Below are 55958 nucleotides of genomic sequence, written 5' to 3'. Positions count from 1 at the left end.
GACCGAGGCCGCGATCATCGCCGCCATCTTCCACATCTGCAATCACGCCGCCTTCAAGGCGTCTTTGTTCATGACCGCCGGAATCATCGACCATGAGACCGGGACGCGCGATCTGCGCAAGCTTTCGGGCCTCCGAAAAGCCCTGCCAGTGACCTGCGTGCTGGCGGTGATCGCCTCGGCCGCAATGGCCGGTGTGCCGCTTCTGAACGGGTTTCTCTCGAAAGAGATGTTCCTGACCGAGACCATGGCCTTGCATGGCGGCAATGTGCTGGACAATGCCTTGCCCTGGATCGCGGCCTTCGCCTCGATCTTCTCGGTCGCCTATTCGCTGCGCCTCGTGATGGAGGTCTTTTTTGGCCCCGAGGCAAAGAACCTGCCCAATGAGCATGTGCATGAGCCGAAACACTGGATGCGGTTCCCGGTCGAGCTGCTGGTCGCGGTCTGTGTGGTGGTCGGCCTCCTGCCCTGGCTCGCCGATCCGATCCTGAATGTCGCAGGTCGCGCGGTTCTGGGGCCGGATATGCATGACGCGCATGTTGCGATCTGGCACGGGTTCAACACGCCGCTGATGATCAGCATTTTTGCGCTGGCGGCGGGGGCGGCGCTTTGGGTCACCGCGCGGGGCCGGATCAATGCCGGACCCGAGGGTCCGCCGGTATTGTACCGCATCCGCGCGCAGAAGATTTACGAATGGCTGCTGCTCAGGCTCACCTGGGTCTGGCCGCGCGCGCTGCACCGGCTGTTTGGCACCGAGCGGCTGCAGACGCAGCTCAGGCTTCTGGTGGTGCTTGGGATCTGCGCGGCTGCGGTCGCGGTCTGGGGCAACCTCGCCCCGGCGCAAAAGCGGATCGGCAATGAGCTGAACCCGGCCTTCGCGATCATGTGGCTGGTCGGTGGCGCCTGTGCCATCGGCGCGGCCTGGCAGGCGAAATATCACCGCTTTGCGGCACTGGTCCTGCTGGGCGGCGCCGGGCTCATCACCTGCGTCACCTTCGCCTGGTTCTCGGCCCCGGATCTCGCGGTGACCCAGCTGGTGGTCGAGATCGTGACGACGGTTCTTCTGCTGCTGGGTCTGCGCTGGCTGCCGAAACGGCGCGAAGAGATCGCGGGCGATGACCTTCTGATCTCAAAAGCGCGACGCGGGCGTGACCTGATCATCGCCGCCATTGGCGGCGGCGGGCTGGCCGCGCTGGCCTGGGTTGTGATGACCCGGCCGCTGGTCCCGAATATCGGCGACTGGTTCCTCAGGAACGCCTATTACGAAGGCGGCGGCACCAATACGGTGAATGTCATCCTCGTCGATTTCCGCGCCTTTGACACTTACGGCGAAATCACGGTTCTGGCGATTGTGGGCCTGACGGTCTATGCGCTGCTGCGCCGCTTCCGTCCCGGATCCGAAAGCATCGGCGCGCCCGAGCAACAACAGGGCTATGCCGCCGACCGGCTTGAGAATTTCATGCTGATCCCTTCGGTGATCATGCGCTGGATGTTCCCGGTGACGCTGGTGATCGCAGCCTATCTGTTCTTCCGTGGCCATGACCTGCCCGGCGGCGGCTTCTCGGCCGGCGTCACGGTCGCGATCGGGCTTTTGCTGCAATATATCGCGTCGAATGTGCGCTGGATCGAGGCGCGGATCATCATCCTGCCGATCCGCTGGATGGGATTTGGCCTGCTGATCGCTACCGCCACCGGCATCGGGGCCTGGCTTTTCGGCTATCCGTTCCTCACCGCACATGCGCGCTATCTTGATGTGCCGCTGATCGGCAAAGTGCCGATGGCGACCGCGATGGCCTTTGACCTTGGCGTCTTCCTTGCGGTGGTCGGCGCGACCGTGCTGCTGCTGATCGCGATTGCCCACCAAAGCCTGCGCGCCGCGCGTCTGCGCGAGCTGGAAGAGGAAAAGGCCGAAGAGAAAGCCGCGAAACAGAAAGGAGCCGCCTGATGGAAATCGTGCTTTCCGCCGCCATCGGGGTGTTCGCCGCATCGGGGATCTGGCTTTTGCTGCGCCCGCGCACCTTTCAGGTGATCATCGGCCTGTGCCTTTTGTCTTATGCGGTCAATATCTTCATCTTCTCGATGGGACGCCTGACCATCGGCAAGCCCGCGATCATGCCGAAAGGCGGCTGGATCAATGCCGCCGAATATGCCGACCCGCTGCCCCAGGCGCTGGTGCTGACCGCTATTGTCATCAGCTTTGCCACCACGGCGCTGTTTCTGGTGGTCATGATCGCCTCGAAAGGGCTGACCGGCACCGACCATGTCGATGGCCGCGAACCCGACCGCAGCGGTGAGACCAAATGATGCTTGCGACCGAACACCTGATCATTGCCCCGATCCTGATCCCGCTGATCGCGGGCGCCCTGATGCTGCTTTATGATGAGAGCCAGCGGAAGGCGAAGCTCGGGATCTCGATCGGCTCGACCATCGCGCTTTTGTTTGTCGCGATCGAACTGCTGAACCGCTCCAAAGGCTCGCCTTTGTCGGGCGGCAATGAGATCAGCTTTTACCTATTGGGCGACTGGGCGGTGCCCTTTGGCATCATCCTGGTGCTGGACCGCCTGTCGGCTCTGATGCTGCTTCTGGTCGCCCTGCTGGCGATCCCGACGATGATCTATGCCGGCGCCAACTGGCACAAGCAGGGCCAGCATTTCAATTCGATGTTCCAGTTCCTGCTGATGGGGCTGAACGGCGCGTTTCTGACCGGCGATATCTTCAACCTCTTCGTGTTTTTCGAAGTGCTGCTGGCGGCGTCCTACGGGCTTTTGCTGCATGGATCGGGCCAGGTGAAGGTGCGCGCCGGCATCCATTACATCGCGATGAACCTCGCCGGATCTTTGTTCTTCCTGATCGGGGTTTCGCTGATCTATGGCGTCACCGGCACGCTTTCGATGGCGCATCTGTCGCAGATGGTGGTCAATATCCCCGCGAGCGAGCGGCCGCTGTTCCATGCCGGGGCGGCGATCATGGGGGTCGCGTTTCTGGTAAAGGCCGGTCTCTGGCCTTTGTCCTTCTGGCTGCCGATCACCTATATGGCCTCGGCCGCGCCGGTCGCGGCGATGTTTTCCGTGATGACCAAGGTGGGCGTCTATGTGATCCTGCGCCTTTCCATGCTGTTCTTCGGTCTCGGCGCCGGGGCCTCGGCCGGTTTTGGCGCCGAAGTGCTGATCTGGGGCGGCATGGCCACGATGGTTTTCGGGATGCTGGGCGTGTTGAGCAGCCAGAGCCTTGGGCGCATGGCCGCGCATCTGGTGCTGATTTCCTCGGGAACCGTGTTGGCGGTGATCGGCCTTGCGCTTTCGGGGGGCGGCAGTTCGATGCTGTCGGGGGCGCTTTATTATATGGTGTCTTCGACGCTCGCGACCGCGACGCTGTTCCTGCTGCTGGAGCCGATGAGCCGCGAGGAAGGCGGTATTGCCGCCATGCTGGCCCTGACCGCCGACGCTTACGGGCTGGAAAAGGACGAGGATGAGGATGAAGAGGTCGGCCTGGCTATTCCGGGCACCATGACCATTCTGGGCCTCAGCTTTGGCGTCTGTCTGCTGGTGCTCGCGGGGCTGCCGCCTTTGTCGGGCTTTATCGGCAAAGTGGCGATCCTGTCGGGGATGCTCGGGGTCGGAGGCGTGCCGGCCTATCTGACCTGGACCTTCCTCGCGGTGCTGATGATCTCGGGCTTTGCCACCATCCTTGGCCTCGTGCGGATCGGGATCCAGACCTTCTGGGCCTCGGATTCGAAACCACCCAAGGTGCTGGCGATGGAATTCGCGCCGGTGATCCTGCTGGTCGCGATGATGCTCGCCATCACGGTGAAGGGGGATTCCGTGCTGCGCTATACCGATGCCACCTCGCGCGCGCTGCATGACCCGCTGGTCTATTCCGACGGAGTTTTCTCGACCCGGCGGACCGTCGGCGCGGAGGACCAGGAATGACCAGGCTCTTCCCGCATCCCCTTCTGACCTGCGCGCTGCTGCTTTTGTGGCTTTTGCTGACCAGTTTCTCGCTGGGCAATCTGGTGCTGGGCTTTGGCGTGGCCGCACTGGCCTCGCGCGCCCTTGCCGCCATCGAGCCGGAGCGGGTGAAACTGCGCGCCCCCATGGCCCTGGTGAGGCTCTTCTTCATCGTCGGGCTCGACATCATGCGGTCGAACTATGCGGTGGCCCGGCTGATCCTGACCGGCGGCCGGCATGGCAGGCGGCATTCCGGCTTTATCGAAATCCCGCTGCGCCTGCGCGATCCGGCGCCGCTGGCACTTTTGGCGATGATCATCACGGCCACGCCGGGCACCGCCTGGGTGGAATATGACGACGAGACCAGCACGCTTTTGCTGCATGTCTTCGATATGATCGAGACCGATGACTGGGTGAAACTGATCGGCACCCGCTATGAGTCCCTGTTGCTGGAGGCCTTTCCCGCATGAGCGCCCTCGTCATGTCCCTGGCCCTGGGCTATGCCCAGATCGCCCTCGCACTCGCCGCCTGTCTTGGCGGCTACCGGCTGCTTTACGGACCGCGGGCCCAGGACCGGGTGCTGGGGCTTGATACGTTCTACGTCACCGCGATGCTTTTGTTTGTCGTGACCGGAATCCGGGTCGGCTCGCCCTTTTTCTTTGAGGCCGCGATGGTGATCGGCGTCCTGGGCTTTGTCGCCACGGTCTCGCTTGCGAAATTCCTGATCCGGGGCGAGGTGATCGAATGACCTATCTCGAGACGCTTCCTGCCTGGATCGCGCTGCCGGTGGCCTTCTTCCTGGTGCTTGGCGCCACGCTGACGCTTTTGGGAACCGTCGGCCTTGCGCGGCTGCACAGCTTTTACGACCGGCTGCACGCCCCGACGCTCGGCACCTCCTGGGGGGCGGCGGGGATCCTGCTCGCCTCGATGATCCTCGTCAGCTGGACCGAGGGCCGCGCGGTCCTGCACGAGCTGGTGATCGGAATTTTCCTGATGATCACCACGCCGGTGACGATGATGTTCCTTGGCCGTGCCGCGCTGCACCGCGACCGGATCGAGGGAACTCCCGGCATCCCCGGGGCCGTCGCGCGCTCGGATGTGCCGATCGGGCCGGTCTCGCCGCCCGAGGGAGAAGCCGCCTTTGCCGATCCTGCGGATGCGCCGGGCGAAGACTGAGGCCGAGGACTGTGGCTGCAGCTCACATCCGCCGGAAATGACAAAGGGCAGCCCCTGAACGGCTGCCCTTCTGCATTGTGATATGCGGACTCTGGATCATTGGAGATCCGGGACTGTCTGGCTCTGGCTTCGCGCTGCGGGTGGCGACTGGCTGCCTGCTGCGAAGCTTGCGGGATGGTTGGCTGCCTGGCTGGCCGGACCGCCAGAGGCGGTCTTTCGCGTGCAGGGAGGCGAGGAGTCCTGTCGGTCCGACTGGCTGGATGATCCTGGGGGCTGGCCTGGGTGGCTTTGGGCTGCCGGGCGCGCTGCCGTCATCTTGCTGGCGGGAATTCTGTCGAGAGCTGGCTGACCCTGGCGCTTTGGCTAACGGCTGGCTTGCTGTCGTTGAGAATCGTTCTAAACCGGAAAATCGCATCCGTCAAGAAAAAGCAAATGGATTCAAATAGTTGACTATTTTAGTGAGGCTTTACCCGTAAAGTGAAACACTCGGAAATCTGTAAAATCGGGCCGGCACCGCGGCCCTGCCCCGATACTGGCACCCCTCCGAAGAACCTGGGCCTGACAGCTAGGCAGACCAAGAAGCACCGGTTAAGGTGAGCCAGACAAAACCTGTTACACCTCCGTTACATCGTGGTTATGTCCCCGATACATACCGGCTCTAGGCAGGCGGCGTCAGACATTCAATCCTGCCCCGGCCAATCCCGGCCAGGACAGGTCAAGCGGAGATCATAACAGTGACCCTCATCAACCGCCGTTCATTTGTCCGGGGCGCTGCTGTCGCCTCGCTCGCCGCCCCCCTCGTGTCGCGTGGGGCGCTGGCGCAGGGCTCGTCGGGCTCGGTCAATATCTTTGCCTGGGCCGGCTATATTTCCGACGACCTGCTGGCCGCTTTTGAAAAGGCCACCGGCATCAAGCCGACCTACACGCCCTATGGCACCAATGACGAATTGCTGAACCAGATGCGCGCCTCGAATGGCACCGGCTATGACATCATCTGGCCGGCGGTCGACCGCGTGCCGAACTATGTTGAATTCGGCCTCCTGAAAGAAATCGACGATTCGAAGGTCGAATGGGACAAGTGCCTGCCCTCGGCTGCGAAATCCTCGGAAGTGCTGGGCGCCGTGGTTGACGGCAAGCGCTACCAGGTTCCGACCGACTGGGGCACCGAGGCGCTGGCCTTCGACAGGAACGATAACCCGCTGGAATATGGCACCGCCTCTTACGGCGACATCTGGAAACCGGAATCGGCTGGCAAGGCCACCGTACGCGGCCATTCCGGCCTCGTCGGCCTGGCGCTGTGGATGGAATCGGAAGGCAAACTGCCGCATCCCTTCCTCGACAGCTTCAAAGACGAAGCCATCATGAAGGCCAATTACGACGTCGTGCTGGCCGAAGCGATTGCCCGCAAGGGAAATATCATCCAGTTCTGGTCGAATGAGAATGAGGCCCAGGGCGCCTTCCGCACCAATGGCGCCAAGATCGGCCAGACCTGGGACAGCTCGGCTGCGACCCTTGCGAAAGAAGGCCTCCCGGTTGGCTTCATTGCCCCGAAAGAAGGTGCCCTTGCCTGGATGGAAGGGATCTCGATCCCGACCGGCGCGCAGAATGTCGATCAGGCCTATGCCTTCCTGAACTTCATGCTGTCGCCCGAGGCCGGCGCGCTTTACGCCAATCACACCTCGATCAACTCGACCGCCGTCGGCGCCGAGGCGCATCTGTCGGAAGCCTCGCGCACCTTCTTCACCGGCGCCTATCCGGGCGATGCGCTGGAGAAGCTGTGGTGGTGGCCGGTGCAGGAAAACTGGTTCGTTGCCCTGCGCAACGAATACCAGGACAAGTTCCTCTCGGCCTGATCTGACCTTTCACAAGACCCGCTGCGGCGCGCAACCTCGCGCCGCAGCCTTTCCATTGAGCAACTGGCGAGAGAACCCGCATGTCGCATTCGGTCGAACTGATCGACGTTGAACAGGCTTTTGGCGATGTGAAGGCGGTTCACCACTTCTCGGCCCATATTGCCGGGGGGGAATTCTTTTCGATCCTGGGCCCTTCGGGATGCGGCAAGACGACACTGTTGCGCCTGATCGCGGGCTTTACCGAGCCAACCGCGGGCCGCGTGCTGATCGGCGACAAGGATATGGCCGGCATTCCGGCAGACCGTCGCCCGACCGCGATGATCTTCCAGTCGCTCGCCTTGTTCCCGCTGATGCCGGTCTGGGAAAATATCGCTTTCGGGCTTGAGGCGCGCGGCGTGCCGAAAGCGCAGCGCCGCAAACGCGCGGAAGAATTGCTCGAGCTCATCGCACTTCCGGGCTATGGAACGCGCATGGTGCATGAGCTCTCCGGCGGTCAGCGCCAGCGGGTCGCCATCGCCCGCGCGCTGGCGGTAGAGCCGCAGGTCCTCTTGCTGGACGAGCCGCTTTCCGCGCTTGATCTGAAACTGCGCCAGCATATGCGGGCGGAACTGCGCGCCCTGCAAAAACGCACCGGCGTCACCTTCATCTATATCACCCATGACCAGTCCGAAGCGCTGGCCATGTCTGACCGCGTGGCGGTCATGAATGCAGGCGTGTTGCAACAGATTGCCACCCCGCAAGAGCTTTATGCCAATCCCGCCACGCCCTTCACGGCGCGGTTTGTCGGCGAAACCAATGGTATCATCGGCACGGTGCGCGGGCTTGAGGCTGGCCTCGCCACCCTTACCACCGCCGAGGGCCGTTTCACCGGCCGCGCCGGCGCCGGCCTTGAAGATGGCGAGCGCGCCAGCATCTTCATCCGCCCCGAAGCCATGGCGCTGAGCCGCATCGCGCTCCCCAACAGCCTGAGCGCCCGCGCCGTTTCGCTGGAATATGAGGGCGCGAGCGCCATGCTGCGCGCCGTCTCGGAACATGGCCAGGAATTGCTGGCCACCGTCCCGAACCGCCAGCTTGGCGAGGCACCGCAAGCCGGCGAACAGATCTGGCTGAGCTTCCAGCCCGAAGAGGCGCTGATCCTTTCCGAGAAGGGCGCCGCCGCATGACTGAAATGATCAAACGTTTCGGGCCGGGCCTTGGCGGGTTTTTCATCGCCCTGGTCGCGCTCTGGATCATCGGCATGGTGCTGGCGCCCAATCTGATGATGCTGAATTTCTCGCTGAAGCCGATGCTGTTTCCCAATGACATCGGCGGGCCGAAGGATGTCTATACGGTCGAGAATTACACCGCGCTGTTTGGCGACAGGGTCCATCGCGCGATCTTTCTGAAAACCGTCTGGGGCTCGGGCCTCGTCATGCTGGCGACGCTGGCGATCACCTATCCGCTGGCCTTCTGGATGGCCAAGGTCGCGACCATCCGCGGCGCACGCGCCATGCTGATTGCGCTGATCATTCCCTTCTGGATCAATGAGGTGCTGCGGACGCTGGCCTGGTTCATCATCCTTTCCTTCAACGGCCCGCTGAACGCTTTCCTTCTCTCGATCGGGTTGATCGACGCGCCGGTACGCTGGCAGGGTGACTTCGGCGTGCTGGCCGGAATGGTCTATGCCTATATCCTCTTCATGCTCTTCCCGATCTACAATTCGATCTCGACGCTGGAGACCGCACAGCTTGAAGCCGCGAAGAACCTCGGCGCCTCGACCTGGCGGATCCACCGGCGGATCGTGATCCCCCATGCCAAAGCCGGGATCGCGACAGGCTGCGTCTTCACCTTCATGCTGGCGGCCGGGTCTTATGTGGCACCTGCACTGCTCGGATCGCCCGGGAGCCGCTGGTTCACCGAGATCATCTACAACTGGTTCTTTGAGGGCGGAAACTGGAACCGGGGCGCGGCCTATGCGCTGGTGCTGCTGGTTCTGTGCATGGCGGTGGTGATGGTCACGCTGAAGATCTTCCGCGTCAATCTGGCGGATGTTGCGAAATGACGATGACCAGCCCCGTCACCGCCCGCCCCGCCGCCCGCCCTGTCAAGGCCCTCGACCGCCTGTCCCGCGCTTTGCCGAAACTGCTGTTCATCGCCTATCTGACACTGTTTCTGGCCTATCTCTTCCTGCCACTGATCATCATGTCGGCGGCAACCTTCAACACCTCGAAATTCCCGACGGTCACGCCCTGGCTTGGCACCACGATGGGCTGGTTTCAGGAGCTGTGGAACGACAAGGCAATGTGGAAGGCGCTGTGGCTTTCCCTCGGGATCGGCCTCGCGGTGGTTGCTTTCGCTTTGCCGGTCGGCACCGCCGCCGCTTTGTTCCTCACCAGCCTCGATGCACGTGCGAGGGGGATTTTCTACGCGGTCATGGTGTCGCCCCTGCTGACGCCCGGCGTGGCCATCGGGATCGCCACGCTGATCCTGTGGCGCCAGGCCGGGATCGGCGGCGGCACCTTCCTGATCGTGCTGGCCCAGGCGACCTTTATCACCGCCTATGTCATGCTGATGGTGGTCGCGCGGCTGCAAAGGTTCGACCGCGCCCAGGAAGAGGCAGCGCTTGGCCTTGGCGCGTCGAAATGGATGATCTTCCGCCGGGTTTTGCTGCCATTCCTGAAACCGGCGCTGATCGCGGCGGCGTTCATCGCCTTCCTGCAATCCTTCGAGAACTACAACACGACGCTGTTTGTCCGTGGCACCGACACGCCGCTGACCGTCTATATCGCGACCAAGGTCCGCACCGGGCTGACGCCTGCGGTTAACGCCCTTGCCCTGATCCTGATCGCACTGACCATTGTCACAGCCCTGGTGATGGAACTGAACCGCCGTCGCAAAGAAGGCGGGCGCAAAGAAGGCTAAGCCAGCGCGGCGGCAATGCGCTCTGCAAGCTGCCGCGCGACCTGCTCTTTGTGCATCCGGGGCCAGGTCTCGGCGCCCTGATCCGTGATCAGAACCACCGCGTTTTCCGTCCCGCCCATGATCCCAGTGGCGGGCGAGACATCATTCGCGACGATCCAGTCGCAGCCTTTCCTGAGCCGTTTCGCCGTCGCGTGTTCCACCACATCGGTGGTCTCGGCCGCAAAACCGACAACGAGGCGCGGACGCGGGCTGCCTTTGGACACCTCCGCCAGAATATCCTCATTCTCGGCAAAGTGCAGCGCGGGCAGGTTCCCGGTGCCATCCTTCTTGATCTTCTGCGCGCCCTGATTGGCCACGCGCCAGTCTGCGACTGCCGCCGCCATCACCGCCGCATCCGCCGGCAGCGCAGCCTTCACCGCACGCGCCATTTCGGCCGCCGTCTCGACCGCGACCACATCCACCCCCTGCGGCGGCGGCACAACTGCCGGGCCGGTGACAAAGGTCACCCTCGCCCCCAGATCCCGCAGCGCGCCCGCAATCGCCGTCCCCTGCGCGCCGGAGGACCGGTTCGCAATATAGCGCACCGGGTCAATCGGCTCATGCGTCGGGCCGGAGGTCACCAGCACATGTTTGCCGCGCAGGGGCTTTGGCCCGAAAGCGGCCTCGATCGCCGCAAGGATCACCGCAGGCTCTGCCAGCCGCCCGGCGCCGACCTCGCCGCAGGCCATCTCGCCCTGGTCCGGGCCAACCACCAGCACACCATCCTCTTGCAGGGTCGCAAGGTTGCGCTGCGTCGCCGGGTGGTGCCACATACGCACATTCATCGCCGGCGCGATCATGACCCGTTTGTCGGTCGCCAGAAGCAGGGTCGAGGCCAGGTCATCCGCCCGGCCCGTCGCCATCTTCGCCATAAGATCGGCGGTCGCGGGCACGACTACCAGCAGATCCGCCGCCCGCGACAGCTGGATATGGCCCATTTCGGCCTCATCCATCAGATCGAACAGTTCCTGGTAATGCCGCTCTCCGGCCAGCGCCGACAGCGACAGAGCTGTCACGAATTCCGCCCCGGCTTTCGTCAGGACCGGGGTCACCGAAGCGCCCGCCTTGCGCAGCAGCCGCACCAGTTCCAGCGCCTTATAGGCCGCGATGCCGCCACCCACGATCAGAAGAATGCGTTTACCGGCAAGCATGACTGGCCCTCCATTGCGAAAGGGAACTTAGGTTGCATGCGGCGGGAACTCAATCGTCACGCCGCTGGCACATCGCGGCGCCCGCGCTATAGTCGCGCCATGATCCTGCTCCCTCCCTTCACCCTGATCACCGGCGGTGCCCGTTCCGGGAAATCCGCCTGTGCCGAGCGCCTTGCCTTCGGGTCAGGGCTGAAGCGGCGCTATATTGCCACCGCCCAGGCCTTCGACACCGAGATGGCCGAGCGCATCCGCCAGCATCGCGAAGACCGTGGTCCGGACTGGGAGACTTTCGAGACCCCGTTCGACGCCGCCCCCGCCGTCGCCGCCGCGCCCGGGGGCAGTGTGACGCTGTTTGATTGCGCGACGCTCTGGCTGACCAATCATCTTCTGGCGGAAAACGACATTGAAAATGAGACCGAGGTGCTCCTGATCGCGCTGGCCGCCGCCCGCGGCCCGGTGATCATGGTCACGAATGAGGTCGGCCAGGGCATCGTTCCCGGCGATGCGCTGTCCAGGCGGTTTCGCGATGAACAGGGGCGGCTGAACCAGCGTCTGGCGCAGCAGGCCGGACTGGTCGTCGCGGTGATGTGCGGCCTGCCGCTGGCCCTGAAAGGAACACTCCCTGAGGTGGCGCGATGAGCCGCTTCTGGCTGGTGCGCCACGGCCCGACCCATGCGAAAGCGATGGTGGGCTGGACCGATATTCCCGCCGATCTGTCGGATCATGCGCAGATCGCGCGGCTGAACGCTTATCTGCCGGATGTCCCGGTGGTGTCCTCGGACCTGTCGCGTGCGATCTGCACCGCCGACTGTCTCGCGCCCCGCCTGCGCCTGGCCCATGACCCGGATCTGCGCGAGATCCATTTCGGCGCCTGGGAGATGAAGACCTATGCCGAAGCCGAAGTCTCCGACCCTGTCCTGATCCGCGCCTTCTGGGACCAGGCGGGTACCCCACGCGCGCCGGGCGGAGAGAGCTGGGACGATCTGACCGCCCGGATCGGAACCGCGCTGAACCGCCTGGCCGAACAGGCCGATGAGCTGATCATCGTCGCCCATTTCGGCGCGATCCTTGCAGCGGTGCAGCTGGCAGGCGGTCTCACCGCGGCTGAGGTGCTGTCGCATAAAATCGACAATCTCTCGGTGACTTCGATCGGGTTCCGCCCGGGCCAGCTGCATCAGATCAATCACATTCCGTGATGGATCCGGCCACAATTCAGCATTTCCCTTCCTGGCCACTGCCCGCCAGGCTGCGCGCCAAAGGAGACCCGGGATGAGTTACGATCTGGTGATCGGCGACCGCGCCTATTCCAGCTGGTCGCTGCGCGGCTGGCTGTTGTTTGATGCATTTGGAATTCCGGTGCGGCTGCACACGGCCCGGCTCTATTCCGACGAATTGCCGCGCCTGCTTGCCAGTTATGCGCCCTCGCGCACCGCACCGACCGCACGGATGCCCGAAGGCACCGTGGTCTCAGAAAGCCTCGCCATCGCCGAGGAACTGGCCAGCCGCCACCCGGAGGCCGGTCACTGGCCAAAGGATCCCGCCCATCGCGCCACGGCGCGAATGCTGGCCTCGGAAATGCATGCCGGTTTCGGCGCGCTGCGCGACTATTGCCCGATGAATCTGCGGGTGTCCTACCAGGACGCGCAACCGCCCGAGGCGGTGCTGAACGACCTCGCCCGGCTCGAGGTGATCTGGGATCACGCACGCCGGGTCTCTGGCGGGCGCGGCCCCTGGCTTTGCGGCGATTATTCGGCAGCAGATGTGTTTTTCGCGCCGGTTGCGGCCCGGATCGCGGGCTACAACCTGCCGGTCGGTGCGGCGGCCAGCGCCTATGTGAACGCGCATCTTGCGCATCCGTCATTCCGGCGCTGGCGCGCAATGGGGCTGGTGGATGGCGCGGATCAACAGGTTTACCGCCGCGACTGGCCGCGCCGCGACTGGCCCGGCCCGGTGCCGCTGCCCGCGAAAGCGGTCGCGGGAACCGAAGCCGAGAACGCGGCCTGCCCCTATTCCGGCAAGCCGGTGACACATGTTCTGGAACTGACCGGGCGCCGGCTCGGGTTTTGCAACGCGTTTTGCCGCGACAAGACCGCGGCCGATCCGGAAGCCTGGCCCGCCTTCATGGCACTGCTCCGGGGTGTTACGGTGTGACAGGCCTTACGGTGTGACAGGCCCCGCCGTGTCGGAAGGTGATTTCGTTAACCCTTCGCTAACCGGTCTTCGCGCAAGCTGAGCCCTTCGGGCAAGGGGAAGCGCGCATGATCGCCAGCGCCTATAGCGTGGCTTTTGAAGGGGTTGAGGCGCGGCTGGTCGAGGTGCAATGCGCGATCCAGGGCGGGGCCGCGGCTTTCATGCTTGTCGGCATGGCCGACAAGGCGGTAAGCGAATCGCGCGAAAGGGTGCGCAGCGCGCTGCAATCCCTGTCCATCGCGCTGCCGAACCGGCGCATCACCATCAACCTCGCGCCGGCGGATCTGCCGAAAGAGGGCAGCCATTTCGACCTGCCGATTGCGCTGGCGCTGCTGGCGGCCATCGACATCCTGCCCCGCGATGAGGTCGCGCGGGTCCTCGCCCTGGGCGAGCTGTCGCTGGATGGCCGCCTGCTGCCGGTCGTCGGCGCTCTGCCTGCGGCGCTTGCCGCTGCCGAAGAGGAATGCACCCTGCTCTGCCCCAGTGCCTCCGGTGCGGAAGCGGCCTGGGTTGGCGCGACTGAAGTCATCGCCGCTGCTTCACTGGCCGAGGTGGTACGCCATTTCACCGGTCAGGCGGTGCTGACGCCACCGCGCCCGGGAGAGATCCGGCCTGGCGCCGCCGGGCCTGACCTGCGTGAGGTCAGAGGCCAGGAACGCGCCAAACGCGCGCTTGAAATTGCGGCCGCCGGACGCCACCACCTTCTGATGACCGGCACGCCAGGATCAGGGAAAAGCATGCTCGCCGCGCGTCTCCCCGGGCTTTTGCCCGGGTTGAGCCCGGCCGAGGCACTGGAAACCTCGATGATCCATTCCCTCGCGGGGCTGCTGACCGGCGGCGGCATTTCGCGCAGCCGCCCATTTCGCACGCCGCATCACACTGCATCGATGGCGGCGATGTCAGGGGGCGGGCGTGGCGCGAAACCGGGCGAGATCAGTCTTGCGCATAATGGTGTCCTGTTTCTTGATGAATTGCCCGAGTTTTCCCGCCAGGTGCTGGAAGTGCTCCGCCAGCCGATCGAGACCGGGGAAGTGACCGTCGCCCGCGCAAATGCGCATATCCGCTATCCGAGCCGTTTCCAGCTGGTTGCCGCCGCCAATCCCTGCCGCTGTGGCTATCTGACCGACCCCTCCCGCGCCTGCGCAAGGGTGCCGGTCTGCGGGGCGGAATATCTGGGGCGGATCTCTGGCCCGCTGATGGACCGGATCGACCTGCGAATTGAAATTCCGCCGGTCGCGTTCACGGATCTTGACCTGCCGGCGAATGGCGAAAGCTCTGCCGTCGTCGCGGCCCGGGTGCAGGCCGCGCGCGATGTCCAGGCCGATCGGCTGGGGGCCGAGGGGCAGACCAATGCCGATCTCGCCGGCGAATCGCTTGAGCGCTTTGCCAGCCCCGATGCCGGGGGCCGCGCGCTGATCGGCCTGCTGGCCGACCGCATGGGATTGTCTGCGCGCGGCTATCACCGCCTGTTGCGGGTCGCCCGATCAATCGCGGATCTCGAGGGCAGCGACGCGCTGCGCCGCAACCATATTGCCGAAGCGGCCTCCTACCGGCTCTCGCCGGGCGCAATCGGATAGGGTCAGCCGGCGCGCTTCGCTTCGATCGCCTGCCAGATTTTCTCGGCGGCATTGGTGCCGTCAAACCGCTCCAGCTCCTGAATGCCGGTGGGCGAGGTCACGTTGATCTCGGTCAGCCAGTCACCGATCACGTCGATACCGACGAAGATCTGGCCATGTTCGCGCAGGGTCGGGCCGATACGGCGGCAGATCTCGAGATCGCGGTCGCTGAGCCCGATCTTTTCGGGCCGCCCGCCCACATGCATATTTGAACGCGTCTCACCCGCCTGCGGCACCCGGTTGATCGCACCAACCGGTTCACCATCGACCAGAATAACCCGCTTGTCGCCCTTGGCCACGGCGGGGAGGAATTTCTGTACGATCATCGGTTCACGCGACATCGAGGTAAAGAGCTCGTAAAGCGACGAAAGGTTGCGGTCATTCTCATCCAGCCGGAACACACCGGCGCCGCCATTGCCGTAAAGCGGCTTGAGAATGATGTCGCCATGCCGGGCCTTGAAGGCGCGAATCGTTTCAAGATCGCGGGCGATGGCTGTCGGAGGGGTGAGGTCGGGGAACCGCAGCACGAGCAGCTTTTCCGGGAAGTTCCGGACCCAGAACGGATCATTGACCACCAGCGTTTTTGTCCGGATCAGGTCGAGCAGATGGGTCGTGGTGATATACCCCATGTCGAATGGCGGATCCTGGCGCAGCCAGACGACATCGAAATCGGCGAGATCGACCTCGGTCTCCGCGCCGAAACTGACATGATTGCCCTTTTCGCGGCGCAGCTCGATCCATTGGCCACGCGCGAGGACCCGCCCTTCGACAAAGGCCAGCCGGTCGGGGGTGTAGAAAAACAGCCTGTGCCCGCGGATCTGGGCCTCCAGCGCAATGCGGAAAGTGGAATCGGCGTCGATATTGACCGATCCGATCGGGTCCATCTGAAGGGCGACCTTGAGTGCCATAACATGCTCCGGCTGTTCTGCCCCTTTGATGCCGCAAGGCGGCAGCCGATGCAAACCCGTCTGTGCCTTTTGCCAGGCTTTGGATCAGAGAAAAAAGGCAGCCTCTGCGATGTCGATGCGCCCCAGGCCATCAACCAGCGCCAGATCAAAACGCATATCCACAATTGTCATCGGATCGCGGCCGCCCAGGTGGATTTCCCGGAGATATTCCTCGGCACAGGCGCCAAGCCGGATCTGCTGCGCGTGCCCGAAATACCCGGCTGCGATATCATGACTGCGCGCGCTTTTGACTTCGACGATTGCGAGATCATCGCCTTTGCCGGCAATAATATCGATCTCGCCGGCTGCCCCACGCCAGCGCCTGGCGAGGATCTTATAGCCCTGCGCCTGATATTTGCGGGCAACCGCTTCTTCGGCCGCGAGGCCGGTCAGATGGCTGCACAATCCGCGTCTTCGCCGCGCAGAGGGAACGATATCATCCTGAACGAAATCAAGGGGCATGGCAGGTCCTGCGTCATTCCGGTTTCTGACTGCGCGCAAGGGCCATCTGATAGACCTCACGGCGCGGCACATTCAGAGTTTGCGCGACAAATGCTGCTGCTTCCTTAACGCGCATCGTTGCAAGGGCCTGATCCAGCGCCACGGCGATGGATTCCAGTCCGACCTGTTCGGGCGCGCCGCGATCGACAACCAGCACGATCTCGCCCTTTGGGTCCTGATCACCAAGACGTTCAAGCACTTCGGCCAGCGACCCACGCAGGATTTCTTCGTGTCTTTTGGTCAGCTCGCGGCACACAGCAACCGGTCGGTCCGGCCCGCAGATCGCGATCAGCTCCGCAAGCGTCTTACGGATCCGGCGGGGCGATTCGTACAGCACCAGGGTCGCGTCGCCGCGCGTGGCCCCGGTGAGAAACCGCTGCCTCTCGCCTGCGGCGACCGGCGGAAAGCCCGCGAAGAGGAAGCGGTCAGTCGGCAACCCGGCCACCGCCAAAGCGGCCAGCAGCGCCGAGGCCCCGGGGGCGGCCAGCACCTTCGCCCCCGCCTCCACCGCCGCCCGCGCCAGGCCAAAGCCCGGATCCGAGATCAGCGGTGTCCCCGCTTCCGAGGCATAGGCCACCGATTTGCCCTCGGCGAGAAGCCCGGTGATCCGTGATGCGATGCCTTTCTCGTTATGGTCATGCACCGCGATCAGCGGTCGTCCCTCCAGCGCGATGCCGTGGATCTCCATCAGGTGCCGGAGCGTCCTGGTATCCTCGGCCGCCAGCACATCGGCCCCGGCAAGGATATCCAATGCCCTGAGCGTGATGTCACGCGCCGCCCCGATCGGAGTGGCGACCATATGCAGACCAGGCTCGACCCGACCGGCGGAGGCCCGCCAGCGGGGAGAATTTTCCGAACTTCCCACCATCTCATTCCTCTGCGCGCGTTTACTTCGATCCCGGAAACAACTAACCTTCGCGCTGTCGTCGCGCCCTTGTTCAGGGCGGTTCCCGCGTGAGGAGACCTGATGTTGTCCGCATTCCCGATGGCCCGCAAGTCCCTGGGCCGGTTCCTTTTTGTCTTCTTCGCGCTCTTTGCTGCCGCCTGCGTTCCGCAAGGCGGTGGCGGCGGCACGCCCGGCAAATCCGACCGTTCAAAGCCGGTACAGGTGGCGCTGCTGGTGCCCGGCGGGTCCGGCCAGGCCAGTGACCAGATCCTCGCCAACAGCCTGACCAATGCCGCGCGCCTTGCTGCCGCCGATCTTTCGGGCGTGAAGATCGATCTTCGCATCTACCAGACCGGCGGCAACCCGTCGCAGGCTTCTGCCGCCGCGATCCAGGCCGTGGCCGAAGGCGCCGAAATCATCCTCGGCCCGGTCTTCGCGCAGGAGGCCAATGCCGCAGGCGTCGCCATGGCCGGCAAGGGGATCAATGTCCTCGCCTTCTCGAACAATGTCGATATCGCCGGCGGCAATGTCTTTGTGCTGGGCCCGACCTTCGACAATGCGGCCCGCCGCATGGCCTCTTACGCGGTCAGACAGGGCCGCAACCGCATCATGATCGTGCATGAGAAGAATAGCGCAGGCGAGGCCGGCAAGCGCGCCATCCAGCGCGGGGTCTCGGCCGCAGGCGGCACGGTCGTGGGCGTCGCCTCTTATGATTTCAGCCAGCAGGGCGTATCGGCTGCCGCACCGGGCATCGTCTCCACTGTGCGCGACACCGGGGCCTCGGCCCTGTTCCTGACCGCGGATACCGCAGGCGCGCTGCCGCTTTTGAGCCAGCTGCTGCTGGACAATGGCCTTGACCGCAATGCCGCGAAATTCCTTGGCCTGACCCGCTGGGATGTCCCGGCCCAGACCCTCGGTCTTCCGGGGATCCAGGGCGGCTGGTTCACCCTGCCCGACCCCAATCTCTATGCACAGTTCCAGAACCGCTACCAGGCCTCTTACGGCGCGGCACCGCATCCGATTGCCGGTCTCGCCTATGACGGGATCGCTGCCATCGGCGCGCTGGCGCGGCAGGGCAATGACCTGTCCGCAGGCTCGCTGACGCAGAATGCCGGTTTCGTGGGCGTTTCCGGCATCTTCCGGCTGCGCAGCAATGGCACCAATGAACGCGGCCTCGCCGTCGCCGAAATCCGCAACAATCAGGTGGTCGTGATTGACCCTGCGCCCCGCAGCTTCTCCGGCGCCGGGCTCTGATCCGGCCCCGCGCAAGCGGGCTGGACAGAGGGCCTCCAGGACCGGCCCAGAAACAACTGACAAGGCAGCCGGATTTGTTCCGGCTGCCATTGCGCTTTTGCTGCCCGAAGACGCGATCATCGACACAGAGGCCGTGACGGCGGCGATCCTCGCCGATCTTGCCCCCGGGCTTGACGGAAAGGCCTTGCGCGCCGTTGCGGTCGCGCATCTGGCTGCGGCAAAAACCCGCGCCAATGCCGCCCTGGCCGAGGCCTTCCGCGACCATCCGGCCGAGGCAAGGCCGCTGATCTCGGCCCAGGCCTGGCTGACGGATCAGCTGGTGATCATCGCCTTCACCATCGCGCAAAAGCTGCATCCGGTGGCGATCCCGACCGATGCCGAACGGCTCGCGATCCTCGCAGTCGGCGGCTATGGACGCGCCGAGATGGCGCCGCATTCCGATATCGACCTTCTGTTCCTGACCCCGATGAAAACCACGCCATGGGCGGAATGCGTGGTTGAATCGATGCTTTACATGCTCTGGGATCTGAAGCTGAAGGTCGGCCACGCGGTCCGCACCATCCGCGATTGCCTCCGCCTTGCGCGCGAAGACATCACGATCCGCACCGCCATGCTCGAGAAACGCTTCATCACCGGCGATGAAGCCCTGGCCGGGGATCTGGCCGAAAAGCTCTGGAATGAGGTCTTCCGCAAAACCGGGCCTGAATTCATCGAGGCGAAACTCGCGGAGCGGACCGAGCGCCACCGCCGCCAGGGCGGCCAGCGCTATGTGCTGGAGCCGAATGTCAAAGAGGGCAAGGGGGGGCTGCGCGACCTCCAGACCCTCTATTGGATCGGCAAATATCTGCACCGGGTGCCGAAAGCGGCGGGGCTGGTGAATGCCGGTCTCTTCACCCGCGAGGAATATGAGACCTTCCGCGCCGCCGAGGATTTCCTCTGGGTGGTGCGCAGCCATCTGCATTACATCACCGGGCGTCCGACCGATCAGCTGACCTTCGACCTCCAGCCCGAGGTGGCGTTGCGCATGGGCTATAAGGATGCCCGTGGCCGGCGCGCGGTCGAGATCTTCATGCAGGATTACTTCCGCCATGCCACCCGGGTCGGCGAGCTGACCCGCATCTTCCTGACCGGGCTCGAGGCACGGCACGCCAAACGCGAGGCCTCGCTGATGGGGCTGTTCAAGCTGACCAAACGCGTCCGTCCGGGCTATCGCCTGGTCCAGGGCCGGATCGACGTGGTGAACCCGGCAGAGTTCCTGAAAGATAAACTGAATCTGTTGCGCGTTTTTGAGGAAGGGCTGCGGACCGGCTATCTGCTGCACCCGAATGTCATGCGTCTGGTCACCGCGAATCTCGCGCTGATCGATGACGAGATGCGCGAAGACCCCGAAGCGGCGCGGATCTTCCTTGATCTGCTGCTGAAACATGGCAACCCGGAACGCTCGCTCCGGCGGATGAACGAGCTGGGCGTGCTGGCCGCGTTCATCCCCGAATTCGAGCCCATCGTCGCGATGATGCAATTCAACGTCTACCATTCCTACACGGTGGATGAACACACGATCCAATGCATCTCGACCCTGGCGCAGATCGAACGCGAAGAGCTGATCGAAGAGCTGCCGCTGTCATCGGAAATCCTCAAGACCGGCGTGAGCCGCAAGGTGCTTTATGTCGCGCTTTTGCTGCATGATATCGGCAAGGGCCGACCCGAGGACCATTCGATCCTTGGCGCCCAGATCGCCCGGCGGGTGACGCCGCGTCTTGGGCTGAATGATGAAGAATGCGAGACAGTCGAATGGCTGGTGCGCTGGCATCTTCTGATGTCCGACATGGCGCAGAAACGCGATATCGGGGATCCGCGCACGGTCAGGGATTTTGCCAAAGCGGTAAAGACCCGCAAACGCCTTGACCTGCTGACGGTGCTGACGGTCTGCGATATCCGGGGCGTCGGGCCGAACACCTGGAACAACTGGAAAGCGATGCTGCTGCGTCAGCTCCACCAGGTCACTGCCGAGGCGCTGGAGGCGGGGCTGGAAACCGTCAACCGCGAGAACCGCGCCGATGAGGCGAAGCGGGCCCTGCGCGAGGCCCTGCCCGACTGGGACGCCAAAGACCTGCGTACCGAGACGCAACGCCATTATCCGCAATACTGGCAGGGGCTTGAAACCTCGACCCAGGCCGTTTTCGCGCGGCTGCTGCTCGGGATCGGCGATGACGAGATCCGGATCGATCTGGAGCCGGATCTCTCGCGCGATGCCACCCGCGCCTGTTTCGCGCTGGCCGATCACCCCGGTATCTTCTCGCGCCTCGCAGGCGCGCTGGCGCTGGTGGGCGCCAATGTGGTCGATGCCCGCACCTATACGTCGAAAGACGGCTATGCCACGGCAGTGTTCTGGGTTCAGGATGCCGAGGGCCACCCCTATGAGATTTCCCGCCTGCCCCGGCTGCGTGGCATGATCGAAAAGACGCTGCGTGGCCAGGTCGTGGCGCGCGAGGCCCTGAAGGACCGCGACAAGGTGAAACGGCGCGAGCGTGAATTCCGCTTTCCGACCCATATCACCATCGATAACGAAGGCTCGGATATCTACACGATCATCGAGGTCGATACCCGCGACCGCCCGGGTCTGCTTTATGACCTGACCCGGACGCTGGCGAATAACAACATCTCGATCGTTTCGGCGGTGATCGCGACTTACGGCGCCCAGGTGGTCGACACATTCTATGTGAAAGACACGTTCGGGCTGAAACTGCACGAAAAACGGCGCCAGGAAGCGCTGGAAAAAAAGCTGCGCCAGGCGATAAGCGATGGTGCAGAACGGGCGCAGGCCCAGGGCTGAACAACACAGATCGCAGGCGCGAGGAGCAGATCCCGAAATGAAACCGATCCGGCTGGTGGCGGGCTTCCTCACCGTAGGCTTCTGGACGCTGATTTCACGCGTCGCGGGCCTCGTGCGAGATATGTTCATGGCGGCCTATCTGGGGGACGGGCCGGTCAGCCAGGCGCTGGTCGCGGCGCAATCCTTGCCAAACATGTTCCGCCGGTTGTTCGCCGAGGGCGCCTTCAACATGGCCTTTGTGCCGATGTATGCCAAAAAGCTGGAGGCGGGCGAGGATGCCAATGGCTTTGCCCGCGACGCGTTCTGGACAATGGCGGCCTTTCTCGCGGTCTTTTCGGCGGTCTGTATCGTGGCGATGCCGGTGCTGGTCTGGATCCTCGCGGCCGGGTTCGAGGTGGATACCCGCTTTGATCTGGCGATCACCTATGGCCGGATTGCATTTCCCTATATTCTTTTCATCTCGCTGACCGCGCTTTTGTCTGGCGTGCTGAATTCGATGGGGCGGTTCCTCGCAACCTCGGCTGTTACCGCGCTTTTGTCGCTGACGATGATCGCGGGCATGCTGCTTGCGCGCCGGTTCGGCTGGGATATGGGCGTCACGCTGGCCTGGGCGATCTCGATCTCGGGCGTGTTGCAGCTTGTGGCCGTGTGGCTGGCGCTGAAGCGGCTCGGGTTTTCGCTGCCGTTCCAGCTCCCGAAATGGACGCCCGAGCTGAAACGCCTTGCCATCATCGCCGCCCCGGCGGCACTGGCGGGGGGCGTGGTTCAGGTCAATCTGGTCGTTGGCCGCCGGGTTGCGAGCTATACCGATGGCGCCATGACCTGGCTTTACAATGCCGACCGGCTTTACCAGCTGCCGCTGGGCGTGGTGGGGATCGCGATTGGCGTCGTCTTGCTGCCGGAACTGGCGCGGCGGCTGCGGGCCTCGGATGCCGAGGGCGCGCGGTTCAGTTTCTCGCGCGGGGCGGAATTTGCGCTTTTGCTGACCCTGCCCGCCGCTGTGGCGCTGATCGTGATCGCGCGGCCCATCATCGGCGTGATTTTCGAGCGTGGCGCCTATAGCGCCCATGCCGCCGACAATACCGCGCTGGCGCTGGCGATCTACGGCGCGGGCCTGCCGGCCTTCGTGTTGCACAAGGTCCTGCAACCGCAGTTTTACGCCCGCCATGACACGAGGCGCCCGTTCAATTATGCCGTGGTCGCGATGGTGGTGAACCTGGTTGTCGCGGTCGCGCTGATGCCGCTGATCGGCTTTCTCGCGGCGGCGATTGCGACCACGGTTTCGGCCTGGATCATGGTGGTCCAGCTCTGGCTTGGCTCGCGCAGCATGGGGATTTCGGCCACGATGGATGACCGGTTCCGCAAGCGGCTGCCCCGGATCATCCTGTCTTCGCTGCTGATGGGTGCGGTTCTGCTTGGGCTGGTCTGGGTCCTGGGTGATGCCGTGACCGAAAAAGGCACCCGGACGCCGTTGCTTCTGGTCCTGGTTCTGGCGGGGATGGCGAGCTATTTCCTTGCCGCGACGCTCACCGGCGCCATGAACCTCGCCGATCTGAAATCCTCACTCAGACGCGGCAAGCGGGCGTAAATCTCAGCGCGCCGCCATGGCGCGCTGATTGATCAGAAGCGATGAGATCACCACCACAACCCCGGCGATTTGCAGCGCCGTGGGCATGATCTGCAACAGGGCCGCATCCAGCACCAGCGCCGTTACCGGCGTCAAGAGGATCAGCGGCATGATCGCGACCGCCCCCACCGCCTCGATCCCCCGGAACCACAACAGGAACGGGATCCCGGTCAGCACGATGGCAAGGATCACAAAGGCCACGATGTTCAGCCCGGTCAGCGGCCCCTGGAAATCGCCGATCAAAAGCGCGACCAGCGTCAGCTCGATACCGCCGATCAGCAATTGCCAGGCCGTGAAAGAAGTGATGCTGATCCCCGGGCTGCCCCAGCGGCTGAGCAGCACGCCCCCGAGCGAGATCGACAGCACACAGCCCAGCATCGCCGCAACCCCGATCCCGTCAATCGCCGCACCGTCCTTCAGCACAACCATCGCCACGCCCACAAGGCCCAGCAGCACCGCGAAGAATTGCAGCCCTGTCGGCCGGCGGCGCAGGATCGCCCAGGCCATCAACAGCACGAGGACCGGGCCAAGCGCCTGAAACACCGCCGCGACCCCGCCCTGGAGCCGCATCGCCCCGATGAAAAACAGCCCGAAGAAGAACCCGACATTCAGCGTCCCGAGCACGATCATCCGGCCCCACCAGCCCGCCTTAGGCAATTCGCGGCTCAGTAGAAACAGGAAACCGGCCCCCCCCACCGCCCGCACCGCGCCGGCCATTTCCGGATGCGGCGGCAGCCAGCGCCCGGCCAGCATATAGGTGAAGCCCCAGAGAATGGTGCAGATGGCGGCTCCGGTTTTTGGTCCGATCATGGGTCTTTCCTGCAGTGCCTGGGATCGGCCCCTCTGTCATCCATCTCCGGCACAGGCGCAACCAACCGGCGCGCGCAGCCGGGACAGCCCATGCGCACCAACCGAGTTCAGCGATTACGCAGCCGCGCGCGGACCCGACCCCAGCCGCCGGGGCTGACAAGGAAGGACAGCGCGAAACCGGCGGCGAAACCGGCCACTTCGGCGATCCATTCAAAGCCGCCGCCGAACAGCACGCCGAACAAAAGCTGCACAAACAGAAGCATCCCGATCAGCGTGAAGGCGCGATAGCCATTCGAGCCGGTCCCGATCAGCTGCACCCACAAAAGGAAGGTAAAGGCCCCGATCAGCCCGTAAACCCCGGAATAGGCCCCGATCAGCGGGTAATTTTCATAGGGCACCAGCGCGATAAAGGCGAAGGCCCCGACCCAGCTTGCCCCGTAAAACACGCCCAGGACAGCCCACCAGCGGAAGACCTCGCCGACCATCTTGCCAAGCGCCAGCAACAGGACCACCGCAAACAGCGCGCTGGTCGTGGTCTGATGCACGAAGGGAAAGGCCGCAAAGCGCAGAGCCAGCTCATCCCAGACCCGGTTGGCCCAGAAATACTCAACGACATTGCGCGCCACCGCGTAATCCATCAGGGCGCTCTGGCGCCAGCCGATGCCCCCCGGCCCCCCGATCACCCCGGCCTCGGCGAGACCCAGCACGATCTCGGCCGCGATCATCGGAAGCGCCAGCACCCAGACGACCCAGGGCAGCTGGTTGATCGGGCTGGCATTCGGATCGGTATCATACATGCGGCACGCATCCCCTTCGGGCGCGATGTTGACGCCCCTCCTGCGAAGCCTTACGCCGTGCAGGTCAGTTTTTCCAGACGGAGAGCATCATGTCCTCGCAAGAGACCCCGGGTCAGGGCGGCTCCAATCCAGGTTTCACGCCGCGGATCTTTTCCGGCATCCAGCCCTCGGGCGGTATGACGCTGGGGAATTACCTCGGCGCGCTGAAGCGGTTTGCCGAAAAGCAGGATGAGGGGATCGAGACGATCTATTGCGTCGTCGATCTGCATGCGATCACCGTCTGGCAGGATCCCGAAAAGCTGCGCCACCAGACGCGCGAGATCACGGCGGCCTATCTGGCCAGCGGCATCGACCCGGCGCGCTCGATCATCTTCAACCAGAGCCAGGTGACGGGACATGCCGAGCTGGCCTGGATCTTCAACTGCGTCGCCCGCATCGGCTGGATGTACCGGATGACGCAGTTCAAGGATAAGACCGCTGGCAAGAATGCCGAAAATTCCAGCCTTGGCCTCCTGGCCTATCCGTCGCTGATGGCGGCGGATATCCTGCTCTATCACACGACCGGCGTGCCGGTGGGCGAAGATCAGAAACAGCATCTCGAACTGACCCGCGACATTGCCGCGAAGTTCAACCATGATTACGGCGTCAACTTCTTCCCGATCACCGAACCGCTGATCGAGGGCACCGCCACCCGGGTGATGTCCTTGCGCGACGGCACGAAGAAAATGTCGAAATCCGACCCGTCAGATGCCAGCCGCATCAACCTCACCGATGATGCCGACACGATCGCGAAGAAGATCCGCAAGGCGACCACCGATCCGAACCCGCTGCCCGAGACCGTTGAGGGCCTGAAGGACCGGCCCGAGGCGAAGAACCTCGTGAATATCTACGCAGCCCTGGCCGGGGTCAGCGCCGAAGCGGTGATCCAGGAATTCGCCGGGGCGCAATTTGGCACCTTCAAGCCGCGCCTCGCCGATCTTGCGGTGGCAAAGCTTTCACCGATCACCGAGGCAATGAACCGCTACATGCAGGACCCGGCCGGGATCGACCGCATCCTTGGCGAAGGCGCTGACCGCGCCGATGCCATTGCCAGCCCGATCCTTGCCAGGACGAAAGAGATTGTCGGCATGATTGGCTCTCGCGGCAGGTGACTGGCCGCAGGGCCACATTGTCACAAGCCTGAATCGAGGCGCTGGCAGGATCCGAGTCGCTTCGGGAGGTCCTGTCCCCCCTTTGCCGGTGTGGCATCCCCTGCCCCTCCGGCCCCACCCGATGACCTGGCCCCCGTGCAGTCTGCGCGGGGGTCATTTTCTGCCCGCGGGCGCCTTTGCCATTTACACCGCGCCCGCCGGTCACCATGATAAGGGCGTTGTAACAACACGCCGCGCCTCAGCGGCTATCTCCCATGAAAATGACAGGTTTTGACCGGCTGGCAGGCGAAGTCTGTGCCAAATACGGTTTTTGCGGCTCTGGCCATACCGGGGTCTTCGTGCATTTCACAGATTTCCTTCCGCAATCAGGCCCGGTCACAGCCGAAGACTTCACCGACTGGCTTCTGATCGCCGACGGTTACGATCCGGAAAGGCAGGCAGAGGTCTTTGAGCAGTTCAGAGCCATCTTTCGCCCCATCTTCACAAAGCATATGGGCGCAGACTGTGTGGATGCCAGCTTGCTTTATTATTCTCCAGCCAACAGCAACGGCTCCTTTCATCCACGCCGCTGGGCCAAAACGCAGCCCGGGCCGGAAAGCTGACCCGGATTGCAGTTTGCCCCGCCCGGATCGCAATTTCCTGTGGAAAGCCCGGTTTTCCACAGGATCCTCCACAACAAACTGCTTTACATGATTCGCGGAACGAATCAGGATAAATCAATATCTGGTGGGGGCTGTGGATAAATCCGCATAACCTTGCAGGTTCCCCAGCTTCTGGTGGTTATCCACAGGGCAGAAGCGTCATGATGAGGCCGGGCATGTCACTTTCCGAAGATTATCTGCTCTCGGATGAGATCCATCCCATCGACATCGTCGAGACGCTGGCCGCCAGCAATGCCTGGGAATTCGACCGTGTCACCGATGACCAGATCGCCATGGCGGTCGAGGGCCTGTGGCGCACCTATTCGCTGACCCTCGCCTGGTCCGATCAGGACGAGACCCTGCGCCTGATCTGCACCTTCGAGATGGAGCCCCCCGAGGGCCGCATGGCCGAGCTTTACGAGCTGATCAACCGTTGCAATGACACGGTCTGGACCGGCGGTTTCACCTGGTGGGATGATCAAAGGCTGATGGTCTGGCGCTATGGCCTCTGCCTTGCCGGCGGCCAGATGGCCGGGCCGGAACAGATCGACAAACTGATTTCCTCGGCGGTGCTGGCGGCCGAGCGCTTTTACCCCGCCTTCCAGCTGACCCTTTGGGGGGGCCGCGCGCCGGTCGATGCGATGAAAGTCGCCATTGCAGAGGCTTACGGCCGCGCCTAACCTCGCCGCCCAAACGGGCGGAAAGGCAGGACCATGTCAGCTGATATCAAAATCGAACACGGGCTTTTGCTGCTTGGCTGCGGCAAAATGGGGTCGGCGCTGCTGAAGGGCTGGCTGGATTTCGGCGTGCCGGCGGCATCCGTCTGGGTGATCGAGCCGCATCCCTCGGACTGGCTGAAAGCGACCGGGGTACATCTGAACAAAGGCGTGCCGGACCGCGCGGAAATCGCCATACTCGCTGTGAAGCCCCAGATGATGGGTGCCGCGCTGCCGGGGCTGACCGCGCTTGGGAATGGCGAAACGCTGTTCATCTCAATCGCCGCCGGGACGACGATTGCCACGCTGGAACAGATACTTGGGTCGAGGACACCGATCGTCCGCGTGATGCCGAATACCCCCGCGATGGTTGGGCGTGGCATTTCGGGCCTTGTCGGCAATGCCCATGCCTCTGCCGCGCAGATCGCGCAATCACGGCTGTTGATGCAGGCCGTGGGCGAGGTGGTCGAGCTGGAGACCGAGGCCCAGATCGATGCAGTGACCGCTGTGTCCGGCTCGGGCCCGGCCTATGTCTTCCATCTGATCGAGGCGCTGGCTGCCGCCGGTGAGGCCGAGGGCCTTTCCCCCGGGATCGCGATGAAACTGGCGCGGGCGACCGTCACCGGCTCGGGCGAGCTGGCCTATCGGTCCGTGGACAGCGCCGAACAGCTGCGGATCAATGTAACCTCGCCCGGCGGCACCACCGCCGCCGCCCTCGCGGTGCTGATGGAGCCTGAGACCGGCTTCCCGGCGCTTCTGAGGCGGGCGGTGAAAGCCGCGGCGGACCGGGGCCGGGAATTGGGCAAGTGAGCACGGAAATGACAGATCAGATCAGCTATGACGACTTCGCGAAGGTGGATATCCGGGTGGGCCGGATCATCGAGGCCGAGCCCTTCCCCGAGGCCCGCAAACCCGCTTTCAAGCTGCGGATCGATTTTGGGCCTGACATTGGCGTGAAACGCTCCTCGGCCCAGATCACCAGACATTACACGATTGAAGAGCTGATCGGTCGCCAGGTTCTGGCGGTGGTGAACTTCCCGCCGCGCCAGATCGGGCCGGTGCGCTCCGAGGTGCTGGTGCTGGGTGTGCCGGATGAGGCGGGCGAGGTTGTGCTGCTGAGCCCCGGCCATGATGTGCCGCTGGCCGGAAAAATGTTCTGACAAAGCGCTTGCCCCTCTAGTGACTAGAGGAATTAAAACCGATTCGATGATAAAAGGCCGCTGCCGGTTTCCGCCGGGCCAGTTTCCGCCGGACCAGCGGCCGGAGGATCGGTGATGCAAGAGACGAACAGACGTGAATGGCAGGTGGGGGGCATGGATTGTGCCTCCTGCACGGTGAAGGTGACGAAGGCGGTCGAAAAGCTGCCCGGCGTCGGCGATGTCCGCGTTGCGCTGATGAGCGAGCGGCTCTCGGCAACGCTGAGCGAGGGTGGTGCCAGCCCCGAAGAGGTCGAAGCGGTTGTGCGCCGGCTTGGCTATGAGATCAGCGCCGGCAGGGGTCGCCCGGCGGCGGTGCGGCGTGATCACGCGGATCATGACCACGATCACGGCGGGGCGGGAGAAGATCCCGGTCATGGCGCTCCAGATCATGGCGCCCCGGGACATGTTCATTCGCATGACAATCCGGCAGATCGCGGCAAGGCCTGGTATGCGACGACCAAAGGGCGACTGGTGATTTTCACCGGCATCCTGCTGGCGCTGGCCTGGATTTTCGAGCTGCTGACCAGTGCCGAATATGGCTATTGGGCCTTCCTCGCCGCCTGTGTGATCGGCGTCGCCCCGGTCGCGAAACGCGCTTTCGAAGCGTTGCGGATGGGTCAGCCCTTCACGATTGAAAGCCTGATGACCATTGCCGCCATCGGCGCGCTGTTCATCGGCGCGGCGGAAGAGGCGGCACTGGTTGTCTTTCTCTTCGCAGTGGGCGAGGTGCTTGAAGGCGTTGCCGCCAACAAGGCGCGTGACGGCATCCGCGCGCTGGCGAACCTCGTGCCGAAGACTGCATTGCTGGAAGAGGGCGGCACGACGCGGGAGGTCCCGGTCTCGGCGCTTGCCATCGGGCAGACGGTCCTCGTGCGCCCCGGCGACCGCATCCCGGCAGATGGCACGATCCTTGAAGGGTCCAGCGGCATTGATGAAAGCCCTGTCACCGGCGAGAGCATTCCTGTCAGCAAAGGCCCCGAAGACGCGGTTTTCGCAGGCTCGATCAATACCGAAGCCGTGCTGCGCATCTCCGTCAGCCGCGAGGCCTCGGACAATACCATCGCCCGCATCATCCGCCTCGTCGAAGAGGCGGAAGAGGCACGCGCCCCGACCGAACGCTTCATCGACCGCTTCTCGCGGCTTTACATGCCGGCCATTGTCGGAATCTCAGTGCTGGTGATCCTGATACCACCGCTTGCGGGCGGCGGTGACTGGGATACCTGGATCTATCGCGGCCTTGCGCTTTTGCTGATCGGCTGCCCCTGCGCGCTGGTGATCTCGGTGCCCGCCTCCATCGCCTCGGCACTCTCGGCCGGCGCGAAAAAGGGTCTGCTGCTGAAAGGCGGCGCGGTGATCGAAGCCGCCGCCACCACGCGCCGCATCGCCTTTGACAAGACCGGCACGCTGACGCATGGCAAGCCCGTCGTGACCGATCTGGTGGCAGCGCCGGGGGCGACCGAGGCCGAACTTCTCGCGGTTGCAGGCGCAGTCGAGACCGGGTCGTCGCACCCGCTGGCCCGGGCGGTGCTGGACCGTGTCGCAGCCGCTGGCATCACCGCCCTGCGCGCACGCGAAGCCCGGGCGATCATCGGCAAGGGCGTCGAGGCGCTGGTCGCAACGCCCGGGGGCGAGGTCAGGGCCTGGGTCTCATCCCCGCACCACGCGCATGCGACCGGCGGCATTGACGCCGCCCTGAACACCCGCGCCGGCACGCTGGAATCCGAAGGCAAGACGGTGGTTGCGGTCTATGATGAGACGAAGGCCCTCGGCCTGATCGCCATGCGCGACGAGCCCCGCAGCGACGCTGCCGATGCGATGCGGCAATTGCAGGCGATGGGGATCGGCGCGACCATCCTCACCGGCGACAATCCCCGCACCGCTGCCGCCATCGCCGGCGGCCTCGGGATGGAGTTCCGCGCCCAGATGATGCCCGAAGACAAGCTTGCGGTGATCCGCGAGATGGGGGCGGAAGGCGGCGTCATGATGATCGGCGACGGCATCAATGACGCACCGGCACTGAAACAGGCGGGCGTGGGGGTGGCAATGGGCTCGGGCACCGATGTTGCGCTGGAGACGGCGGATGCCGCGATCCTGCGCGACCGGGTCTCGGATGTGCCGGCGCTGATCCGGCTGTCGCGCGCGACCATGGCGAATATCCGGCAAAACATCACCCTGGCCCTGGGGCTGAAGGCGGTGTTCCTGGTGACCTCGGTGCTGGGGATCACCGGGCTCTGGATCGCCATTCTCGCCGATACCGGCGCGACCGTGCTGGTGACGCTGAACGCGCTGCGGCTCCTGGCCTATGATCCGGGGCGCGAGGGCTGAGATGGCAGCGCTCGCAACCCTCGCCGCCTGTCTGGCGCTGTCCTTCCCCGGGTCAGCCCGTGCACCACGGAAGGCGGGGCAACCGGCCTGGCGTTTCGCCCCTGCGGAAGGCCAGGTGAAACGCGCAACCCCTGGGGGCACAGGCTGGCCTTCGCCCTGGCGCTGACGGGCCCACCACCCCTCGCCAGGCTTGCCGCATTCCGCGCCAGCGTCTTCCTCCTGCTCATCCCCCTGGCGCGGCCCGGGTCGTCTGCAGCGCGACGCGGGGGGTCCGGGGGGTCTTACCCCCCGGCCTTGCCAGAGAAATCCCCTTCACCCGCGTGCAAGCCGCGCCAGCCAGGCCCGTCCCAGGCGCGCGGTTCCTGCGGCGAAATGCGGCGCCATGGCCTGGGGCTCCGGCGCCTCGCTATGACTGCCGATCCAGGCCAGAAGCGCCATCCGCCGCAGCATGACAAATGTGTCGATCTCGCGCTCCTCCTCCTCGGGCAAGGGCGTTATGTCGCGATACCCCTCCACCCAGGCCGCGCGCAAAGCCGGAACCTGCGGGTGATCCTCCATAAAGCTCACCGCCGCCGCAAAGTCGTAAAGATACCAGCCGAGCCCGGAATCGTCGAAATCAATCAAGACGGTACGTGACCCGTCGATCAGCAGATTGGTCAGCCGCATATCGCCATGGATCAGCCCATAGCGCGCCGGCCCCTTGCCCCAGGCCGCCAGACGCTGGCAGACCATCTGCTCTGCCTCCTCCAGCACTTCGCGGATCTCAGGCGTGACATTCGGGCCGGCACGCCAGTCGCCCCAGGTGGCGCCCTCGCCGAACACCGCCGCCTCATCCCAGACCAGCCGCTCCAGCGGTTCCGCCGATTGCCAGCCCCGCGCATGGATATGGGTCCGGGCCGCAATCGCCCCCAGGCTGCGAAACGGCGCCACCAGATCATCATCCGGCCCCGGCTGCCGGCCCGGCGCGAATTCGAACATCACCATGTAGCGCCCGCCCGACTCGCCCGGCGCAGATCCCGGCACCAGCGCCTCCTGCACCAGCGCGCCATTCACCCCGGCGATCACGGCAGGCGTATCGATCCCGGCATCGCGCGCCAGCGCCTGGCTCCAGGCCAGTTCCTGGCCGATGCCGGTCCGCGTGTGATAGCCCGGCCGATTCACCCGCAGCACCGCACGAAACGCCCCCGCCTCCACCAGCCAGGTCAGGTTTTCGGCGATGTTCAGGAGGCTCACTTCTGCGCCCGCCGGCACCGGCCAGAGCGGCAAAGCCGCTTCCACCATCTGGCGGATCACCACCAGCTCGTCTTCCAGCGCCATATCGGTCTTGGCCAAAACCCGGATCCCCCTGCGCGGTCCTGCCGTCTCATGCGGCTTTCACGGATCACAGGTTTCGCCGCAGGGGCAGCGCTCTTCAAGCGTGAATCCTGAGGACCGCGTGGTTTTTCACCCCGCGCCCCGCCTTACCCCGCGCCCCGCCTTCCCCCGCGCGTATCGCCTTACCCCGCCTTGCGCGCTTCCGGGCCGCAATCGCCGCCCTCGCCCAGCCGGCACATCGCCTCATGCTGGCTGAGAAAGACCTCCCCGCTCAGACCGGCGAGGAAATCGCTGCGCCGGAGCCGGTCCATCACCGGCCCCTTCACCTCGGAGAGATGAAACCGGATCCCGGCATCCATCAGACGGCGGTTGATATCGGCCAGGCTCTCCAGCGCGCTGGCGTCGATATCATTCACCGCCGGGCACATCAGCACGATATGTTTCAGCCCCGGCGAGCAGGCGGCCAGCGCTTCTATCTTCTCTTCGAGAAAACGCGCATTGCCGAACCAGAGGCTCTCATCAACCCGCAATGACAGGACCCTGGGGGTGGTAATCACCTGATGACGGCTGATATTGCGGTAATGTTCGGTCCCCGGCACCTGGCCCACCACGGCCGAATGCGGATGGCTTGCGCGCCACAATACCAGCAGGATCGAGAGCACGACCCCGGCCGAGATCCCCGCCTCGACCCCAAAGCCCAGCGTCATCAGGATCGTTGCCAGCATCGCCGCGAAATCATGGCGCGACCAGGCCCAGACCCGTGCCAGCGCCGGCAGATCCACCAGCGACAGCACCGCCACGATGATCGTCGCCGCGAGTGTCGCCTGCGGCAGCGCGGCCAGCAGCGGCGCCAGATACAGCGCCGCCAGTGCAATTCCGATGGCGGTAAAGGCCCCCGCCGCCGGGGTCCGCGCGCCCGCGTCGAAATTCACCACCGAACGCGCAAAACCACCGGTCACCGGAAAGGCGCCGCTCATCCCTGCCGCAAGATTGGCGGCGCCAAGGCCCAGAAGCTCCTGATCCGGCCCGATCCGCTCGCGCCGCTTGGCAGCAAGTGTGCGCGCGACCGAGACCGATTCCACGAAGCCCACAATCGAGATCAGGAAGGCCGCCGGTGCCAGCGCAAAGATCAGCGCCATATCCGCCGCGGGCAGCCCCGGAACCGGCAGCCCTGCCGGCACCTGGCCCACCAGCGCCACACCTTTCGCCCCCAGATCAAAGCTTTTCGACAGGGCAATCGTCACAAAGATCGCCATGACCGGCGCCGCCCGGGCGATCACCGTCGCCATGGTCATGCCCAGGCCCAGCCGGATCAGCAAAGGCTTCAGCCGGCTCCGCGCGAACCACAGAAAGACCAGCACGCCGACCCCGATACCGGCAGTGGCGGGGTGCACGCCCTGCGGCTCAGACAGCCGCGAGACCACCGCCGGCAGGGTCGAGCCGCCGCCGCCCATGCCCAGAAGATAGCCAAGCTGCCCCGCCGCGATCAGCAGGCCCGAGGCGGTGATGAAGCCCGAAATCACCGGATGGCTGAGGAAATTCGCCACAAACCCCAGCCGCAACAGCCCCATCAGGACCAGCATCGCTCCGGACATCAGCGCCAGCACCATCGCCGCCGTCATCGCATCCGCCAGGCCCGCTGAAACCACCGGCGCCACCGCCGAGGCCGTCATCAGCGACACCACCGCCACCGGGCCCACCGCCAGCACCCGGCTGGTTCCGAACAGCGCATAGGCCATCAGCGGCAGGATCGAGGCATAGAGCCCGGCCTCGGGCGGCAGTGCCGCCAGCATCGCATAGGCAAGGCTTTGCGGGATCAGCATGATCGTAACGATCACCGCCGCCAGCAGATCCGCGCCGAACGTCGCGCGGTCATAGCGGCTCCCCCAGTCGAGGATCGGCAGCCAGTGGCGCAATTGCTTCATTCCCTGCTCCCGATCTTATCCGCGATCCGGCCCTGTATCCGGTGCGCGATGAGGATGCCCGCACTCATGGCAATCAGAAAAACCAGCGGCTCGGGGCGCAAGAGGCCGAGCGCCGGGATCGCACCCCCCGGACAAAAACCGGCTATGCCCCAGCCGATGCCGAAAAGGGACGCGCCCCCGAACAGGCGCAGGTCGATCCCGCGCCGGGGCGGCAGGTGGAATTCAGTGTCGAAAACCGGCCGTCTGCGGCGCAATATAAACCGGTAACCCGGACCGGCCACCGCCAGCGCCCCCAGGATGACAAAGGCCAGCGAGGGATCCCATGTTCCTGCAATATCAAAGAAATTCAGCACTTTCGCCGGGTTCGCCATCCCCCCGAGCAAAATGCCGCTGCCAAAGACCATCCCGATCAGCAGGGCCGCAATCACCGGCATTCACAGACCTCCGATCAGGTGGCGGATCGCGTAAACCGTCGCCGCCGCGCTCAGCAGGAAGCAAATCGTCGCGACAGCCGAGCGTTTCGACAGTCGCGCATTGCCGCAAATGCCATGGCCCGACGTGCAGCCGCCGCCAAAGCTCACGCCAATGCCGGCCAGGAGCCCGCTGAAAAGGATCCAGGGCCAGGGGGCAGGGCTGTGAAACCCCACCGCGCCGAAGGCAAAGGTGAGCCCCATGGGCGCCAGCACCGCGCCTGTCAGAAAGGCCAGCCGCCAGCCACGCGATCCCGTCAGCACCCCCGTCACGATCCCGGTGACGCCAAGGATCCGCCCGTGCAACGCCATCAGAAGCACCACCGCAAGCCCGATCAGCCCACCGCCCGCAAGGCTCGTCCAGGGGGTAAATCCGGTCATGCCGGCCTGCCGTTTCTGTTGTGCATGGCAATCACTCCCAGACGGTTCTGAACAGATCGAGCGGTATTTTCAGATAGCGCGTGCCATTGGCCTCACGCTCTGGCAGGCGGCCCGCATTGGTGTTCACCTGAAGCGCATGCAGGATCAGTTTCGGCATCGGCAAGGTCGCATCGCGCGCCTCGCGCACCGCGACGAAATCGGCTTCGCCCGGGTGTTTCGAGAGATGGATATTGGTTGCCCGCTGTTCGGCGACAGTGGATTCCCAGGCCGCCGCGCGCCCGCCCTGGCGGTAATCATGGCCGGTGAACAGCCGCGTCGCATCGGGAAGTGCCAGGATCTCCTGGATCGAATGCCACAGCACCCTGGCGCTGCCGCCGGGGAAATCGGCCCGCGCGGTGCCGGTATCAGGCATGAAAATCGTGTCATGGATGAAAGCCGCATCGCCGATCACATAGCTGACCGAGGCCATGGTGTGACCGGGCGAGAACATCACCCTGGCCGGGATTTCCCCGACCATGAATGTGTCGCCCTCGTCATATAGCCTGTCCCATTGCGATCCGTCTGCGGCCAGATCCCGGTTGTAAAACCCGTTCCACAGCGCCTGAACCTTTGTCACCTTCGCCCCGATCGCAATGGGCGCGCCGGTCTGTCGTTTCAGGTAATCTGCGGCCGAGAAATGGTCGGCATGGGGATGGGTGTCGAGGATCTGGTCAAGCCGGTAACCGCGCTCTGCGACAAAGGCCAGCAGGCGATCGGCCTCGATTGTGGCGGTCGCGCCCGACTTCTCGTCATAATCCAGCACCGGGTCGATGATGACACAGGCCTTTGTGACGGGGTCCGCCACCACATATTGAACCGATCCGGTGCGGGCCTCGTAAAAGCCGGTAACCTCGGGACGGGGTGTCATAGCTGCCTCTTCATTCCGGACATATACCGGCAGCCTGTCGGCTCAGGCAAATATATACGCTTTTCCGCAGATACGCAATCACAGAAGGGAACAATATTCTGCCCGACCAGAATATAGCGGACACTCTTCCTTTCAGATACAGGAAATCCGGGATCAGATCACGCGATCATTGCCGCCATCGACAGGGATCTGGGCGCCGGTGGTGCGGGAAAAGCTGCCATCGACCAGTGCCAGCACCGCGCGGGCCACATCCGCCGAGCGCACTTCAGCCCGCATCAGATTGCGCGATTTATACGCCTCCACCGTCAGCCCATAGCGCCGCGCCGAGGTCTCCAGCGCCTCCGGCGTCCAGAGGCGCGTGTCAAACACCGCATCCGGATGGATCGCATTGACGCGGATCCCTTCAGGCGCAAGCTCCAGCGCCGCGACCCGCATCAGCTGCGTCAGCCCCGCTTTCGAGACCGAATAGGCCGCCGCCCCCGGCCCCGGCGCTGCGACATTGCGCGATCCGATGAAAACGACAGCCGGATCGACACCCTGGCGCAGAAAGGGGATCGCCTGTTTCAAAAGCTTCCTGTGCGATGTCAGATTGACCGCCAGTGTATCGTCCCAGACCTGATCCCCCAGGGTCTCGACCGGCGCACCGGCACGGAAGATGCCGACATTCGAGACAAGGATATCAAGCCCGCCATAGTCGCAGACCACCTGATCCAGCGCCGCGGCCACCGCCCTCTCATCGGTGAGATCGGCAGTGATGCTGTCATAGCCGTCGCGGTTCATATGCGCGCGCACCGAAGGGTCAACATCCAGCCCGATCACCACCGCACCCGCCGCCGCCAGCGCTTCGGCAGTGGCGCGACCGATCCCGGCCGCCGCCCCGCTGACCACCGCAACCCGCCCAGCCAGCACCGGGGGTACGGTCTGGCGTTTCAGCCTGGCCTGCTCCGGCTCCCAATATTCCAGGTCGCGAAGCTGCGCTTCGGTCAGCCCCTGCCAGGCCCCGATCTGCGCCGCGCGGCGCAGCGCCACGAGATTGGCCTGCGCCATCTCCGCCACCACCCGCGCGCGCGCGAGGGTCGGGCCAAAGCTGAACGCCGATCCGTCGGGGTTCAGCGCCCAATGCGGCATGTCGGGCAGCGGGATCAGATCCGGGTTCCCGGCCCGGGCCGCATAGCTGCGATAGGCCTCAGAAAATTGCGCGAGGCCGGCCGCAGGGTCAGACCCGACAAGCATCGGGAAGGGCTTCAGATGGATCACATGGTCCGGGCTCAGGGTGCCGTGACGCGCGCGCTCGGCCAGGGTCGCGACCTCGCCGGGCGGCACCGCCCCTGCCGGGCGCGCGATCAGCGCCCGCCCCGCCGCGCGCGACACAAGGCCGCGCAGCCGCGCGACGCCCAACGGATCAGGCTCGGGTCGCGCCTCGGTCAGGGGCGCGAGATTTGCCGCGATCCAGGCCTCAGCCGCGCCACAGATCTTGATCATCCGGTCATAGCTTTGCCGCGCCGTCTCGCCCCAGGTGAAGACGCCGTGATGTTCGAGGAGGATCGCGTCAAACCCCGCTCTTCCCGCCCCGGCCAGCGCCTGGCGGATCTGGCGCGCGAGCTCAAAGCCCGGTTTCACATAGGGCAGAATCAACAGCCGCGCGCCGCAGACCGCCTGCAGCAGCGCCCGCCCGCCCGCATTTGACAGGGTCAGCACCGCATCGGCATGGCAATGGTCGACAAACGCCGCCGGGATCAGCGCATGAACCAGCGCCTCGATCGGGGCCGGTGCCGCATCCGGGTCAAGCCGCGCCCGTTTCACCGCCGCCACCATCGCGCTGTCGGAAAGCGTTTCCAGCTCTGCCAGCGCCAGCAGCGGCGCCAGTTCCAGCCCGGTAAAACCTTCCTCGCCCATATGCCCCAGATCGGACCCGGCGGCCTTGACCCAGATCGCCGGCAGCATCGCGCCGTAAAGATCGCGCGCCTCGCTTTTCCACGAAGTATTGCCGCCGCCATGCAGAACGAGACCCGGATCCTGCCCGATCAGCCACGAGGAATAAGCCCTGAGTGCCAGCCCCGTGAGGCCGGAAGCCGCCGTCTCATCCCAGAGATTTCGCATCACAAACCTCCTCCGGGCATGACCCGGCCAGCGGGCGACAGGATCGCCCGTGATTAAACTGCATTTGGTTGAACTTCAGGCGGTCAGGTGTCAGGCCGTTTGGCGCTGTGCCAGATCGCGGAACATCTCATAGCCCGCAGCGCCGCTCAGGCCCTCATGCACCACGCCCGCCAGCGCCCTGAGCATCGCGACCGGATCTGAGGACTGGAACACGTTGCGCCCCATATCCACCCCTGCCGCGCCCTGGTCGATGGCGCGATACGCCATTTCCAGAGCCTCCGCCTCGGGCAGCTTCTTGCCGCCCGCAATCACGATGGGCACCGGGCAGCCAAGGGTGATCCGCTCGAACCCCTCATCGGTGTAATAGCTTTTCACGAATTGCGCCCCGATCTCAGCCGCGATCCTTGTGGCGAGGCCAAAGTAACGCGCATCGCGCACCATATCCGTGCCAACCCCGGTCACCGCCATGGTCGGGATGCCGTATCTTGTGCCTGTATCGATCAGCTTCACCACATTGGCGATGGATTTATGCTCATATTCTGCGCCAATATAGATCTGCGCCGCCATGGCGCTGGCGCCCAGCCGGATCGCATCATCGATCTCGACCCCCACCAGCTCATTCGACAATTCGGTCAGGATCGAGTTCCCCGCCGAACAGCGCAGCACAATCGGGCGGCGCGATTCCGGCGGGATTGAGCTGCGCAGGCCGCCCCGCGTGCACATCAGCACATCGGCATGGGGCGCCAGCGGCGCGATGGTCAGATCGATCCGTTCCAGCCCGGTCGTCGGCCCCTGGAAATAGCCGTGATCAAAGGCCAGCATCACCGTGCGACCGGTCTCGGGACGGAAGATCTGCGACAGCCGCGCTTTCATCCCCCAGTCATGATGCGCCGCGCCTTTCAGGAAGAACCGGCTGGTATCGGCGGGGCGATCAGCGCCCCAGTCCTTACCGTCTTTGATATCGTCAAGATCTGCCATAACTGCCTCCTAACGGCCGCCTCAGCCGGCCACGTAATCCCGCATCGCGCCGAGGATGATGCTCATCGAAATCGCCCCCGGATCGGGATGCCCGATGGATCGCTCCCCGAGGGATCGCGCCTTGCCAGTCGTCGCGATCATCGCTTTGGTCGCCTCGACACCCGCGAGCGCCGCCTTGGCCGCCGCCGCAGTCGCCGCCTGCAGGTCATCGGCGCCTGCCGCCGCCCGCGCGGCCGGCGCCAGCGCGTCGAGCATCGTCTTCGCCCCTTCCGCCACGCCGCCCCGGCGCTGCACCGCGCCCTCGGCTGCGGCCAGAAACGCCGTGAACCCCTCAGCCGTGATCTCTTCCTGCATCGCGAAAGCCGCAGCCCCGGCGGTAAAGACCGAGCCGAACACCGCCCCCGCCGCCCCGCCGGTATTCGACATGATCGCCATGCCCGCCGCGCGGAACACGCCATCAATGCCCGGCGGCGGCGCCTCCATCACCATCTCGACCGCCTCGAACCCGCGCCGCATGCCGATGCCGTGATCCCCGTCCCCAATCGCCAGATCGGCATCGGTCAGATCGTCCACCCGGTCGAGCACCGCCCGTGCCACCGCTGCCAGCATCAATGCCGCGCCTGCCTCATCAACCCGCATCATTTCGCCTCCAGGCTGGAATAGCCAACCGACCGGCTGGGCATGTCGAGATAATGCTTCAGCTCCGCGTCCAGCCGCATCAGCGAGATCGACAGCCCCGCCATTTCCTGCGAGGTGACCCAGGTGCCAACATCTGACCGATGCACCGTGATGCCGCGATCCGCGAGGATCTGGCGGATCCGGCGGTTCACCACCAGCATCTCCATCATCGTCGTGGCGCCGAGATTGTTGATCAGCAGCGCGACCTCGTCGCCTTTCCGGAACGGCAGATCGGCGAGGATCTTTTCCATCATCTGATCGGTGATCTCATCGGCAGTCCCGAGCTTCTGCCGCGAGATCCCCGCCTCGCCATGCGCGCCCATGCCGATTTCGATCTCATCATCGGCAAGCTCGAAGGTCAGCTTGCCGGTTTCAGGGATCGAGCCGGCAAGCACCGCAACCCCCATCGACCTGAGGCCCGCCATCGCCTTTTTCGCCACGCGCTCAACCTCATCAAGGCTGCCCAGATGCGCCGCAGCCGCGCCGGCCACGCGGATCATCAACAGATCGCCCGCGATACCGCGCCGGTCATGCATCCGTTCCGGCGGGGCTGCGGCCACGTCATCGGTGACCCGCAGGGTGCGGACCTCGATCCCCTCATCGGCGAGCATCTCGGCCCCGATGTCGAAATTCATATTGTCACCGGCATAGTTGCCGTAAAGGAACAAGACGCCTTTGCCGCGATGCACCGCCTTTGCGGCCTCATAAACGATATGCGGCGCGGGCGCGGCGAAGAACTGGCCGCAGGCGGCGCCGTCCCCCATATTCTCGCCGATAAAGCCGTGGAACAGCGGCTCATGCCCAGATCCGCCACCGATCAGCAGCGCGACTTTGCCTTCGGGGATTTCCGCCTTCACGATGGCATCGACGCCCGGCAATCGCCGCGTGCGCCCGTCCGAGGCCAGCACCAGCCCGTCGAGCATCTCATGCACCGCGCGGCGCGGGTCGTTCAGGATTTTCTTGATCGGTTTAGCCATTTCTGTCCTCCGCTGCGGCCCGGTTTTCCCTGATCTGGCGTGCCGGGATATGGTCGAGGATCATAAACAGGATCACTCCGATCAGCAGCACGGGAAATCCGATGACGAAAAGATCATGGGTGAAGGGCTGGCAGAGCATCAGAAAGCCAAGGATGATCAGCCCGCTTGCAAGACGGTAAAACATGATCATGCGCCTCCCTCCTGATGCGAGACGAGCGCCCCTGTCGCGCGGTCAAACAGAAACCCCGCGCCGGGCCTGGGGCAAAAGCGGATCGCCTCGCCCTGAAGCGGTACCGGCCCGCCTTCAAGCACTTTGCGAAACATGCCCGCACGGGTCTCGACCTGCACCGCCGCCTCATAGCCGCGATTGTCGAGCGCGTAGATGCGCCCCTCATGGCCCTGACCAAGGCTTATATCCTCGGGCCAGATCCCCAAACTGACCGGTCCCTTTGCCGTGATCCGCCCGAAACGGCCAGGGTCGAGCGCGCCCTCCCAGCCTGGCACGATGATGCCGTCACCCGTCAGGTCTGCCTCGAAAAACGCCATCGAGGGGCTGCCAATCAGCCGCCCGACAAAGGCGTCGGCGGGGCGGGCATAGATGTCAGCGATACGGCCGGTCTGCAGCACGCGACCGTCATTGACGATGGCAATCCGGTCGGCGATGGCAATGGCGCCGTGATAATCATGCGTGGCATATAGCATGGTCGTGCCATGTTCGCGGTGGATCTGACGCAGTTCCGCCCGGAGCCCCTCGCGCAGTTTCAGATCCAGCGCGGAAAGCGGCTCGTCCAGCAGATAGAGCTTTGGCCGCCGCACCAGCGCGCGGGCGATCGAGACGCGCTGTTTCTCGCCCCCCGACAGCGTGCCGGTGTCGCGGTCGAGGAGATGCCCGATCCGCAAAAGCTCGGCTGTGCGGGACACGCGGATGGCGATCTCGGCCTCGGGCTCGCGATATTTCGGCGAGCGCAGCGCGAAGGCGATATTGTCGTGCACATTCAGCACCGGCAGCAGGTTGAAGCCTTCAAACACCACCGCAACATCGCGCGATGACGCCTCGGCCTCGGTCACATCGCGACCCGCGAGGTGAACCGTGCCGCGATCCGGCTCGACAAGCCCTGCACTGGTCAGAAGGGTCGAGCTTTTCCCTGCCCCCGTCGGGCCAAGCAGCGCAAGGATCTCGCCATCCTCCACCGTCAGGTCAATGCCGCGCAGGGCCTGCTTGCCCTTGTAAGCTTTTGAAACACCTTTCAGTTCCAGCATCGCGCTCATGCCGCCACCTCCGTGATCCGCAACCCGGTTGCGGCATCGAAGAACATCATGCCCTCGCGGGCCAGGGTGACGGCGCCGTCGCCGGGAGCGGTCCGGTGATCGGTGCCTTGCAGGATCTGATCCCCGATGGAGAAGGTGAAAAACCTCTCGCGCCCGACCGAGAAAGTGTCTTCGACCGCCAGGGCATGGCCCTCGCCCGAGACGAGCCGTAAATCGCGCGGGCGGATGCCGAGTTTCAGCGGCCCTTTTGCCGTCAGGCCCGACGGCAATTCGGACTGGCTGATCACCACCGGGCTGTCACCCAGACGCAGCCCCCCTGCAACCGGGATAAGGTCGATCAGATTCATCGAAGGCGAGCCGATGAACTGGCCGGCAAAGATAGAGGCCGGCTGAAAAAAGATCCGGTCCGGCTCGGCCACCTGGACGATTTTCGAATGGTTCATCAATACGATACGGTCCGCCAGTGACATCGCCTCGCGCTGGTCATGGGTGACATAGATCGTCGTCACCCCCAGCTCGCGCTGCAAATGGCCGAGCTCCCACCGCATCTCCTCGCGGAATTGCTCATCAATCGCAGAAAGCGGTTCATCGAGCAGCAAAACGGCGGGGTCGCGGATCACCGCCCGCGCCAGCGCCACTTTTTGCCGCGCGCCGGGCGGCAGGCTGCCGGGGCGGCGTTTCAGATCATCGCCGAGCCTGAACACCCCCGTCACCCAGTCGAGTTTCCGCGCGATCTCGGCCCGCGCCACACCCCGCGCTTTCAGCGGGAAGATGATGTTTTCCGCAATCGAAAGGTTCGGGTAGAGCGAGACGAACTGGAACACCATGGCGATGTTTCTCTCCGAGGGTTTCAGGTCATTGACCCGTTTGCCGTCGAAGAGAATATCGCCCGATGTCGCCTGTTCCAGCCCGGCAATCGCGCGCAGGGTGGTGGTCTTGCCGCAGCCGGACGGACCGAGATAGACCGCGAACTCGCCGTCATTCACCGTCAGATTGACGTTATCGACCGCTGTAAACCCGCCAAAGCGAATGGTCAGATCCTTCAGATCAATCCGCGCCATCAGCGTTCCCCCATTTGTGAGAGGTGGCGCACCAGGATCATCGCAAGCCCCATAATGATGCACAGAAGGATCACCGCCAGCGCCGACGCCTCGCCGGTGTAGAAGTAGGAAAAGGCGGTTTTGGCGACGGCGAAGGAGACGGTTTCGGTCGAGGATCCCGGCCCGCCCCCGGTGAAGGCGACAAAAAGGTCATATTGTTTGAAACAGTCGATCAGCCGCAGGATCAGCGCGATGAACAGCACCGGCGCCGACATCGGCAGGGTGACGCGGAAGAAGACATAGGCCGGGCTGGCGCCATCGACCTCGGCGGCCTCATAGATCGTCTCTGGGATGCCGCGAAAGGCGGCGGTTGCGAGCAGCGCGATAAAGGGCGTCCACATCCAGGTGTCGACCACCGCAGCGGCCCATAAGGCTGGTGTCGCCTGGCTCAGCCATTCGATCTTCGGCAGGCCAATGCCGGAGAGAAGGAAATTCACCACCCCCCATTCCGAATTCAGCATATAGCGCCACAGGAACCCCGCCACGACCGGTGAAAGCATCATCGGCAGCATCAGCGCGGTGAACAGGAAATCGCGGCCCCTGAAAGTCTTTTGCAGCTGATAGCCGACGAAAATCCCGAGGATCATCTGCATCGTCACGCAGATGAACACGAATTTCCCGGTGAACACAAAGCGCTGCCAGATAGCACTATCCGTCAGCAGGTATTCGTAATTCCCAAGGCCCGCCCAGCTCATCCCATCCGCCGGCCGCATCGCCGAGAAGTTATGGAAGCTGTAATAGACCAGACTGATGATCGGATAGGCGACCATGAACAACAGGAGCAGAATGGTCGGCGACAGGAACCCGAGGATCATCAGCCGCCCGGTCGATCTCTTTTGCAGGGGCTGATCCATCATTTCCTCCCCAGCACGCCAAAGGTCATGCCCATCAGCAGATGTTTGCGGATCAGCCAGAAGAAGATCAGCACCGGTACGATCAGCACCACCCCGGCGGCGCAGATCTGCGTCCATTCAATGCCGGTCGCGCCAGAGGCGGTCGAAATCTTGACCGGCAAAGTCTGCGCCTTTGTCGTGGTCAGGATCGAGGCGAAAGCATATTCGTTCCACGAGAAGATGAAGCAAAATCCGGCGGTTGCGGCGATTCCCCCCTTGACCATCGGCAGCACCAGCTTGCGAAACGCGTATAGGCGCGAATAGCCGTTCACGATGGCGATCTGTTCCACTTCGCGCGGGACACCGTCGAAAAAGCCCTTCATGATCCAGGTCGCAAGGCCGACATTGATGAAAACCGCGATCAGGATCAGGCCGATCCGCGTGTCCGCCAGCCCCAGCTGCGCGAACATCATGTGGTAGAACACGAGCACCGCGACCGGCGGCAGCATCCGCGTCGACAGGACGAAGAACATGAAATCGCCCTTGCCGCGAAAATCAAAGCGCGAACAGACATAGCCCGCCAGCGTCCCCAGCAGCACCGCGACCGAGGTGCCGATGGTCGAGACCAGCACGCTGGTCACGAGGGATCGGAAGACGCCGATCGAGGCCGCGCTGTCTTTCGCGGCGCCCACACCAAAGACGCTCTGATAGCCCGAGAAATCCGGCGTGAAGACCAGTTTCGGCGGCATCGAAAACAGGTCCGCGCGGCTTTTCAGCGAGGAAATCACCAGCCAGAGGATCGGGCCAAGATTGTAGATCGTGTAGAGGATCAGAAGTGCGATCATGACCCAGCGGGTGATCGCGGCTGATCCGGTGTGTGAACCGGACATGTTTCCCCCGGACTGGCAGAGTTGAGGGGGCCACCAGAGGCAGCCCCCGGCAGGATCACTGATTGACCGGGGTCACTTCCGCCTGACCTGCCGGCGAGATCACCGTATCCGGCACCTCCGGCGCGCCGCCTTTGCGGTCGATCTTGTAGCCGGCGCGCTCCAGCGTGCGTTCATGGCGCGTGGCGGCATCGGTCAGCGCCTGCTCGACGGTCTTGGAGCCCGAAATCGCGTTCGAGACCTCTTCCTGCAGGATATCCAGCATCACCGGATATTCCGGCAAGTGCCAGTAATCGTTCAGATATTGCAGTGCGGTCGAGAATTGCCTGTTATAGCTGTTCAAGCCCTGCCATTCCGGGCTTTCCAACACGGCTTTCAGGCCCGTCTGGCAGACGGCGGCATAGCGGGTCTGCTGCTCGGGCTGAAAGTACCACTCCATGAACTTCACCAGCTCGGGGAGTTTTTTCGAGTATTTGTTGATCCCCATGCCCTGGCCACCGACCGAGAACTGGCGGCGGAACAACCCGTCACGACCAACCGCGCCGGGCAGGATGCCGAAACCGGTCTGTTCCGCCACGGTAGAGACCTTTGGATCGGCGTTCGAGCCGTTGAAGTAGAACCACTGCATCGCCATGGCGAGCTGGCCCTGCTGGAACGAGGCATTCACCTCGTCAAAGCCCCAGTTGCCAGACCCGGGCGGCCCGTATTTGAACATATCGACATAGGCCTGGACGCCATCAATCGAAGCGGGCGAGTTCAGATAGCCCTCCACCTCCATGGTCGCGGGATTGTAAAGCTCGCCGCCAAAGGACCACAGATAGCTGTTCGAGGCCGTGGTCGCGAAATCGTAATCGCGCCCGCCCATCTGACCCCAGCCGTAAAGACCCTGATCGGGACGGGTGAAGAATTCGGCGACCTCTTTCGCCTCCTGATAGGTTTCCGGCACTTTCAGGTCGCGGTTGTATTTCGCCTTGAAGGCCGCCTGTTCCCCGGGATTCTCGAAGAGATCCTTGCGATACATCAGCCCGTAAGCGTCCTGGTTCACAGGAAGCCCGTAGAACTGGCCCGATCCATCCGGGTATTCGCCATATTGCGACAGCGACGAGGCCGGGAAAATATCGGCTTTCAGATAGGTTGACTGGTCAAAAATATCATTGATCTTGACGGCATGGCCGCCGCCCGCAAATTCAGCGGTCGACTGGCTGTCCCACATGGCAAAGTCAAACGCATCGCCCTGGATCGCGAATTCGGACGCGATCTTATTGTGCCATTCCGGCCCGTAAGGCACCAGAGCCGGCACGACTTTCACAGTTTTGTCGGGGTAGTCTTTCGCAATATCCATGATGGCATCGGCACAGGTGCCGGCATGCCAGACAAACGTCAGCGTGGTGTCGGCACGGGCGGCAGTGCCGCATAACATGCCAGCCACCGCGGCAGACGCCAGAAGCGTGCTGCGATACTTCATCTCTCTCTCCTCCCTGACCGGGCCCGGCGGCTTCCTCCTCCGCCTGTTTCCCGTAGAGACAACGCTAATGCCTGGTTGCAATTTTCAGCAAGATAAATGTGAAACACATCACGATTCATGAAATTTTTACGGTGTTACTATCAAAACCCCCTTCGCAGCCGCAGCGAGTTTCTCAGAGGATACGCCCCAAAATCTGCGTATAAATCGCCTGTTAGTGCAGATTTCTGCAAAGCAGCGTCGCGATTCTTTCATCGAAGCGAGAGGCTGGACATATCATTCCGTCTCGCGCATCAAGAGGTGAATGTTAAGATCAACCCCCGGACATCTGATGGAATCCAACATTTCCGACCCCGTGCAATCCCTCTCCAAAGCGGAACGCCGGCGTGAAAGGATCCTCCAGATCCTGATGTCGGGCTCCACCACGCTGATTCGCGACCTCGCAGAACAGCTCCGGGTCAGCCTCATGACCGTGCATCGCGACCTTTACGAGCTGGAGCGCGAGGGGTTGGTGCGCCGGGTGCGCGGCGCGGTTTCGGCGGAAAAATCGCTCCTGTTCGAAAGCAGCTATAAATATCGCACCCGCAACCAGGTCGATGAGAAACGCCGCCTCGCACGTGCCGCCGTCTCGCGGCTGGAGCCCGGCAATGCGATCATGGCCGATGACAGCTCGACCGTGTTTCATATCTGCGATTTCCTGCCCGAGGTGACGCCGCTCACCGTCGTTACCAATGCGGTGCCGGTGCTCGCCCGGCTGCGGGGGGTGCCTGATATCGACCTGATCTCAACCGGCGGGCGCTATCATCAGGGCTATGACGGCTATTTCGGCGCCGCCTGCGACGAGGCCATCGGGCGTTATCATGTCGATGTCGCGATCCTGTCGACAACGACGATCCAGGGCATGGCGATCTTTACCCCCGACGAGCTGGTGATGCGCGCGAAACGGGCGATGATGAAAAGCGCGCGGCGGAAATTCCTGCTGGCGGATGCGTCGAAATTCGGCTTCACCGCGCTGAATTATGTGGCTGATCTGACCGAATTCGACCTGATCCTGCTGGCCGGAAACGTGCCGGAGGCCAGCCTTCAGCGCATGCGCGACGGCGGAGCGAATGTCGAGCTGGTCTGACGGGCTTTCAGCCCGCCAAAGCGCTTGATCCCAAAGCGCTTGCCAGGTGTTATTGCGCTGTCCGGAACGGAGAGCGCGATGCAAGACAGACTGATCCCGACCCCTCTGGCTGCGGCTCTGCTGTGCGGCCTTATGCTGTCAGCGCCGCGCGCGACCCATGCGGCCGAGATCTCGCTCATTGACCCCGCATTGCGCGATGCGGCGGGGCTGGTCTCGGGCAGCTGCAGCCTCCGCCTGAAAGGCGGGATCGAACCGGGGGATGCCGGTCGGCTTGAAGCCATGCTCGAAGATGACAGCATCGAGCGCGGACGCCCGACCAGTCTGATGTCCGGGACCGGGGCCGAGGGCCAGGTGCTTTGCCTCAACAGCGCCGGAGGCGATGCCTCCGAGGCGCTGGCGCTGGCCCGGGTGATCCGCGACAGCGCGCTTGCGACCGTGGTGCCGGATGGCGCGCAGTGTTTCGGCGCCTGTGCGGTGGCGTTCATGGCCGGGTCTGCCGCCTCCTCGAATTCGGAGGGCGGCGCGCGGATGCCGATGCGGGCGCTCCATACCGGGGGAAGGCTGGGCTTTCTGGCGCCTGATTTGCCCGATGGCAATGCCGTGCTGGATTATATGGCCGGGCTGACCGACCTGTTTTCCGGCATCGACAGCTATACGCCCACCGCCCGGTTCCATCCGCAGCTCCTGGTCGGGATGCTCTCGCATCGTGATCCGGCCCATCCCTATATGATCGACACCACCGGCAAGGCCGGCCTCTATGACATCCGCCTTGCCGGTGTGCCGCCGATCGAGACCGATGAGGCCACCTGGATGCGCGCCTGCAACAATCTCTCGTTGCAGGCCAGGGGCTGGCAGGACGCAACCGATCCGGATCTGAGCTCCTGGGCCTGGCAGGTCAATCTGCCCGAAGAGGGCTATGAGCCCGAAGCCCGCCTGCCCCCCGCGACCTGGGACCTGCCGGTCGGGGGCGTGGATGAGACAGCGCCGCCCTTCTTCCGCGAAGTTCTGTCGCGGCATCACCAATGCCTGTTCTACCATGATGCCCCGGCCACGCCGCCCTATACCGCCTGGTTTGAACGGGTGAGCGAAGATTCGGTACCGCAGCACCGGCTGTTCGATCTCTGGCAGACATTGCCGCATTACACGCCGCTGGCCGAATTACGCGCTATGGCACGGGTGGAACCCGCCGATTTCCGCACGCTTTACGCCAATCCGCCGGTGGTCGCGCCCCATCCTGACCTGCCCGCTGTCCAGTCTTTCGCGCCCGGCCAGTCGGTGCTGCTGGAAAACGGAGCGGGACGTATTGCCTATTGGCTTGGCGAGAATGGCGCCGGGAGGGCCTATCCTTCAGGCGAGCCCGCCGCCGGTTTCCGCTACAGGATCGAGGCGGATCAGCTTTGTGTGACCCGCGAGGCGGCGGCCGAAACCTGTGGCCGGATCGTCAGCACCGGGGCTGGCGGGGCGCTGCTGAGAACCGCGACAGAGGATCTTACGATCCTCTGGATGCGGCCCGGCGATATCGGCCCGCTGCCGGCACACTGACAGCCAGGCGTCGCGCATTTCACGACCATCGCAGGCTCGGGGGAAAAATCCGGGGGCAGTCACGCGCCCGGAGCAGGATTACGGAGCCGGTGCGTCAGGCGGCGGCACCTCTGCCGGAGCATCCGGAGCAGCAGCGGGCCTGTCCTGCCCCTGGCCCGCTTTGTCACGTTTAAACCCGGCCTCGCCTTTGCCGCGATCTTTGCCGTGATCTTTGCCATGGCCTTTGTGGTGATCCCTGCCCTGGCCCTTCGCGTGATCGCGGTCTTTGCCGGGGCCCGCTGCCGGGGTCGCGGCCAGCTTTTCGGCCAGCGGCGTGATCGCCTCGACACAGGCGGCAATTGCGGTCTCGCCACATTGTACGCTGATGGTCCGCCCGGCCCCGAAATCGAGCCGGATCATCGGAGCCCGCGCAAAGCGCGCGCCGTGACCGGAGCCGGGGCCTGCCCCCTGTTCCGCATTTTGCACCGGGGCCGGCGCTGCGGCCTCCTGGGCAAATGCGCTCAGCGGCATCAGGGCAAGGGCGCCGCACAGCGCGGTCGGAAGAAGCTTAAGTCCTGCCATGGGAGATACTCCTTTTCACGGTCTGTTCGTCCTGGATCATGACTGTTCCACGCCGCGCCCCGGGGTTTCCGTCGGGAAGGCGCCTCCGGGGCCTGAAGCCCCAGGCGGCGATCCGCCGGGCTCCGACGGCAACGCCCCGATCTGCACCACAGGCGCGGTGTGCCGCGCGACTTGACGCATGGCCTCTGACCAGGTCATTGCAGGATCATGTCGGACGAGATCGTTGAGCAGCCCGAGGAAAAGAAGCCGGTGGTCCGAAAACCACGGAAAAAACCCGCGGCAGGCGCGACGGGCGCTAAAAGCACGCGGCGGCGCGGGGCGTTTGCGCAGCTCCGGCGTTGGGCGTTGCGGGCGGTTCTTGGGGTCGTGGGCTTCTTCCTTGTGCTGATCCTTTTGTTCAGCTTCCTGCCGCCGCCGATCAATATCTATCAGATGCAGGAAAAATGGCGGCTCGGCGCGATTGACAGGCAATGGGTGTCCTGGGACGAGATCGCGCCGGTGATGGGCCGCGCAGCTGTGGCGGCAGAAGATGCGAATTTCTGCAAGCACTGGGGCTTTGACATGACCGCGATCCGGGACGCGATCAATTCGGGATCGAACCGGGGGGCGTCCACCATCACGCAGCAGGTGGCGAAGAATGTCTTCCTCTGGCATGACCGCTCTTACGCCCGCAAAGCCGCCGAAGCCGCGCTCACCCCGGTGATCGAGCTTTTCTGGTCGAAAGAGCGCATCCTCGAAGTCTATCTGAACGTGGCCGAATTCGACGAGGGCGTGTTCGGGGTTCAGGCGGCGGCGCGGCATTATTTCGGGGTCGATGCGAAAAACCTGTCCGCCCTGCAGGCGGCGCGGCTGGCGGCGGTGCTGCCGGATCCGAAAGGCCGCTCGGCCTCGAAACCCTCGGCTTTTGTGCGCAAACGGACCGCCTCGATCATGTCAGGCGCCGATACGATCCGCGCCGATGGCCGCGCCGGCTGTTTTCAGTAGCGCGCTTTTGCCGCTCTGACCGGTGCCGGGATTGATCGCCAGGCCCGCAGGGTCTAGGACAGGGGGAGTTTGCGGGCAGTAACCAGATGAACCGTCTTTATCACGTCCCCCTTTCCCCCTTTTGTCGCAAGGTGCGGCTGACTTTGGCCGAGAAGAAAATCGAGGTCGAGCTGGTCGAGGAACGCTACTGGGAACAGGGCCAGGATTTCCTGCGGCGCAATCCGGCGGGGAAAGTGCCGATTCTGCGGCTGAACGGGCGGCTTCTGAGCGAAAGCCAGGCGATTTGCGAATATATCGACGAGACGGTTCTGGTGCCGCCGCTGGTGCCGAGGGATCCCGAACTGCGCTATGAGATGCGCCGGCTCTGCACCTGGTTTGACGACAAGTTCCATCAGGAAGTGACGTCGAAGCTGCTCTATGAGCGGGTGAACAAGAAGCTGACGAAAGAGGGCTATCCGGATTCGAAGAATGTGAAATCCGGGTCGAGCAAGATCAAGTATCACCTTGATTATATGGCCTGGCTGCTGGACCGGCGGTCCTGGCTGGCCGGAGATGTGATGACGCTGGCGGATCTGACGGCGGCGGCGCATCTCTCGAGCCTTGACTATATCTCGGATGTCGACTGGCACCGGCATGAGGTGGTGAAGGACTGGTACGCCAAGATCAAGTCGCGGCCATCGTTCCGGACGCTGCTTGCGGATCAGGTGCCGGGCTTCCCGCCGCCCCGGCAATATACCGATCTGGATTTCTGATGCCGGCCGCGTGGGGGCCTGCCCCCACACCCCCGGAGTATTTGGATCAAGAGGAATGAGTGATCCCGGTCTTCTCAGGGAGCGCCTGGAAAAGCGCGCGATGGAAGAGGGATTCTCGAAAATGGGAATCTGCGCGCCGGATGCGGTGCCGGGAACGGCGGCGCGGCTGAGGGAATTTCTGGAAGCCGGGCGGCATGGGTCGATGGGCTGGATGGCGGAGCGCGAGCACTGGCGGGGGGCGCCGGGGGCGCTCTGGCCGGAAGCGCGATCGGTGATCATGCTGGCAGAGGTCTATACGCCGGAAGAGGATCCCCGCCAGGTCCTGGAGCAGCGCAACAGGGCGGCGGTCTCGGTCTATGCCCAGGGCAAGGATTATCATGATCTGGTGAAGCGGCGGCTGAAACGGCTGGGGCGCTGGCTGCTGGACCAGACGGCAGGCGAGGAGATCAAGGTTTTCGTCGATACCGCGCCGGTGATGGAGAAGCCGCTGGCCGAGGCGGCGGGCCTCGGCTGGCAAGGGAAACATACGAACCTGCTCAGCCGCGATCTGGGGAACTGGTTCTTTCTCGGCTCGATCTTCACCACGCTTGATCTGCCGAAAGATGCCGCAGAGGTTTCGCATTGCGGCTCCTGCCGGGCCTGTCTGACCGCCTGCCCGACCGATGCCTTTCCCGCGCCCTATCAGCTGGATGCGCGGCGCTGCATTTCCTATCTGACCATCGAGCATAAGGGGCCGGTGGAGGAGGGTTTGCGCGCCAGGATGGGCAACCGGATCTATGGTTGCGATGATTGTCTTGCCGCCTGTCCCTGGAATAAATTCGCGCAGCAGGCGAAAGAGATCGGCTATCAGCCAAAGGTCGGGGCGCCGGAGCTCGCCGCGCTTGCGACGCTGGATGATGCCGGATTTCGCGCGCGCTTTGCCGGCAGCCCGATCAAGCGGATCGGACGCGACCGGTTCATCCGCAATGTGCTTTACGCCATCGGAAATTCGGCAGATCCCGGCCTGGCCAGCACCGCAGGGGCGCTTTGTGCGGATCCCGATCCGGTCGTTGCCGATGCGGCGAGATGGGCTCTGAACCGGCTGACCGATGCCGGGGCCGGTCGCTGAACAGGCCGGATCTGGCCGGGCCGGGTGAGGCTGCCGGAAAACTCCTGATTGCAGGCTTGGGATATAAGACGGCTTGTGCCAGACTGCCCGCAGTGACGCAGCACATGTGAGGAGGACGTTATGAGCAGGCATCTCGCCGACAAACGCACAGCCACCACCGGCGCGAGGGTCAAGGCCTTTCTGAACATCGCCCGCAGCAAGGGCGAGACCGGACGCGACACATTCCACAAGCCGCGCGAAGGCGCCGGACCCGCCCGGATGCAGCAATTCCTGCGGATCGCACGCGGCCGCACGGTCTGAGCCCCATCCGGATGACCAGGCGCCCGGATGCCCCGGCCCGGCGATATGGACCGGGCCATTTCAAAGGAGTGACCATGTCTGTCGACGTGAAATACAAGACTTCGGCCAAAGCCACGGGCGGTGGCCGCAACGGGGTGGCCGGGCTCGAAAACGGCCAGCTCACCGTCACCATGGCCAGCCCGAAAGAGCTGGGCGGATCGGGCCTCGGGCATAATCCCGAAGAGCTGTTCGCCACCGGCTATGCCGCCTGCTATCTGGGTGCGATGCGCTTTGCAGCCGGGTCTGAAAAGCTGGGAACGGTGCCGGATGCGGCAACCGTGAAGGCAGAGGTCGGGATTGGCCCGCGTTCGGATGGGGGATTTGGCCTGAAGGTGACGCTGACGGTCAGCCTGCCGGGGGTGGAGCGCGACGTGGCCGAAAAGATCGTCGAGCGCGGGCATTTCATCTGCCCCTATTCCAATGCGACCCGGGGCAATATCGAGGTTGAAACCGTTCTGGCCTGAGCCGGTCGGGCCGGATCGGGCTTGACCATGACGGTATCTGCGCCTATCTGGGCGGCAGGGTTCCGGTCCCTGCCGCCTGCAGGCTTTTCGCCATGGTGAAACCGGAAAGACCGATCCGCCGCTTCTGTTTCAGGCCGGGTTCGATGGCAATGCAGGCTCCATCCCAGATCTCCCGGCGCTCTGAATAAGGATGCCAAGGCAGATGGAACACAGAATTTCTGCACTACCGGGCCTCGAAGAGGCAAAGACGCAGGCGAAAGCCCTGCGCAGCGAACTGGCGCGCCAGGGTCAGGAGATCAGCCATTCCGCCGCGCTGGAACTGGTGGCAAAGGCCCATGGCTTTCACGACTGGAACACGCTTCATGCAAGGGCCGGCAACCGGCCGCAGCCGCCGGTGCGACTGGGAGACATCACGGCCGGACGCTATCTGGGTCAGGATTTCCTCGCCGAGGTGATCGGGGTCACGGCGCTGTCCGAGGGCCGTTATGAGGTCGAGTTGCAGCTGGATCAGGCGGTCGATGTGGTGACATTCGACAGTTTCTCGAATTTCCGCAGCCGGATCCGCAAAGTGGTCGATGCCTCGGGGCGATCATTTGACCGCACCTCGGACGGAGCGCCGCATCTGGTCCTGCGCGCGCCATAAACACGACAGCCTCGGATTGCAGAACGCAGCTCGGGTCACCAGATTCACGCGCCGCAATATGCCGTTGCCCCCTTTGCGTGTCTCTCTATCTGAAATCCCCGGTGAAACGCTGACCTTTCAGCACAAGGCGGTCGCGCGCGCCATGGCAAGGGCCTGTCGCGACGGACCAAACAAAAGCGGCGGAGCAAATGCTCCGCCGTTTCTCATTTCATGATGCCGGGTATTACGCGCGGACGTGGCGCTCATAGGTTTCCGCGATGTCGCGGGCGATAGCACCGACTTCGAATTTAAAGCCGCCAATCTCACCGACCGGGGTGACCTCGGCGGCGGTGCCGGTCAGCCAGCATTGTTCGAAATCGGCAAGCTCGGTCGGCATGATATGGCGCTCATGCACGGTGAGGCCCTTTTCTTTCAGCAGACCGATCACCGTCTGGCGGGTGATGCCATTCAGGAAGCAATCGGGCAGCGGCGTATGCACTTCGCCATCCTTGACGAAGAAAATATTCGCGCCGGTCGCCTCGGCGACATAGCCGCGGTAATCCATCATCAGCGCGTCCGAGCAGCCTTTGGCCTGGGCCGCGTGTTTCGACATGGTGCAGATCATGTAAAGACCTGCGGCCTTGGCGGCGGAGGGGATCGTCGCCGGATCCGGGCGGCGCCATTTCGAGATGTCGAGCTTGGCGCCCTTCATCTTGGCGTCGCCGTAATAGGCGCCCCATTCCCAGCCCGCGATCACCAGACGCACCGGGTTGCCCACAGCCGAGACACCCATCTCATCGCCCGCGCCCCGGAAGGCAATCGCGCGCACATAGGCATCGGTCCAGCCGTTGGCCTTGAGCATCTCGTATTTGGCAGCCTCGATTTCCTGCACCGAATAGGGGATCTCCATATCGAGGAGTTCCGCCGATTTGCGCAGCCGCATCGAATGTTCGACGCCTTTGAAAATCTTGCCATTATAGCAGCGCTCGCCCTCGAAGACCGAGGATGCGTAATGGAGCGCATGGGTCAGGACGTGGACATTCGCCTCACGCCAGGGGACGAGCTTTCCGTCCATCCAGATCCAGCCATCACGATCGTCATATGCCGCCATATCCCGGCCCTCCATTTTTACGAAAGTTGCGCGACACCCATGCTGCAATTGCATTATCTTGCGCCAACCTGTCGACTCGCTACGCTTCATGACTTGGAAAGTCAACAAGGCTGACGTAAGTTGGACCGAAATAGGAGGCTGACCATGTCTCAATTTTCTGGGTCTCAACTTTCTGGCACCGCTCCGGGTGGCGGCGGCGAGAACCTGCTCTTCCTGACCGATGAGCAGCTGCGCAAAGGGATCGAGGCGATGTTCTTCGCCTATCGCGGCTTTACCGCCGATCCGGACCGGATCCTCGAGACGATGGATTATGGCCGCGCCCATCACCGGGCGGTGCATTTCATCCATCGCAGCCCGGGGACAACGGTGTCGAACCTGCTGGGGATCCTTGGCGTGACCAAGCAAAGCCTGAACCGGGTGCTGCGCAGCCTGATCGATGATGGTCATGTCCGCAGCGAAAAGGGCCGCCGCGACGGGCGCGAGCGGCATCTTTTCCTGACCGAAAAGGGCGAGGCGATGGAGAAAAGCCTCTCGGATGCGCAACGTGCGCGGATGCGGGCAGCGTACCGCGCGGCGGGGCCGGTGGCGGTACAGGGCTTCCGGCAGGTGCTTGAGGCAATGATGGACCCAGGCCTGCGCGACTATTACAACCGTCTGAGAGATGGCGCCTGAGGCGTTGCAAAGGGAGAGCGACGCATGACTGGTACCGCGCAGCATCTGGCGGATATTCACCTTCTCGTGGTCGATGATGACGAGCGGATCCGGGTTCTGTTGCAGAAATTCCTCGTGCGCAGCGGCTATATGGTCACTGTGGCAAAGGATGCAGCCCAGGCGCGGCGGCTGCTGGCCGGGCTGGAATTCGACATGCTGATCCTTGATGTGATGATGCCGGATGAGGATGGCATCGCGCTGACCCGCGATCTGCGCAAAAAGACCTCGGTGCCGATCCTTTTGCTGACCGCGCGGGGCGAGACGGCGAACCGGATCGAGGGGCTGGAGGCGGGGGCGGATGATTACCTCGCCAAGCCCTTCGAGCCGAAGGAGTTGCTGCTGCGGGTGGCCGCGATCCTGCGCCGGGTGCCGCAGGTGAGCGAGGCCGATCAGCCGCCAAAAATGCTGCATATGGGCCAGGTGCGCTATGATATGGACCGGGGCGAGCTGTGGCGCGGGCCCGAGCTGGTGCGACTGACCGCAACCGAGGCCGCTTTGATGCGGCTGTTTGCGGCAAGCGCGAATGAGGCGATCTCGCGCGAGCGGCTGGTTCTGGATATGGGCCGCGAGGAAGAGGCGCAGGAGCGGGCGGTCGATGTGCAGATCACCCGGCTCAGGCGCAAGATCGAGGATGATCCCAAGGTGCCGCGCTATCTGCAGACGGTGCGGGGCGAGGGCTATATGCTGGCGCCAGACTGAGGTGCCAGACTGAGGCGGCCGAATGCGGGGGGCCGAATGCGGGGGGGGGGGGGGCCCCCCCCCCCCCCCCCCCCCCCCCCCCCCCCCCCCCTTTTTTTTTT

56 protein-coding genes (1 of these 56 running past the window's edge) are annotated in these 55958 nt (G+C 64.0%); 33 read left to right on the top strand and 23 right to left on the bottom strand.

Features of this window, described 5'->3' with window-relative positions; genetic code table 11:
• The 10 genes from JC607_RS15495 to JC607_RS15450 all read left to right on the top strand — a co-directional run.
• On the top strand, positions 1-1942 hold the 3' portion of the coding sequence (locus tag JC607_RS15495) for a monovalent cation/H+ antiporter subunit A (protein WP_198837809.1). It extends 962 nt beyond the left edge of the window; 1942 of the gene's 2904 nt are visible here — the last part of the coding sequence; its start codon lies off the left edge, out of view; the stop codon is at positions 1940-1942.
• Positions 1942-2301 (top strand): Na+/H+ antiporter subunit C, encoded by a 360-nt coding sequence (locus tag JC607_RS15490; RefSeq protein ID WP_092899698.1) that lies wholly within the window; start codon positions 1942-1944, stop codon positions 2299-2301. The genes JC607_RS15495 and JC607_RS15490 overlap by 1 nt, the downstream gene beginning before the upstream one ends.
• Complete coding sequence (locus JC607_RS15485) at positions 2298-3926, top strand: monovalent cation/H+ antiporter subunit D (protein WP_198837808.1); 1629 nt, start codon at positions 2298-2300, stop codon at positions 3924-3926. The genes JC607_RS15490 and JC607_RS15485 overlap by 4 nt, the downstream gene beginning before the upstream one ends.
• Complete coding sequence (locus tag JC607_RS15480; RefSeq protein WP_198837807.1) at positions 3923-4414, top strand: Na+/H+ antiporter subunit E; 492 nt, start codon at positions 3923-3925, stop codon at positions 4412-4414. Before JC607_RS15485 ends, JC607_RS15480 begins: the two co-directional genes overlap by 4 nt.
• Positions 4411-4692 (top strand): K+/H+ antiporter subunit F, encoded by a 282-nt coding sequence (locus tag JC607_RS15475; protein WP_198837806.1) that lies wholly within the window; start codon positions 4411-4413, stop codon positions 4690-4692. The genes JC607_RS15480 and JC607_RS15475 overlap by 4 nt, the downstream gene beginning before the upstream one ends.
• Positions 4689-5120: a monovalent cation/H(+) antiporter subunit G gene (gene mnhG / locus JC607_RS15470; protein WP_198837805.1), complete on the top strand. Its 432-nt coding sequence runs from the start codon at positions 4689-4691 to the stop codon at positions 5118-5120. Before JC607_RS15475 ends, mnhG begins: the two co-directional genes overlap by 4 nt.
• Before the next feature lie 734 nt (positions 5121-5854).
• Positions 5855-6973, top strand: coding sequence for an extracellular solute-binding protein (locus JC607_RS15465; protein ID WP_198837804.1), 1119 nt, complete (start codon positions 5855-5857; stop codon positions 6971-6973).
• Positions 6974-7053: 80 nt separating this feature from the next.
• Entirely contained in the window at positions 7054-8136 is a 1083-nt protein-coding gene (locus JC607_RS15460; protein WP_198837803.1) for an ABC transporter ATP-binding protein, read from the top strand.
• A complete protein-coding gene (locus JC607_RS15455; RefSeq protein WP_198837802.1) occupies positions 8133-9014 on the top strand; it encodes an ABC transporter permease in 882 nt (293 codons plus the stop codon). The genes JC607_RS15460 and JC607_RS15455 overlap by 4 nt, the downstream gene beginning before the upstream one ends.
• Positions 9011-9874, top strand: a complete 864-nt coding sequence (locus JC607_RS15450; protein WP_233092935.1) for an ABC transporter permease — start codon at positions 9011-9013, stop codon at positions 9872-9874. The genes JC607_RS15455 and JC607_RS15450 overlap by 4 nt, the downstream gene beginning before the upstream one ends.
• On the opposite strand, the gene coaBC is transcribed toward JC607_RS15450, so the two are convergent.
• Positions 9871-11064, bottom strand: a complete 1194-nt coding sequence (gene coaBC, locus JC607_RS15445; RefSeq protein WP_198837801.1) for a bifunctional phosphopantothenoylcysteine decarboxylase/phosphopantothenate--cysteine ligase CoaBC — start codon at positions 11062-11064, stop codon at positions 9871-9873. The genes JC607_RS15450 and coaBC overlap by 4 nt on opposite strands.
• A gap of 99 nt (positions 11065-11163) precedes the next feature.
• On the opposite strand from coaBC, the gene cobU reads away from it, so the two are divergent.
• The 4 genes from cobU to JC607_RS15425 all read left to right on the top strand — a co-directional run bounded on the left by cobU (position 11164) and on the right by JC607_RS15425 (position 14831).
• Positions 11164-11703, top strand: a complete 540-nt coding sequence (gene cobU / locus JC607_RS15440) for a bifunctional adenosylcobinamide kinase/adenosylcobinamide-phosphate guanylyltransferase (RefSeq protein WP_198837833.1) — start codon at positions 11164-11166, stop codon at positions 11701-11703.
• Positions 11700-12260: a histidine phosphatase family protein gene (locus tag JC607_RS15435; protein ID WP_198837800.1), complete on the top strand. Its 561-nt coding sequence runs from the start codon at positions 11700-11702 to the stop codon at positions 12258-12260. The genes cobU and JC607_RS15435 overlap by 4 nt, the downstream gene beginning before the upstream one ends.
• 73 nt (positions 12261-12333) lie before the next feature.
• The gene (locus tag JC607_RS15430) at positions 12334-13215 is read left to right on the top strand and encodes a glutathione S-transferase (protein WP_198837799.1); all 882 of its coding nucleotides are present in this window, start codon (positions 12334-12336) and stop codon (positions 13213-13215) included.
• Positions 13216-13322: 107 nt separating this feature from the next.
• Positions 13323-14831 carry a YifB family Mg chelatase-like AAA ATPase gene (locus JC607_RS15425; protein WP_198837798.1) on the top strand — a complete coding sequence of 503 codons (1509 nt, stop codon included), beginning with the start codon at positions 13323-13325 and terminating at the stop codon, positions 14829-14831.
• Positions 14832-14833: 2 nt separating this feature from the next.
• Here the strand turns inward: JC607_RS15425 and gshB are convergent, their stop codons facing one another.
• From gshB to rsmI, 3 genes are all read right to left on the bottom strand, one after another.
• Positions 14834-15778, bottom strand: a complete 945-nt coding sequence (gshB, locus tag JC607_RS15420; RefSeq protein ID WP_198837797.1) for a glutathione synthase — start codon at positions 15776-15778, stop codon at positions 14834-14836.
• An 84-nt stretch (positions 15779-15862) separates the two neighbouring features.
• The gene (locus JC607_RS15415) at positions 15863-16279 is read right to left on the bottom strand and encodes a YraN family protein (protein ID WP_198837796.1); all 417 of its coding nucleotides are present in this window, start codon (positions 16277-16279) and stop codon (positions 15863-15865) included.
• 13 nt (positions 16280-16292) lie between these two features.
• Positions 16293-17186 (bottom strand): 16S rRNA (cytidine(1402)-2'-O)-methyltransferase, encoded by an 894-nt coding sequence (gene rsmI, locus JC607_RS15410; RefSeq protein WP_198837795.1) that lies wholly within the window; start codon positions 17184-17186, stop codon positions 16293-16295.
• 99 nt (positions 17187-17285) lie between these two features.
• Here rsmI and JC607_RS15405 point away from each other — a divergent pair, with 99 nt between their 5' ends.
• From JC607_RS15405 to murJ, 3 genes are all read left to right on the top strand, one after another.
• A complete protein-coding gene (locus tag JC607_RS15405) occupies positions 17286-18458 on the top strand; it encodes a penicillin-binding protein activator (RefSeq protein WP_198837794.1) in 1173 nt (390 codons plus the stop codon).
• Between the two features lie 88 nt (positions 18459-18546).
• Positions 18547-21291, top strand: a complete 2745-nt coding sequence (locus JC607_RS15400) for a [protein-PII] uridylyltransferase (protein WP_370584825.1) — start codon at positions 18547-18549, stop codon at positions 21289-21291.
• 37 nt (positions 21292-21328) lie between these two features.
• Entirely contained in the window at positions 21329-22879 is a 1551-nt protein-coding gene (murJ, locus tag JC607_RS15395; protein ID WP_198837792.1) for a murein biosynthesis integral membrane protein MurJ, read from the top strand.
• Positions 22880-22882: 3 nt separating this feature from the next.
• Here murJ and JC607_RS15390 read toward each other — a convergent pair whose 3' ends face one another.
• Both JC607_RS15390 and JC607_RS15385 read right to left on the bottom strand, forming a co-directional pair.
• Complete coding sequence (locus tag JC607_RS15390; RefSeq protein ID WP_198837791.1) at positions 22883-23728, bottom strand: EamA family transporter; 846 nt, start codon at positions 23726-23728, stop codon at positions 22883-22885.
• A gap of 107 nt (positions 23729-23835) precedes the next feature.
• Complete coding sequence (locus tag JC607_RS15385) at positions 23836-24525, bottom strand: rhomboid family intramembrane serine protease (RefSeq protein ID WP_198837790.1); 690 nt, start codon at positions 24523-24525, stop codon at positions 23836-23838.
• 89 nt (positions 24526-24614) lie between these two features.
• Here JC607_RS15385 and trpS point away from each other — a divergent pair, with 89 nt between their 5' ends.
• The 6 genes from trpS to JC607_RS15355 all read left to right on the top strand — a co-directional run bounded on the left by trpS (position 24615) and on the right by JC607_RS15355 (position 30557).
• Positions 24615-25676: a tryptophan--tRNA ligase gene (gene trpS / locus JC607_RS15380; RefSeq protein ID WP_198837789.1), complete on the top strand. Its 1062-nt coding sequence runs from the start codon at positions 24615-24617 to the stop codon at positions 25674-25676.
• A 254-nt stretch (positions 25677-25930) separates the two neighbouring features.
• Positions 25931-26278, top strand: coding sequence for a hypothetical protein (locus JC607_RS15375; RefSeq protein WP_198837788.1), 348 nt, complete (start codon positions 25931-25933; stop codon positions 26276-26278).
• A gap of 215 nt (positions 26279-26493) precedes the next feature.
• Entirely contained in the window at positions 26494-26997 is a 504-nt protein-coding gene (locus tag JC607_RS15370) for a YbjN domain-containing protein (RefSeq protein ID WP_198837787.1), read from the top strand.
• A gap of 33 nt (positions 26998-27030) precedes the next feature.
• The gene (gene proC, locus JC607_RS15365) at positions 27031-27843 is read left to right on the top strand and encodes a pyrroline-5-carboxylate reductase (RefSeq protein WP_198837786.1); all 813 of its coding nucleotides are present in this window, start codon (positions 27031-27033) and stop codon (positions 27841-27843) included.
• A gap of 8 nt (positions 27844-27851) precedes the next feature.
• Positions 27852-28193 (top strand): tRNA-binding protein, encoded by a 342-nt coding sequence (locus JC607_RS15360; protein WP_198837785.1) that lies wholly within the window; start codon positions 27852-27854, stop codon positions 28191-28193.
• A gap of 114 nt (positions 28194-28307) precedes the next feature.
• Positions 28308-30557 carry a heavy metal translocating P-type ATPase gene (locus JC607_RS15355; RefSeq protein ID WP_198837784.1) on the top strand — a complete coding sequence of 750 codons (2250 nt, stop codon included), beginning with the start codon at positions 28308-28310 and terminating at the stop codon, positions 30555-30557.
• A gap of 312 nt (positions 30558-30869) precedes the next feature.
• On the opposite strand, the gene JC607_RS15350 is transcribed toward JC607_RS15355, so the two are convergent.
• From JC607_RS15350 to JC607_RS15280, 15 genes are all read right to left on the bottom strand, one after another.
• Positions 30870-31889, bottom strand: a complete 1020-nt coding sequence (locus tag JC607_RS15350; protein ID WP_198837783.1) for a phosphotransferase enzyme family protein — start codon at positions 31887-31889, stop codon at positions 30870-30872.
• Positions 31890-32053: 164 nt separating this feature from the next.
• Positions 32054-33796 (bottom strand): SulP family inorganic anion transporter, encoded by a 1743-nt coding sequence (locus JC607_RS15345; protein WP_198837782.1) that lies wholly within the window; start codon positions 33794-33796, stop codon positions 32054-32056.
• Positions 33793-34230, bottom strand: a complete 438-nt coding sequence (locus JC607_RS15340; RefSeq protein WP_198837781.1) for a DUF6691 family protein — start codon at positions 34228-34230, stop codon at positions 33793-33795. The genes JC607_RS15345 and JC607_RS15340 overlap by 4 nt, the downstream gene beginning before the upstream one ends.
• Positions 34231-34647, bottom strand: coding sequence for a YeeE/YedE family protein (locus tag JC607_RS15335; RefSeq protein ID WP_198837780.1), 417 nt, complete (start codon positions 34645-34647; stop codon positions 34231-34233).
• Between the two features lie 31 nt (positions 34648-34678).
• A complete protein-coding gene (locus tag JC607_RS15330; protein WP_198837779.1) occupies positions 34679-35554 on the bottom strand; it encodes an MBL fold metallo-hydrolase in 876 nt (291 codons plus the stop codon).
• Between the two features lie 153 nt (positions 35555-35707).
• Positions 35708-37654 carry an SDR family oxidoreductase gene (locus tag JC607_RS15325; RefSeq protein WP_198837778.1) on the bottom strand — a complete coding sequence of 649 codons (1947 nt, stop codon included), beginning with the start codon at positions 37652-37654 and terminating at the stop codon, positions 35708-35710.
• A gap of 90 nt (positions 37655-37744) precedes the next feature.
• Positions 37745-38632 (bottom strand): 3-hydroxy-5-phosphonooxypentane-2,4-dione thiolase, encoded by an 888-nt coding sequence (lsrF, locus tag JC607_RS15320; RefSeq protein WP_198837777.1) that lies wholly within the window; start codon positions 38630-38632, stop codon positions 37745-37747.
• A 21-nt stretch (positions 38633-38653) separates the two neighbouring features.
• On the bottom strand, positions 38654-39274 hold the full coding sequence (dhaL, locus tag JC607_RS15315) for a dihydroxyacetone kinase subunit DhaL (RefSeq protein ID WP_198837776.1): 621 nt from the start codon (positions 39272-39274) through the stop codon (positions 38654-38656).
• Positions 39271-40287, bottom strand: coding sequence for a dihydroxyacetone kinase subunit DhaK (locus JC607_RS15310; protein ID WP_198837775.1), 1017 nt, complete (start codon positions 40285-40287; stop codon positions 39271-39273). Before JC607_RS15310 ends, dhaL begins: the two co-directional genes overlap by 4 nt.
• The gene (locus tag JC607_RS15305; protein ID WP_198837774.1) at positions 40280-40477 is read right to left on the bottom strand and encodes a hypothetical protein; all 198 of its coding nucleotides are present in this window, start codon (positions 40475-40477) and stop codon (positions 40280-40282) included. The genes JC607_RS15310 and JC607_RS15305 overlap by 8 nt, the downstream gene beginning before the upstream one ends.
• Complete coding sequence (locus JC607_RS15300) at positions 40474-41556, bottom strand: ABC transporter ATP-binding protein (RefSeq protein WP_198837773.1); 1083 nt, start codon at positions 41554-41556, stop codon at positions 40474-40476. Before JC607_RS15300 ends, JC607_RS15305 begins: the two co-directional genes overlap by 4 nt.
• Positions 41553-42617, bottom strand: coding sequence for an ABC transporter ATP-binding protein (locus tag JC607_RS15295; protein WP_198837772.1), 1065 nt, complete (start codon positions 42615-42617; stop codon positions 41553-41555). The genes JC607_RS15300 and JC607_RS15295 overlap by 4 nt, the downstream gene beginning before the upstream one ends.
• Positions 42617-43510 carry a carbohydrate ABC transporter permease gene (locus JC607_RS15290; protein WP_198837771.1) on the bottom strand — a complete coding sequence of 298 codons (894 nt, stop codon included), beginning with the start codon at positions 43508-43510 and terminating at the stop codon, positions 42617-42619. Before JC607_RS15290 ends, JC607_RS15295 begins: the two co-directional genes overlap by 1 nt.
• Positions 43510-44379, bottom strand: coding sequence for a carbohydrate ABC transporter permease (locus JC607_RS15285; protein WP_198837770.1), 870 nt, complete (start codon positions 44377-44379; stop codon positions 43510-43512). Before JC607_RS15285 ends, JC607_RS15290 begins: the two co-directional genes overlap by 1 nt.
• A 55-nt stretch (positions 44380-44434) precedes the next feature.
• Positions 44435-45841, bottom strand: coding sequence for an ABC transporter substrate-binding protein (locus tag JC607_RS15280; RefSeq protein WP_198837769.1), 1407 nt, complete (start codon positions 45839-45841; stop codon positions 44435-44437).
• A gap of 328 nt (positions 45842-46169) precedes the next feature.
• Between JC607_RS15280 and JC607_RS15275 the strand changes: the two genes are divergently transcribed.
• The gene (locus JC607_RS15275; protein ID WP_198837768.1) at positions 46170-46964 is read left to right on the top strand and encodes a DeoR/GlpR family DNA-binding transcription regulator; all 795 of its coding nucleotides are present in this window, start codon (positions 46170-46172) and stop codon (positions 46962-46964) included.
• A 78-nt stretch (positions 46965-47042) separates the two neighbouring features.
• Positions 47043-48506, top strand: a complete 1464-nt coding sequence (locus JC607_RS15270) for a hypothetical protein (RefSeq protein ID WP_198837767.1) — start codon at positions 47043-47045, stop codon at positions 48504-48506.
• Positions 48507-48584: 78 nt separating this feature from the next.
• On the opposite strand, the gene JC607_RS15265 is transcribed toward JC607_RS15270, so the two are convergent.
• Positions 48585-49067 carry a hypothetical protein gene (locus JC607_RS15265; protein WP_198837766.1) on the bottom strand — a complete coding sequence of 161 codons (483 nt, stop codon included), beginning with the start codon at positions 49065-49067 and terminating at the stop codon, positions 48585-48587.
• A 207-nt stretch (positions 49068-49274) separates the two neighbouring features.
• On the opposite strand from JC607_RS15265, the gene mtgA reads away from it, so the two are divergent.
• The 6 genes from mtgA to JC607_RS15235 all read left to right on the top strand — a co-directional run bounded on the left by mtgA (position 49275) and on the right by JC607_RS15235 (position 53357).
• Positions 49275-50051, top strand: a complete 777-nt coding sequence (gene mtgA, locus JC607_RS15260; RefSeq protein ID WP_198837765.1) for a monofunctional biosynthetic peptidoglycan transglycosylase — start codon at positions 49275-49277, stop codon at positions 50049-50051.
• 86 nt (positions 50052-50137) lie between these two features.
• Positions 50138-50803 carry a glutathione S-transferase family protein gene (locus JC607_RS15255; RefSeq protein WP_198837764.1) on the top strand — a complete coding sequence of 222 codons (666 nt, stop codon included), beginning with the start codon at positions 50138-50140 and terminating at the stop codon, positions 50801-50803.
• A 55-nt stretch (positions 50804-50858) separates the two neighbouring features.
• Positions 50859-51911: a tRNA epoxyqueuosine(34) reductase QueG gene (gene queG, locus JC607_RS15250; protein WP_198837763.1), complete on the top strand. Its 1053-nt coding sequence runs from the start codon at positions 50859-50861 to the stop codon at positions 51909-51911.
• 120 nt (positions 51912-52031) lie between these two features.
• Positions 52032-52211, top strand: coding sequence for a hypothetical protein (locus JC607_RS15245; protein ID WP_092899766.1), 180 nt, complete (start codon positions 52032-52034; stop codon positions 52209-52211).
• Between the two features lie 74 nt (positions 52212-52285).
• Positions 52286-52714: an organic hydroperoxide resistance protein gene (locus JC607_RS15240; protein ID WP_198837762.1), complete on the top strand. Its 429-nt coding sequence runs from the start codon at positions 52286-52288 to the stop codon at positions 52712-52714.
• Positions 52715-52916: 202 nt separating this feature from the next.
• Positions 52917-53357, top strand: coding sequence for a glyoxalase superfamily protein (locus tag JC607_RS15235; protein ID WP_198837761.1), 441 nt, complete (start codon positions 52917-52919; stop codon positions 53355-53357).
• Between the two features lie 223 nt (positions 53358-53580).
• On the opposite strand, the gene JC607_RS15230 is transcribed toward JC607_RS15235, so the two are convergent.
• On the bottom strand, positions 53581-54447 hold the full coding sequence (locus tag JC607_RS15230; protein WP_198837760.1) for a branched-chain amino acid aminotransferase: 867 nt from the start codon (positions 54445-54447) through the stop codon (positions 53581-53583).
• A gap of 144 nt (positions 54448-54591) precedes the next feature.
• Here JC607_RS15230 and JC607_RS15225 point away from each other — a divergent pair, with 144 nt between their 5' ends.
• The gene (locus JC607_RS15225; protein WP_092899772.1) at positions 54592-55119 is read left to right on the top strand and encodes a MarR family winged helix-turn-helix transcriptional regulator; all 528 of its coding nucleotides are present in this window, start codon (positions 54592-54594) and stop codon (positions 55117-55119) included.
• Positions 55120-55143: 24 nt separating this feature from the next.
• Entirely contained in the window at positions 55144-55857 is a 714-nt protein-coding gene (locus JC607_RS15220; RefSeq protein ID WP_198837759.1) for a response regulator, read from the top strand.
• The last annotated feature ends 101 nt before the right edge of the window (positions 55858-55958 follow it).

This window comes from Paracoccus sp. IB05 (genome assembly GCF_016405985.1).
GTDB lineage: Bacteria > Pseudomonadota > Alphaproteobacteria > Rhodobacterales > Rhodobacteraceae > Pseudogemmobacter.
The sequence above is the reverse complement of the archived record's forward strand: the minus strand, read 5'-3'. Positions and strand labels throughout refer to the sequence as shown.

Excerpts from the sequence above, each read along its gene's own strand:
- JC607_RS15490 (WP_092899698.1), top strand. The coding sequence starts at position 1,942 with ATGGAAATCGTGCTTTCCGCCGCCATCGGGGTGTTCGCCGCATCGGGG.
- JC607_RS15480 (WP_198837807.1), top strand. The coding sequence starts at position 3,923 with ATGACCAGGCTCTTCCCGCATCCCCTTCTGACCTGCGCGCTGCTGCTT.
- JC607_RS15435 (WP_198837800.1), top strand. The coding sequence starts at position 11,700 with ATGAGCCGCTTCTGGCTGGTGCGCCACGGCCCGACCCATGCGAAAGCG.
- JC607_RS15295 (WP_198837772.1), bottom strand. The coding sequence starts at position 42,617 with ATGGCGCGGATTGATCTGAAGGATCTGACCATTCGCTTTGGCGGGTTT.
- lsrF (WP_198837777.1), bottom strand. The coding sequence starts at position 38,632 with ATGGCAGATCTTGACGATATCAAAGACGGTAAGGACTGGGGCGCTGAT.
- gshB (WP_198837797.1), bottom strand. The coding sequence starts at position 15,778 with ATGGCACTCAAGGTCGCCCTTCAGATGGACCCGATCGGATCGGTCAAT.
- JC607_RS15310 (WP_198837775.1), bottom strand. The coding sequence starts at position 40,287 with ATGGCTAAACCGATCAAGAAAATCCTGAACGACCCGCGCCGCGCGGTG.
- JC607_RS15270 (WP_198837767.1), top strand. The coding sequence starts at position 47,043 with ATGCAAGACAGACTGATCCCGACCCCTCTGGCTGCGGCTCTGCTGTGC.
- mnhG (WP_198837805.1), top strand. The coding sequence starts at position 4,689 with ATGACCTATCTCGAGACGCTTCCTGCCTGGATCGCGCTGCCGGTGGCC.
- JC607_RS15325 (WP_198837778.1), bottom strand. The coding sequence starts at position 37,654 with ATGCGAAATCTCTGGGATGAGACGGCGGCTTCCGGCCTCACGGGGCTG.
- JC607_RS15385 (WP_198837790.1), bottom strand. The coding sequence starts at position 24,525 with ATGTATGATACCGATCCGAATGCCAGCCCGATCAACCAGCTGCCCTGG.
- JC607_RS15235 (WP_198837761.1), top strand. The coding sequence starts at position 52,917 with ATGGAACACAGAATTTCTGCACTACCGGGCCTCGAAGAGGCAAAGACG.
- JC607_RS15475 (WP_198837806.1), top strand. The coding sequence starts at position 4,411 with ATGAGCGCCCTCGTCATGTCCCTGGCCCTGGGCTATGCCCAGATCGCC.
- murJ (WP_198837792.1), top strand. The coding sequence starts at position 21,329 with ATGAAACCGATCCGGCTGGTGGCGGGCTTCCTCACCGTAGGCTTCTGG.
- JC607_RS15340 (WP_198837781.1), bottom strand. The coding sequence starts at position 34,230 with ATGCCGGTGATTGCGGCCCTGCTGATCGGGATGGTCTTTGGCAGCGGC.
- JC607_RS15375 (WP_198837788.1), top strand. The coding sequence starts at position 25,931 with ATGAAAATGACAGGTTTTGACCGGCTGGCAGGCGAAGTCTGTGCCAAA.
- JC607_RS15330 (WP_198837779.1), bottom strand. The coding sequence starts at position 35,554 with ATGACACCCCGTCCCGAGGTTACCGGCTTTTACGAGGCCCGCACCGGA.
- JC607_RS15305 (WP_198837774.1), bottom strand. The coding sequence starts at position 40,477 with ATGATCATGTTTTACCGTCTTGCAAGCGGGCTGATCATCCTTGGCTTT.
- JC607_RS15335 (WP_198837780.1), bottom strand. The coding sequence starts at position 34,647 with ATGACCGGATTTACCCCCTGGACGAGCCTTGCGGGCGGTGGGCTGATC.
- queG (WP_198837763.1), top strand. The coding sequence starts at position 50,859 with ATGAGTGATCCCGGTCTTCTCAGGGAGCGCCTGGAAAAGCGCGCGATG.
- dhaL (WP_198837776.1), bottom strand. The coding sequence starts at position 39,274 with ATGATGCGGGTTGATGAGGCAGGCGCGGCATTGATGCTGGCAGCGGTG.
- JC607_RS15425 (WP_198837798.1), top strand. The coding sequence starts at position 13,323 with ATGATCGCCAGCGCCTATAGCGTGGCTTTTGAAGGGGTTGAGGCGCGG.
- proC (WP_198837786.1), top strand. The coding sequence starts at position 27,031 with ATGTCAGCTGATATCAAAATCGAACACGGGCTTTTGCTGCTTGGCTGC.
- JC607_RS15360 (WP_198837785.1), top strand. The coding sequence starts at position 27,852 with ATGACAGATCAGATCAGCTATGACGACTTCGCGAAGGTGGATATCCGG.
- JC607_RS15230 (WP_198837760.1), bottom strand. The coding sequence starts at position 54,447 with ATGGCGGCATATGACGATCGTGATGGCTGGATCTGGATGGACGGAAAG.
- JC607_RS15290 (WP_198837771.1), bottom strand. The coding sequence starts at position 43,510 with ATGGATCAGCCCCTGCAAAAGAGATCGACCGGGCGGCTGATGATCCTC.
- JC607_RS15265 (WP_198837766.1), bottom strand. The coding sequence starts at position 49,067 with ATGGCAGGACTTAAGCTTCTTCCGACCGCGCTGTGCGGCGCCCTTGCC.
- JC607_RS15255 (WP_198837764.1), top strand. The coding sequence starts at position 50,138 with ATGAACCGTCTTTATCACGTCCCCCTTTCCCCCTTTTGTCGCAAGGTG.
- JC607_RS15455 (WP_198837802.1), top strand. The coding sequence starts at position 8,133 with ATGACTGAAATGATCAAACGTTTCGGGCCGGGCCTTGGCGGGTTTTTC.
- mtgA (WP_198837765.1), top strand. The coding sequence starts at position 49,275 with ATGTCGGACGAGATCGTTGAGCAGCCCGAGGAAAAGAAGCCGGTGGTC.
- JC607_RS15285 (WP_198837770.1), bottom strand. The coding sequence starts at position 44,379 with ATGTCCGGTTCACACACCGGATCAGCCGCGATCACCCGCTGGGTCATG.
- JC607_RS15220 (WP_198837759.1), top strand. The coding sequence starts at position 55,144 with ATGACTGGTACCGCGCAGCATCTGGCGGATATTCACCTTCTCGTGGTC.
- JC607_RS15450 (WP_233092935.1), top strand. The coding sequence starts at position 9,011 with ATGACGATGACCAGCCCCGTCACCGCCCGCCCCGCCGCCCGCCCTGTC.
- JC607_RS15370 (WP_198837787.1), top strand. The coding sequence starts at position 26,494 with ATGTCACTTTCCGAAGATTATCTGCTCTCGGATGAGATCCATCCCATC.
- JC607_RS15485 (WP_198837808.1), top strand. The coding sequence starts at position 2,298 with ATGATGCTTGCGACCGAACACCTGATCATTGCCCCGATCCTGATCCCG.
- JC607_RS15460 (WP_198837803.1), top strand. The coding sequence starts at position 7,054 with ATGTCGCATTCGGTCGAACTGATCGACGTTGAACAGGCTTTTGGCGAT.
- JC607_RS15345 (WP_198837782.1), bottom strand. The coding sequence starts at position 33,796 with ATGAAGCAATTGCGCCACTGGCTGCCGATCCTCGACTGGGGGAGCCGC.
- coaBC (WP_198837801.1), bottom strand. The coding sequence starts at position 11,064 with ATGCTTGCCGGTAAACGCATTCTTCTGATCGTGGGTGGCGGCATCGCG.
- cobU (WP_198837833.1), top strand. The coding sequence starts at position 11,164 with ATGATCCTGCTCCCTCCCTTCACCCTGATCACCGGCGGTGCCCGTTCC.
- JC607_RS15280 (WP_198837769.1), bottom strand. The coding sequence starts at position 45,841 with ATGAAGTATCGCAGCACGCTTCTGGCGTCTGCCGCGGTGGCTGGCATG.
- JC607_RS15240 (WP_198837762.1), top strand. The coding sequence starts at position 52,286 with ATGTCTGTCGACGTGAAATACAAGACTTCGGCCAAAGCCACGGGCGGT.
- JC607_RS15415 (WP_198837796.1), bottom strand. The coding sequence starts at position 16,279 with ATGCCCCTTGATTTCGTTCAGGATGATATCGTTCCCTCTGCGCGGCGA.
- JC607_RS15245 (WP_092899766.1), top strand. The coding sequence starts at position 52,032 with ATGAGCAGGCATCTCGCCGACAAACGCACAGCCACCACCGGCGCGAGG.
- JC607_RS15225 (WP_092899772.1), top strand. The coding sequence starts at position 54,592 with ATGTCTCAATTTTCTGGGTCTCAACTTTCTGGCACCGCTCCGGGTGGC.
- JC607_RS15355 (WP_198837784.1), top strand. The coding sequence starts at position 28,308 with ATGCAAGAGACGAACAGACGTGAATGGCAGGTGGGGGGCATGGATTGT.
- rsmI (WP_198837795.1), bottom strand. The coding sequence starts at position 17,186 with ATGGTGGGAAGTTCGGAAAATTCTCCCCGCTGGCGGGCCTCCGCCGGT.
- JC607_RS15275 (WP_198837768.1), top strand. The coding sequence starts at position 46,170 with ATGGAATCCAACATTTCCGACCCCGTGCAATCCCTCTCCAAAGCGGAA.
- trpS (WP_198837789.1), top strand. The coding sequence starts at position 24,615 with ATGTCCTCGCAAGAGACCCCGGGTCAGGGCGGCTCCAATCCAGGTTTC.
- JC607_RS15430 (WP_198837799.1), top strand. The coding sequence starts at position 12,334 with ATGAGTTACGATCTGGTGATCGGCGACCGCGCCTATTCCAGCTGGTCG.
- JC607_RS15300 (WP_198837773.1), bottom strand. The coding sequence starts at position 41,556 with ATGAGCGCGATGCTGGAACTGAAAGGTGTTTCAAAAGCTTACAAGGGC.
- JC607_RS15390 (WP_198837791.1), bottom strand. The coding sequence starts at position 23,728 with ATGATCGGACCAAAAACCGGAGCCGCCATCTGCACCATTCTCTGGGGC.
- JC607_RS15405 (WP_198837794.1), top strand. The coding sequence starts at position 17,286 with ATGTTGTCCGCATTCCCGATGGCCCGCAAGTCCCTGGGCCGGTTCCTT.